The 57,671-nt window shown below is 69.6% G+C and carries 52 protein-coding genes, 4 tRNA genes and 3 pseudogenes (1 of these 59 cut by a window edge); 47 read left to right on the plus strand and 12 right to left on the minus strand.

The window, feature by feature from the left end; all coding sequences use genetic code 11:
- Together AN215_RS21450 and AN215_RS21455 are read right to left on the minus strand one after the other, a co-directional pair.
- Positions 1-1,169: sensor histidine kinase (locus tag AN215_RS21450; RefSeq protein WP_070031273.1), on the minus strand; the 1,169-nt coding region annotated here is incomplete at its 3' end.
- A 262-nt stretch (positions 1,170-1,431) separates the two neighbouring features.
- Positions 1,432-2,271 carry a S1 family peptidase gene (locus AN215_RS21455; RefSeq protein ID WP_070008873.1) on the minus strand — a complete coding sequence of 280 codons (840 nt, stop codon included), beginning with the start codon at positions 2,269-2,271 and terminating at the stop codon, positions 1,432-1,434.
- Between the two features lie 465 nt (positions 2,272-2,736).
- On the opposite strand from AN215_RS21455, the gene AN215_RS21460 reads away from it, so the two are divergent.
- The 14 genes and pseudogenes from AN215_RS21460 to AN215_RS30490 form a co-directional block, all read left to right on the plus strand.
- Positions 2,737-3,108 (plus strand): NADH-quinone oxidoreductase subunit A, encoded by a 372-nt coding sequence (locus AN215_RS21460; protein WP_070008874.1) that lies wholly within the window; start codon positions 2,737-2,739, stop codon positions 3,106-3,108.
- The gene (locus AN215_RS21465; protein ID WP_431306314.1) at positions 3,099-3,914 is read left to right on the plus strand and encodes an NADH-quinone oxidoreductase subunit B; all 816 of its coding nucleotides are present in this window, start codon (positions 3,099-3,101) and stop codon (positions 3,912-3,914) included. The genes AN215_RS21460 and AN215_RS21465 overlap by 10 nt, the downstream gene beginning before the upstream one ends.
- Entirely contained in the window at positions 3,911-5,074 is a 1,164-nt protein-coding gene (locus AN215_RS30900) for an NADH-quinone oxidoreductase subunit C (RefSeq protein WP_431306315.1), read from the plus strand. The genes AN215_RS21465 and AN215_RS30900 overlap by 4 nt, the downstream gene beginning before the upstream one ends.
- The gene (locus tag AN215_RS21475; RefSeq protein WP_070008876.1) at positions 5,071-6,033 is read left to right on the plus strand and encodes a complex I subunit 1/NuoH family protein; all 963 of its coding nucleotides are present in this window, start codon (positions 5,071-5,073) and stop codon (positions 6,031-6,033) included. Before AN215_RS30900 ends, AN215_RS21475 begins: the two co-directional genes overlap by 4 nt.
- Complete coding sequence (locus tag AN215_RS21480; protein ID WP_070008877.1) at positions 6,033-6,764, plus strand: NuoI/complex I 23 kDa subunit family protein; 732 nt, start codon at positions 6,033-6,035, stop codon at positions 6,762-6,764. The genes AN215_RS21475 and AN215_RS21480 overlap by 1 nt, the downstream gene beginning before the upstream one ends.
- Entirely contained in the window at positions 6,761-7,351 is a 591-nt protein-coding gene (locus AN215_RS21485) for an NADH-quinone oxidoreductase subunit J family protein (protein ID WP_070008878.1), read from the plus strand. Before AN215_RS21480 ends, AN215_RS21485 begins: the two co-directional genes overlap by 4 nt.
- A complete protein-coding gene (gene nuoK, locus AN215_RS21490) occupies positions 7,351-7,752 on the plus strand; it encodes an NADH-quinone oxidoreductase subunit NuoK (RefSeq protein ID WP_070008879.1) in 402 nt (133 codons plus the stop codon). The genes AN215_RS21485 and nuoK overlap by 1 nt, the downstream gene beginning before the upstream one ends.
- The gene (locus AN215_RS21495; protein WP_070008880.1) at positions 7,749-9,803 is read left to right on the plus strand and encodes an NADH-quinone oxidoreductase subunit 5 family protein; all 2,055 of its coding nucleotides are present in this window, start codon (positions 7,749-7,751) and stop codon (positions 9,801-9,803) included. Before nuoK ends, AN215_RS21495 begins: the two co-directional genes overlap by 4 nt.
- Before the next feature lie 26 nt (positions 9,804-9,829).
- Positions 9,830-11,575 (plus strand): complex I subunit 4 family protein, encoded by a 1,746-nt coding sequence (locus tag AN215_RS21500; RefSeq protein WP_171904298.1) that lies wholly within the window; start codon positions 9,830-9,832, stop codon positions 11,573-11,575.
- Positions 11,576-11,682: 107 nt separating this feature from the next.
- Positions 11,683-13,272, plus strand: a complete 1,590-nt coding sequence (locus tag AN215_RS21505; protein ID WP_070008977.1) for an NADH-quinone oxidoreductase subunit N — start codon at positions 11,683-11,685, stop codon at positions 13,270-13,272.
- A 167-nt stretch (positions 13,273-13,439) separates the two neighbouring features.
- Complete coding sequence (htpX, locus tag AN215_RS21510; protein ID WP_070008882.1) at positions 13,440-14,300, plus strand: zinc metalloprotease HtpX; 861 nt, start codon at positions 13,440-13,442, stop codon at positions 14,298-14,300.
- A 130-nt stretch (positions 14,301-14,430) separates the two neighbouring features.
- Positions 14,431-15,021, plus strand: a complete 591-nt coding sequence (locus AN215_RS21515) for a TetR/AcrR family transcriptional regulator (RefSeq protein WP_070008883.1) — start codon at positions 14,431-14,433, stop codon at positions 15,019-15,021.
- A gap of 129 nt (positions 15,022-15,150) precedes the next feature.
- A pseudogene (locus AN215_RS21520) lies at positions 15,151-17,436 on the plus strand (MMPL family transporter); the annotation flags it as partial.
- 150 nt (positions 17,437-17,586) lie between these two features.
- Positions 17,587-18,330: pseudogene (locus AN215_RS30490) on the plus strand (MSCRAMM family protein); the annotation flags it as partial.
- A 211-nt stretch (positions 18,331-18,541) separates the two neighbouring features.
- Here the strand turns inward: AN215_RS30490 and AN215_RS21525 are convergent.
- Positions 18,542-19,030, minus strand: a complete 489-nt coding sequence (locus AN215_RS21525) for a YajQ family cyclic di-GMP-binding protein (protein WP_070008884.1) — start codon at positions 19,028-19,030, stop codon at positions 18,542-18,544.
- A 189-nt stretch (positions 19,031-19,219) separates the two neighbouring features.
- On the opposite strand from AN215_RS21525, the gene AN215_RS21530 reads away from it, so the two are divergent.
- Positions 19,220-19,301 (plus strand) — tRNA-Tyr (locus AN215_RS21530).
- A 185-nt stretch (positions 19,302-19,486) separates the two neighbouring features.
- Here AN215_RS21530 and AN215_RS21535 read toward each other — a convergent pair.
- On the minus strand, positions 19,487-19,909 hold the full coding sequence (locus AN215_RS21535; RefSeq protein WP_070008886.1) for a hypothetical protein: 423 nt from the start codon (positions 19,907-19,909) through the stop codon (positions 19,487-19,489).
- A gap of 324 nt (positions 19,910-20,233) precedes the next feature.
- Positions 20,234-20,692, minus strand: a complete 459-nt coding sequence (locus AN215_RS21540) for an SRPBCC family protein (RefSeq protein WP_107374481.1) — start codon at positions 20,690-20,692, stop codon at positions 20,234-20,236.
- Between the two features lie 272 nt (positions 20,693-20,964).
- Between AN215_RS21540 and AN215_RS21545 the strand changes: the two genes are divergently transcribed.
- Together AN215_RS21545 and AN215_RS21550 are read left to right on the plus strand one after the other, a co-directional pair.
- Positions 20,965-21,300, plus strand: a complete 336-nt coding sequence (locus AN215_RS21545) for an ArsR/SmtB family transcription factor (RefSeq protein ID WP_070008888.1) — start codon at positions 20,965-20,967, stop codon at positions 21,298-21,300.
- Between the two features lies 1 nt (position 21,301).
- Positions 21,302-22,009 (plus strand): cation efflux transmembrane domain-containing protein, encoded by a 708-nt coding sequence (locus tag AN215_RS21550; RefSeq protein ID WP_070008889.1) that lies wholly within the window; start codon positions 21,302-21,304, stop codon positions 22,007-22,009.
- A 106-nt stretch (positions 22,010-22,115) separates the two neighbouring features.
- Here the strand turns inward: AN215_RS21550 and AN215_RS21555 are convergent.
- Positions 22,116-22,718: pseudogene (locus AN215_RS21555) on the minus strand (LURP-one-related/scramblase family protein); the annotation flags it as partial.
- Positions 22,719-22,999: 281 nt separating this feature from the next.
- A complete protein-coding gene (locus AN215_RS21560; protein WP_070008891.1) occupies positions 23,000-23,452 on the minus strand; it encodes a DUF7144 family membrane protein in 453 nt (150 codons plus the stop codon).
- A gap of 549 nt (positions 23,453-24,001) precedes the next feature.
- Here AN215_RS21560 and AN215_RS21565 point away from each other — a divergent pair.
- Positions 24,002-24,859, plus strand: coding sequence for a YihY/virulence factor BrkB family protein (locus AN215_RS21565; RefSeq protein WP_070008979.1), 858 nt, complete (start codon positions 24,002-24,004; stop codon positions 24,857-24,859).
- 106 nt (positions 24,860-24,965) lie between these two features.
- On the opposite strand, the gene AN215_RS21570 is transcribed toward AN215_RS21565, so the two are convergent.
- Together AN215_RS21570 and AN215_RS21575 are read right to left on the minus strand one after the other, a co-directional pair.
- On the minus strand, positions 24,966-25,637 hold the full coding sequence (locus AN215_RS21570) for an SDR family oxidoreductase (RefSeq protein ID WP_070008892.1): 672 nt from the start codon (positions 25,635-25,637) through the stop codon (positions 24,966-24,968).
- 46 nt (positions 25,638-25,683) lie between these two features.
- A complete protein-coding gene (locus tag AN215_RS21575; protein WP_245694631.1) occupies positions 25,684-27,294 on the minus strand; it encodes an amidohydrolase family protein in 1,611 nt (536 codons plus the stop codon).
- A gap of 232 nt (positions 27,295-27,526) precedes the next feature.
- On the opposite strand from AN215_RS21575, the gene AN215_RS21580 reads away from it, so the two are divergent.
- The 6 genes from AN215_RS21580 to AN215_RS21605 all read left to right on the plus strand — a co-directional run bounded on the left by AN215_RS21580 (position 27,527) and on the right by AN215_RS21605 (position 30,190).
- Positions 27,527-27,599, plus strand: a tRNA-Thr gene (locus AN215_RS21580).
- A gap of 46 nt (positions 27,600-27,645) precedes the next feature.
- A tRNA-Met gene (locus AN215_RS21585) sits at positions 27,646-27,718 on the plus strand.
- Between the two features lie 89 nt (positions 27,719-27,807).
- A complete protein-coding gene (rpmG, locus tag AN215_RS21590; RefSeq protein ID WP_006347275.1) occupies positions 27,808-27,972 on the plus strand; it encodes a 50S ribosomal protein L33 in 165 nt (54 codons plus the stop codon).
- A 172-nt stretch (positions 27,973-28,144) separates the two neighbouring features.
- Entirely contained in the window at positions 28,145-28,624 is a 480-nt protein-coding gene (locus AN215_RS21595; protein ID WP_070008894.1) for a MaoC family dehydratase N-terminal domain-containing protein, read from the plus strand.
- A complete protein-coding gene (locus AN215_RS21600; RefSeq protein ID WP_070008896.1) occupies positions 28,624-29,058 on the plus strand; it encodes a MaoC family dehydratase in 435 nt (144 codons plus the stop codon). Before AN215_RS21595 ends, AN215_RS21600 begins: the two co-directional genes overlap by 1 nt.
- A gap of 37 nt (positions 29,059-29,095) precedes the next feature.
- On the plus strand, positions 29,096-30,190 hold the full coding sequence (locus tag AN215_RS21605; protein WP_275521478.1) for a UDP-N-acetylmuramate dehydrogenase: 1,095 nt from the start codon (positions 29,096-29,098) through the stop codon (positions 30,188-30,190).
- Positions 30,191-30,373: 183 nt separating this feature from the next.
- Here the strand turns inward: AN215_RS21605 and AN215_RS21610 are convergent, their stop codons facing one another.
- Positions 30,374-31,018, minus strand: coding sequence for an NAD(P)-dependent oxidoreductase (locus AN215_RS21610; protein ID WP_070008898.1), 645 nt, complete (start codon positions 31,016-31,018; stop codon positions 30,374-30,376).
- Between the two features lie 93 nt (positions 31,019-31,111).
- On the opposite strand from AN215_RS21610, the gene AN215_RS21615 reads away from it, so the two are divergent.
- Positions 31,112-31,774, plus strand: a complete 663-nt coding sequence (locus AN215_RS21615; protein ID WP_070008899.1) for a TetR/AcrR family transcriptional regulator — start codon at positions 31,112-31,114, stop codon at positions 31,772-31,774.
- On the opposite strand, the gene AN215_RS21620 is transcribed toward AN215_RS21615, so the two are convergent.
- Together AN215_RS21620 and AN215_RS21625 are read right to left on the minus strand one after the other, a co-directional pair.
- The gene (locus AN215_RS21620) at positions 31,771-32,784 is read right to left on the minus strand and encodes an adenosine deaminase (RefSeq protein ID WP_070008900.1); all 1,014 of its coding nucleotides are present in this window, start codon (positions 32,782-32,784) and stop codon (positions 31,771-31,773) included. The genes AN215_RS21615 and AN215_RS21620 overlap by 4 nt on opposite strands.
- Before the next feature lie 143 nt (positions 32,785-32,927).
- The gene (locus AN215_RS21625; RefSeq protein WP_070008901.1) at positions 32,928-34,166 is read right to left on the minus strand and encodes a pyridoxal phosphate-dependent aminotransferase; all 1,239 of its coding nucleotides are present in this window, start codon (positions 34,164-34,166) and stop codon (positions 32,928-32,930) included.
- A gap of 177 nt (positions 34,167-34,343) precedes the next feature.
- On the opposite strand from AN215_RS21625, the gene AN215_RS21630 reads away from it, so the two are divergent.
- The 22 genes from AN215_RS21630 to rplD form a co-directional block, all read left to right on the plus strand.
- Positions 34,344-34,416 (plus strand) — tRNA-Trp (locus AN215_RS21630).
- 110 nt (positions 34,417-34,526) lie between these two features.
- Positions 34,527-34,808, plus strand: a complete 282-nt coding sequence (secE, locus tag AN215_RS21635; RefSeq protein ID WP_070008902.1) for a preprotein translocase subunit SecE — start codon at positions 34,527-34,529, stop codon at positions 34,806-34,808.
- Positions 34,809-34,879: 71 nt separating this feature from the next.
- Positions 34,880-35,740: a transcription termination/antitermination protein NusG gene (gene nusG / locus AN215_RS21640; protein WP_070008903.1), complete on the plus strand. Its 861-nt coding sequence runs from the start codon at positions 34,880-34,882 to the stop codon at positions 35,738-35,740.
- A gap of 162 nt (positions 35,741-35,902) precedes the next feature.
- The gene (gene rplK / locus AN215_RS21645; RefSeq protein ID WP_055485920.1) at positions 35,903-36,337 is read left to right on the plus strand and encodes a 50S ribosomal protein L11; all 435 of its coding nucleotides are present in this window, start codon (positions 35,903-35,905) and stop codon (positions 36,335-36,337) included.
- 101 nt (positions 36,338-36,438) lie between these two features.
- Entirely contained in the window at positions 36,439-37,161 is a 723-nt protein-coding gene (rplA, locus tag AN215_RS21650) for a 50S ribosomal protein L1 (protein ID WP_070008904.1), read from the plus strand.
- 152 nt (positions 37,162-37,313) lie between these two features.
- The gene (locus AN215_RS21655; RefSeq protein ID WP_070008905.1) at positions 37,314-38,207 is read left to right on the plus strand and encodes an SCO4651 family lipoprotein; all 894 of its coding nucleotides are present in this window, start codon (positions 37,314-37,316) and stop codon (positions 38,205-38,207) included.
- 293 nt (positions 38,208-38,500) lie between these two features.
- Positions 38,501-39,040, plus strand: coding sequence for a 50S ribosomal protein L10 (gene rplJ, locus AN215_RS21660; RefSeq protein ID WP_070008906.1), 540 nt, complete (start codon positions 38,501-38,503; stop codon positions 39,038-39,040).
- 117 nt (positions 39,041-39,157) lie between these two features.
- Positions 39,158-39,547: a 50S ribosomal protein L7/L12 gene (gene rplL, locus AN215_RS21665; protein ID WP_070008907.1), complete on the plus strand. Its 390-nt coding sequence runs from the start codon at positions 39,158-39,160 to the stop codon at positions 39,545-39,547.
- A gap of 518 nt (positions 39,548-40,065) precedes the next feature.
- On the plus strand, positions 40,066-43,551 hold the full coding sequence (rpoB, locus tag AN215_RS21670) for a DNA-directed RNA polymerase subunit beta (protein ID WP_070008908.1): 3,486 nt from the start codon (positions 40,066-40,068) through the stop codon (positions 43,549-43,551).
- Between the two features lie 123 nt (positions 43,552-43,674).
- The gene (locus AN215_RS21675; RefSeq protein ID WP_070008909.1) at positions 43,675-47,574 is read left to right on the plus strand and encodes a DNA-directed RNA polymerase subunit beta'; all 3,900 of its coding nucleotides are present in this window, start codon (positions 43,675-43,677) and stop codon (positions 47,572-47,574) included.
- 88 nt (positions 47,575-47,662) lie between these two features.
- Positions 47,663-48,193, plus strand: a complete 531-nt coding sequence (locus tag AN215_RS21680) for a DUF1707 and DUF4190 domain-containing protein (protein ID WP_070008980.1) — start codon at positions 47,663-47,665, stop codon at positions 48,191-48,193.
- Between the two features lie 349 nt (positions 48,194-48,542).
- Entirely contained in the window at positions 48,543-48,914 is a 372-nt protein-coding gene (gene rpsL / locus AN215_RS21685; protein WP_003948652.1) for a 30S ribosomal protein S12, read from the plus strand.
- A 2-nt stretch (positions 48,915-48,916) separates the two neighbouring features.
- On the plus strand, positions 48,917-49,387 hold the full coding sequence (rpsG, locus tag AN215_RS21690) for a 30S ribosomal protein S7 (RefSeq protein WP_028433241.1): 471 nt from the start codon (positions 48,917-48,919) through the stop codon (positions 49,385-49,387).
- 39 nt (positions 49,388-49,426) lie between these two features.
- Complete coding sequence (gene fusA, locus AN215_RS21695) at positions 49,427-51,550, plus strand: elongation factor G (RefSeq protein ID WP_070008910.1); 2,124 nt, start codon at positions 49,427-49,429, stop codon at positions 51,548-51,550.
- A gap of 221 nt (positions 51,551-51,771) precedes the next feature.
- A complete protein-coding gene (tuf, locus tag AN215_RS21700) occupies positions 51,772-52,965 on the plus strand; it encodes an elongation factor Tu (protein ID WP_070008911.1) in 1,194 nt (397 codons plus the stop codon).
- A 212-nt stretch (positions 52,966-53,177) separates the two neighbouring features.
- The gene (locus AN215_RS21705; protein WP_070008912.1) at positions 53,178-53,735 is read left to right on the plus strand and encodes a YceI family protein; all 558 of its coding nucleotides are present in this window, start codon (positions 53,178-53,180) and stop codon (positions 53,733-53,735) included.
- Between the two features lie 202 nt (positions 53,736-53,937).
- Positions 53,938-54,369: an aspartate 1-decarboxylase gene (gene panD, locus AN215_RS21710; RefSeq protein ID WP_070008913.1), complete on the plus strand. Its 432-nt coding sequence runs from the start codon at positions 53,938-53,940 to the stop codon at positions 54,367-54,369.
- A gap of 87 nt (positions 54,370-54,456) precedes the next feature.
- Positions 54,457-54,975 carry a MarR family winged helix-turn-helix transcriptional regulator gene (locus AN215_RS21715; RefSeq protein ID WP_070008914.1) on the plus strand — a complete coding sequence of 173 codons (519 nt, stop codon included), beginning with the start codon at positions 54,457-54,459 and terminating at the stop codon, positions 54,973-54,975.
- The gene (locus AN215_RS21720; RefSeq protein ID WP_079123312.1) at positions 54,972-56,156 is read left to right on the plus strand and encodes an aminotransferase class V-fold PLP-dependent enzyme; all 1,185 of its coding nucleotides are present in this window, start codon (positions 54,972-54,974) and stop codon (positions 56,154-56,156) included. Before AN215_RS21715 ends, AN215_RS21720 begins: the two co-directional genes overlap by 4 nt.
- Before the next feature lie 415 nt (positions 56,157-56,571).
- Positions 56,572-56,880, plus strand: coding sequence for a 30S ribosomal protein S10 (rpsJ, locus tag AN215_RS21725; protein ID WP_016909683.1), 309 nt, complete (start codon positions 56,572-56,574; stop codon positions 56,878-56,880).
- A gap of 16 nt (positions 56,881-56,896) precedes the next feature.
- Positions 56,897-57,541, plus strand: a complete 645-nt coding sequence (gene rplC / locus AN215_RS21730) for a 50S ribosomal protein L3 (RefSeq protein ID WP_070008915.1) — start codon at positions 56,897-56,899, stop codon at positions 57,539-57,541.
- A 9-nt stretch (positions 57,542-57,550) separates the two neighbouring features.
- A protein-coding gene (gene rplD / locus AN215_RS21735) for a 50S ribosomal protein L4 (RefSeq protein WP_070008916.1) crosses the window boundary here: on the plus strand, positions 57,551-57,671 show its 5' end (the start). The gene runs 539 nt beyond the window's last position; the window shows 121 of its 660 coding nt (coding positions 1-121); the start codon lies at positions 57,551-57,553; the stop codon falls past the right edge of the window.

Below are 57,671 nucleotides of genomic sequence, written 5' to 3' on the forward strand. Positions count from 1 at the left end.
CGCCAGGGGAGTTCGGCGGTGATGGTGGTGGGGCCGCCGGTGGGGGAGTCGAGGATGAGGAGGCCGTCGACGGCGGTGAGGCGGTCGGCGAGTCCGGCGAGTCCGGTGCCGGTTCCGGTGGTGGTGGCGCCGCCTTTGCCGTCGTCGGTGGTCTGGAGGAGGAGGCGGTCGTGGGTTTTCCAGATGTCGATGCGGGCGGTGCGTGCTTGGGCGTGTTTGGTGATGTTCTGGAGGAGTTCGGAGACGGTGAAGTAGGTGATGCCTTCGATGGCTTGGGCGGGGCGGTCGGGGAGGTCGACGGTGACGGTGACGTCGGCGGTGCAGCGTGCGGCGAGTGCGGAGAGGGCGGGGCCGAGGCCGCGGTCGGTGAGGATGGCGGGGTGGATGCCGCGGGCGAGGTCGCGGAGTTCTTGGAGGGCGAGTTTCACTTCGCCGTGTGCTTCGTCGACCATGTCGGCGGCGGCTTGGGGGTCTTGGAGGAGTTTTTCCTTGGCGAGGCCGAGGTCCATGGCGAGGGTGACCAGGCGTGCTTGTGCGCCGTCGTGGAGGTCGCGTTCGATGCGGCGCAGGTCGGCTGCGGCGGTGTCGGCCACCGAACCACGATCCGACTCCAGCTCGGCGATGCGCCGCTCCAGCTCGTCCGAGGGCGAGAGCAGGGCACGTACGAGCGCACGGTCGACGTTGGTCAGGCCCCGGGCCAGCCACGGCAGCACGGGCCAGCCGACGAACAGCGCGGGAAACGTCACGCCGAAGCTCAGCCAGCCCCAGGGCAGCCGGATGAAGAAGTAGAGCACGTGCCGCCAGGCGACCGAGTCCTTCAGCTGTGCCCACAGCCAGGACAGGAAGCCCTCCTCGCGCGCACGCAGCGCGCTCGGCTCCTCGATCCGTACGCGCAGCAGCACCCGCGCCCGGGCCCGCTCGAAGCGCCCCAACTGGCGGACGCCGAGCAGCGTGACCGCGAGCAGCGGAAGCCCGACCAGCGTGAAGGAGAGCATCGCGCTGGCGTATATGCACACGGCGATGTAGAGGAACCCGGCCACGCCGACCGGCATGTTGCTCAGGAGATGAGCGATCTCCCGCCACGTCTGTGCGCCGAGCACCGGCGCCGGCGGCGGAAGGCGCTCGTCCTGGGGTTCCCCGTAGCCGGAGGGGTGTGCGCTCGCGGTCATGGGCCAAGACTGCCCGGTGGACGGGGGTGGCGCCATGGGGTTCAACGGGGTGAGGACGTGGGGATAACCCCACCCCTCACGGCCGGCTCCTCCGGGCACCCGCTCCGTCCCGCCCCGCTCCGTCCCGCCCCGCTCCGTCCACGCGCGCACGCGACGTCGTCGGCGCACAAGACGACGCCCGCGCACAAGACGACGCCCGTGCCTGCGTCGGATACGCGGGCACGGGCGTCGCCGTCACTTCAGCGGGCCGGACGGCCGGGCGTCAGCCCAGGTCCGCGGCGGCCTTCTTGATGTCCGCGGCGAAGGTGCTCACCTCGGTGTAGACACCGGGCTTGCCCGGACGGGCACAGCCCTCGCCCCAGCTCACGATGCCGACCTGGATGAACTCTCCACCCTCGGTCTTACGGAACATGGGGCCGCCGGAGTCGCCCTGGCAGCTGTCGATCTCGCCCTTGTCCATGAAGCCGGCGCACAGCTCTTCCTTCTCCACCAGCTCGGAGTAGGCGCCCTTGCAGGTCGCGTCGTCGACGAACGGCACCTCGGCCTTGAGCATCTTCTGCTGCTGCTCGCCGCCTTCCTTGTCGGCACCCCAGCCGGCGATGGTGAAGTCGCCCTTGTTGTTGGAGTCGTCCTCGGCGATCGGCAGCGTCTCCTGGTCGATCGGTTCGGCGAGCTTGATCAGCGCCCAGTCCTTGCCCTTGCCGTCGTAGCCAGGGGCCTGGAGGACCTCCGTGGACTTCACCTCGACCTTGTCGCTGTCCTCAAGGTCGACGACGCCGCCGGTGGCGGTGATGCTGTCGTTCGGGCCGCTGCCGTCCACACAGTGGGCGGCGGTCAGGACGACGTCCTTCTCGAACAGCGCACCGCCGCAGCCCATGGACAGGCGGACCATCCACGGGAACTCGCCCTTCTCCGCCTCGGTGCCGCCGACGATCTTGGCGCTGATGTCGTCGGAGTGCTGCTCGACGGCGGCCTGCGAGGGAGCCTTCTTGGCGCCGTCCTCGCCGGCCATTGCGATGCCCATGGGCGCCAGGCTCACCGCGGCGAGCGCCACGGCAGCACCGGCTATGAGTCTTGCGATCTTCTTCCGCTGCTTCTGCACGGGTGTTTCCTCTCGTGGGGGGTTACGCGCGTAGCCCGGCGGAGGCCGCCCAAATCACCGCGAACAACCAGGAATTGAGCTGACCCCGTCAAGCGTTGTGCGATTCTCTTCCGGCTTTGTGCGGCCTGGCAAGAGGCGGTTTCCGGCGACAACGGGCCCATACAGGGGCACATGCGGCATGGAATCGGCTGCCAGGTCCTGCCGGGTCAAAGATTGCGCGTACGCCCTAGACTCCCGTGCGTACAGAGTGCTGGACGCACGTAACGCGGACGGCGTGGTGGAATTCGCGCACCGTGCGGGCCGCGTTGTGGTCCTGTCCGTACGGACCGCTCGGCGACGCCGACGGACACGGACGGCAGGGGCGGCACGGGCGGCAGGGCGGCACGCGGATACGGCGGACACCGCCGCACCGGGCACATCGGCACAGCGGGCGTTGAACGAGCGAGTGAGTGAGGAAGGGCAGACGTGCCGGACTATTTCCACGGCTATTCGGTCGTCGGGCTGGTCGCGGTGGTCGGAGTGCTCTTCGTCGCCGTGGCTTTCGGCGCCGGGCGGCTGCTGCGGCCGGTGGTGCCGACGCGGGAGAAACTCCTGACGTACGAATGCGGCGTCGACCCGGTCGGTGAGGGCTGGGCGCACACGCAGATCCGCTACTACGTCTACGCGTTCCTGTATGTGATCTTCGCAGTCGACTCGGTGTTCCTCTTCCCGTGGGCGACCGTCTTCGCGGCGCCCGGTTTCGGCGGCGTCACCCTGACGGAGATGTTCGTCTTCCTCGGGTTCCTCACCGTCGGTCTGCTCTACGCATGGAAGAAGGGCGTCCTGGAATGGACGTGACGAACACGGAGAGGGACGGCGGCGGCCGGGTGGATCTGCCGGACCCGGCACGGCCCGGCGGCGCGGGCACCGGAGCGGTGGCGGCGAAGTCGATCGGCCCGCTGGCAAGGCTCGCCCCCGAACCGATGAAGGTCATCCTCAACTGGGGCCGCCGCTACAGCCTCTGGGTATTCAACTTCGGACTCGCCTGCTGCGCCATCGAGTTCATCGCCGCGTCGATGGCCCGGCACGACTTCATCCGGCTCGGCGTCATCCCCTTCGCTCCCGGGCCCCGGCAGGCGGACCTGATGGTCGTGTCGGGGACGGTCACGGACAAGATGGCCCCCGCGGTGAAGCGGCTGTACGAGCAGATGCCGGAGCCGAAGTACGTGATCTCCTTCGGCGCGTGCTCCAACTGCGGCGGCCCGTACTGGGATTCGTACTCCGTCACGAAGGGTGTCGACCAGATCATCCCCGTCGACGTGTACGTGCCTGGGTGCCCGCCCAGGCCGGAGGCGCTGCTGCAGGGTGTGCTGAAGCTGCAGGAGAAGATCGCCCGTGAGTCGACGGCACGGCGGTACGGGCCGCCCGGCGCCGCCGGTGAAGCCGGGGGCCGTCCAGCGGTGGCCGCGCTGCGGAGCGGCCTGGTGACGCCGCCTCCGGGGACGGGCCACGCGGACGACGCGGATGGCGGCGACCGCCCGGAGGCCCGGGACGGCCGGAAGCCCCGGGACGGCGGGGAGGCAGCCGACGGCCCTGAGAACCCGAACGGCCCCGGCGCCAGCGGGAGTTCGGGCCCGCGCTCCGACGAGGGCGGCGCCCGGTGACCGAGCACGACGGAGCGAACGGGCCCAGCGGGCAGGACGGGCACGACGGGCAGGACGGCCCGGAGGAGACGAACGAGCCGAGCCGTACGTCCGGCGAGGCGGCGGCGTCCCAGGAGAGCCCCGGCCCCGGGACCGCCACCGCGCTCCCCGAGTCCGCGACGGTGCCCGCCGGCTGGCTGCCGATCGGCGCCGAGGCGCTCTTCGGCGAGGGCGCGCGGGCCGAGGAGGCGTACGGCCTGCTGACAGTCGATGTCCCCCCGGGGCTGTGGATCTCCACCCTGCGGGCCGCGCGCGACGACCTCGGCTGCGGCTTCTTCGACTGGCTGAGCGCCGTGGACGAGCCCGGCACCGGCTTCCTGGTGTGCGCGCACGTGGTCGCGCTGCCCGTCCGGCCCCCGTCGGGGGCAAGGGGCGGCCGTGCCGTGCGCCGGCTGCTGCTGCGTACGACCATTCCGCACGAGGCGCCCGTACTGCCGACCGCTACCGGCGTCTTCGCGGGTGCGGCCTGGCACGAGCGGGAGACCCACGAGATGTTCGGCGTGGCCTTCACGGACCACCCCGGCCTGACGCACCTGCTGCTGCCCGAGTCCTTCGAAGGCCACCCGCTGCGCAAGGACTTCGTCCTCGCCGCGCGCGTGGCCAAGGCGTGGCCGGGCGCGGTCGAACCGGGCGAGTCGGCCCACGGTGCCCCGAAGCGCAGGCAGATGCTGCCGCCCGGCGTGCCCGACCCGAACGAGTGGGGCCCGCTGAAGGGCCAGCTTCCGCCCGTGCCGTCGCGACCCGCGCGCGGACGTGCGGGGCGTGCGGGCGCGGGCGCGGCCGAGCGCCCCGCCCGGCGTGCGAGGTCGGCGAGCGCGGGCTCGGCGAGCCAGCGCGGCGACGCGGAGCCGGATGCCTCTGCGACGGGCGCCCCGGGCTCCGATGCGCCGTGGCACGGCGACGGCACCGGTCGCGGCGAGGGCGGCGGCGCCGGTTCGAGCCCTGGCCCTGATACCGCCTCCGGTCCCGGCACCGCCTCCGGTCCCGATTCCGCCTCCGGTCCCGATTCCGGCGGCGGCCCTGACGAGGACGACGGCCAAGGCCGCGGCGAGCGCTCCGGAGGCGACCGCGACGCCGGGCCCGGCTCCGGTGGAGGACCGACCGAGGGTGGTGGCGCCTGATGGACGTGGTCGATGTCCTGTGGCGGCTGCTCGCCGTGCTGCTCGCCTTCCTCCTGCTGCCGCTGATCGTCGGACAGGCGGAGCACAAGGCGATGGCCCACATGCAGGGCCGCGTCGGCCCGATGTACGCGGGCGGCTTCCACGGCTGGGCCCAACTCGTCGCCGACGGAGTGAAGTTCGCGCAGAAGGAAGACATCGTGCCGGGCGGCGCCGACCGCCGGGTCTTCCAACTGGCACCGGCCATCGCGCTGTTGCCGTACCTCATCGTGCTGATCGCCATCCCGGTGGGGGACGGCGACCAGGTCGGCCAGGTCGTCGACGCGGGCGTGTTCTTCGTGCTCGCCGTGATGGGCGTGGGCGTGCTGGGCTCGCTCATGGGCGGCTGGGCGTCGGCCAACAAGTTCTCGCTGCTCGGCGGACTCCGTACGGCGGCCCAACTGCTGGCGTACGAGCTGCCGATGCTGCTGGCCGCGGCCTCCGTCGCGATGGCCGCGGGCACGCTGTCCCTGCCGGGCATCCTGGACGCCTGGCAGTGGTGGTGGCTGCCGTGGCAGATCATCGGCGGGCTGGTCTTCTTCACCGCCGGACTCGCCGAACTCCAGCGTCCGCCCTTCGACGCCCCGGTCGCCGACTCCGAGATCATCTTCGGCGCGTACACCGAGTACACGGGGCTGCGGTTCGCGCTGTTCCTGCTCGCCGAGTACGCGGGCATCGTCGTGCTCTCCGCGCTGACCGCCGTGCTCTTCCTGGGGGGCTGGCACGGCCCGGCAGCGGGTGAACTCGGCTGGGTGTGGACGTTGTTGAAGACCGCCGCACTCGCCTTCGTCGTCATCTGGCTGCGGGTGAGCTATCCGCGGCTGCGCGAGGACCAGATCCAGCGCGTGGCCTGGACCGTGCTCGTACCGCTCGCCCTTCTGCAGATCGCCCTCACCGGCGTCGTCAAGGTGGTGATCCAGTAATGGCCGGCCCCTCTCCCGACCACCGCCCCTCAAGGAAGCCCTCCGGGCGCCCCTCCTTCCCCGGCTCCGGACTCGCCAAGGGGCTGGCCGTCACACTCCGTACGATGACGCGCCGTTCGGTCACCGCGCACTATCCGGACGTACAGCCCGAACTGCCGCCGCGCAGCCGCGGAGTGATCGGGCTCTTCGAGGAGAACTGCACGGTCTGCATGCTGTGCGCCCGCGAGTGCCCCGACTGGTGCATCTACATCGACTCGCACAAGGAGACGATGCCCGCCGCCACTCCGGGGGGCCGCGAGCGGAGCCGCAACGTCCTCGACCGCTTCGCCATCGACTTCGCGCTGTGCATGTACTGCGGTATCTGCATCGACGTCTGCCCCTTCGACGCGCTGTTCTGGTCACCGGAGTTCGAGTACGCCGAGACCGACATCCGCGACCTCACCCATGAGCGGGACAAGCTCCGGGAGTGGATGTGGACGGTGCCCGAGCCGCCTCCGCTCGACCCGGCGGCCGAGGAGCCCAAGGAGCTCGGCGCCGCCCGCAAGGCCGCGGACAAACTCGCGGCACAGCAGGCGGAGCCGGAGCAGCAGCAGGCAGCAGCCCCGGACGGGCAAGACCGGTCCGGGCCTGAGGGGCGGTCCCAGCCGGAAGGGCCTTCCGGGCCGGGCGGCGCTTCCGGGCAGGACGGTGCTTCCGGGCCGGACAAGCGCGAGCAGGGGGGCGATTCGTGAACCTCGCCGCAGCCGGCGCCCACCCCGGCTTCCTCTCGCCCACCGGGGTCGAGATCGTCTTCGTGCTCGTCGGGCTGGCCACTCTCGGCGCCGCGCTGGTCACCGTCACCACCAAGCAGCTCGTGCACGCGGCCCTGTGGCTGGTGGCGGCCCTCGGCGGTGTCGCGGTCGAATACCTCCTTCTCACCGCCGAGTTCATCGCCTGGGTCCAGGTCCTGATCTACGTGGGCTCCGTCGTCGTGCTCCTGCTCTTCGGACTGATGCTGACCAAGGCGCCCATAGGGCCCTCGCCCGACGCGGACTCCGGCAACCGGTGGATCGCGCTCGGCGTCGCGGTCGTCTCCGCGGCCACGCTCGTCACCCTCGTCGTGGACGCCTTCCGCACCACCTGGATCGATCTGAGCACCTCCCCGAAGGGCTCCACCCGGGTCACGGGTGAGGCACTCTTCCGCGGCTGGGTGCTTCCCTTCGAAGCGCTGTCCGTACTGCTGCTCGCCGCGCTCGTCGGTGCCATAGTCCTCTCCCGACGGGGCGCGCCGGAGACGGACGAGGCGGAGCCGGAGACGAAGCAGGAGGGGCAGCGCTGATGCATCTCGCCTACCCGGCCGTACTCGCAGCCCTCCTCTTCTCCACCGGCCTGTACGGCGTACTCGCCCGCCGCAACGCCATCCTCGTGCTGATGTCGGTCGAGTTGATGCTCAACGCCGTCAACCTCAATCTCGTCGCCTTCGACGTGTGGCTGCGCGAGGAACTCCACACGGGGCAGGCGCTCGCGCTCTTCACCATCGCCATCGCCGCGGCCGAGATCGGGATCGGCCTCGCCATCGTGCTGCTCGTGTACCGCACCCGCGGCACCTCCGACATCGACAGGCTCAGAGACCTGCGTGAAGGCGCCCCCGACGCGGACGGGGACGACGGCCCCGGCAGCCGCCCGGGCGATACGGCAGCGGTCACGTCCACCACCGACAGCGGGAGGCAGACAGCGTGAGCACCACGACACTCGCCGCCCTCGTCCCCCTGCTGCCGTTCCTCGGCGCCGTCGCGGGACTCCTCACCGGCCGCCGGGCGCCCGGCTACGCGCAGCCGCTGGCCGTACTGCCCACCCTCCTTGCGACCGCGTTCGCGATCACCGTGGCCGTGCGCCAGGGCGGCGGCGAGCCGCTCAAGGCCGCGACCGAGCTGACGCCGACCGGCGATGCCGCCCTGACCGTCGAACTCGCCCTGCATCTCGACGGGTTCGCCGTCCTCGTCGCCGTCCTCGTCGGCGTCGTCGCCTCGTGCGTGCAGCTCTACTCGACCGGCTATCTGCGCGACGACCCGCGCTATGCGAGTTACTCCGCCTTCGTCTCCCTCTTCACCGCCGCGATGCTGCTCGTCGTCTACGCGGACGACCTCATCGTGCTGCTCGTCGGCTGGGAGGTCATGGGCATCTGCTCGTACTTCCTCGTGGGCCACTACTGGGAGACGCAGGCCGCGCGGTCCGCCGCCGTCAAGGCCTTCCTCGTCACCAAGCTCGGCGACGTGCCGTTCCTCATCGGTATCTTCGTGCTCGCCACGGAGGCGGGGACCTTCCGCATCAGCGGCATCACGGGCAAACTCACGGCCCAGCTCGCCCAGTTCGAGCTGTCGCATCCCACCGTCATCGCGCTGCTGCTGCTCGCCGGTATCGCGGGCAAGTCCGCGCAGTTCCCGCTGAACACCTGGCTGCCGGACGCGATGGCCGGCCCGACGCCCGTCTCCGCGCTCATCCACGCGGCCACGATGGTCGCCGCGGGCGTGTACGTCGTCGCCCGGCTGCTGCCGGTCTTCGCCGCGTCCACCGCCGCGCTCGTCGTACTGGCACTGATCGCCGCCGTGACCATCGTCGGTTCGGCGCTCTGCGCGCTGGCGCAGGACGACATCAAACGCGTCCTCGCCTATTCGACGATCGGTCAACTCGCCTACATGGCAGGGGCCCTGGCCGTCGCCGACCGCGGTGCCGCCGTCTTCCACCTCCTCACGCACGGCGCGTTCAAGGCGCTGCTCTTCCTCGCGGCGGGCGTTCTCATCCACGCCGCCGGCACCAACTCCCTTGCCGCGATGGCCCGGATGGGAGGCCTCACCAAGACCGCGCCCGACGCGTACTGGACGATGACGATCGGGCTGCTCGCCCTCGCGGCCGTGCCTCCCTTCAGTGGCTTCTTCTCGAAGGAAGCCGTGCTCGGCGCCGCGGAGCACGCCGCCTTCGCCGGCGCGCACGGCGCCGGTGCCGCTGCCGGTGCCGCCCAGGCCACCCCCGCCGTCGGCTGGATCGTGCTGGTGGCAGGCATGCTCGGCGCGCTGCTGACCGCCGCGTACGCCACGCGGCTGTGGCTGCTCGCCTTCCGCGGCGAGGGCCCGCGCGTGTCCGCCGACGAGCACGGGCGCGAACCCGTCGTCATGAACCTCGTGTTGTGGGTACTGGCCGTGCCCTCCCTCGCGCTCGGTCTCGCCTTCGGTGTGCTCCCGGGCTGGTTCGACGGCGAATCCCTCGCCCCCACCCTCGTGACCTCCGTACTCGCCACCGGTGTCGCCCTCGTCGGCGTGCTGGTGACGTACGCCGCGTGGCGGCACACCACCTCCCTCGCCGCCGCCCGCGCGCCGATGGGAGCCGTGGCCGCGCACCCGCAGGGCGATCCGGCCCTGTCCGAGGCCGAAGCCATCGCCACCCACGAACCGGCCTACGGGGACATCGCCTCCGCGCCCGACCCGTCCGACCCCGGGCGGCTGCTGCTCGGCCCCCTCCACGGCACCGCCGCCCACGGCTTCCGGCTGGACGCCGCCTACAGCGCGCTGCTCGTACGCCCGACGCGGGCCGCCGCGCGCCTCGTGCGCTTCCTCGACCGCGAGGTCCTCGACGCATACGTGCGCGGCGCGGGGCACGGACCCCGCCTGCTGGGTGCCCTCGTACGCCGCACGCAGACCGGCAACACGCAGACTTACCTCGGCGCGCTCCTGGTGGGCTCGCTGCTGCTCACCGTGGCCGTCGTCCTCGTCGCCGCCGGAACCGGAGGGGCCTGACCGTGATTCCCGTCAGCGACACCGTCATGCAGGCGCTCCTCATCGCCGTACTCGTGCTCCCCCTGCTCGGCTCCGCCGCCGCGCTGCTCCCGGCGCCGCCCGGGCTCAAGGGCCGCGACCCCGGGCAGGCCGTGCTCCGGCACGGCGTCACCGTCACCGGCGTGGTGCTCGCCGCATCGGTCGTCCTCGCGCTCGGCTTCGACACCGGGCGGCCCGGCACCATACAGGCCGAGTCGGACGCCGAGTGGATCCCGTCCCTCGGCATCCACCTCCATCTCGGCGTCGACGGCGTCTCGTTGCCGCTGCTCGTACTGACCGCTCTGCTCACCTTTCTCTGCGCGCTCTACAGCTACGGCACCGATGCCGGCACCAACTCCGGCGACACGGCCGCACCCGCGAGCTCCGACGACGGCCCCGCGGACCAAGACGCCCCCGCCGCGCGCCGCGCCGGCAGCCCCCAGGCGTTCGTCGCGCTGATCCTCCTGCTCGAGGCCGGAACGCTCGCCACCTTCGCTTCGCTCGACCTGGTGCTCTTCTTCCTCGCCTTCGAGACCGTCCTCATCCCGATGTACTTCCTCATCGCCCGCTGGGGCGGCAAGGACCCCCGCGACCCCCGTGAACCGGCCCGCGCCGCCTGGAAGTTCATCCTCTACACGCTGCTCGGCTCCGTCGTGATGCTGCTCGGCCTGCTCCTCATCGGCTTCAAGGCCGGCACTTTCGACATGGTGGCACTCGCCACTGACAACCACTCGGCGCTGAGCCGCACCACGCAGATCGTCGCCGTGCTCGCCATCGGCGCCGGCCTCGCCGTGAAGACCCCCATGTGGCCGCTGCACAGCTGGCTGCCCGACGCCCACACCGCGGCGCCGACCGTCGGTTCCGTGCTGCTCGCCGGCGTCCTGCTGAAGATGGGCACCTACGGCTTCGTGCGCATCCTGCTGCCCGTCGCACCCGAGGGCATGCAGGTCTTCGCCCCGTACCTGGGCGCCCTGGCCGTGACCGGCATCGTCTACGGATCGCTGGCCTGCCTCGCCCTGGCCCGGCGCGGTGCGAACGGCGACCTCAAGCGGCTCATCGCGTACTCGTCCGTGGGCCACATGGGCTTCGTGCTGCTCGGCATCGCGACGATGACCCCCACGGGCGTCAACGGCGCGCTGTTCGCGAACATCGCGCACGGCCTCATCACCGGTCTGCTCTTCTTCCTCGTCGGCGCCCTGAAGGAGCGTGCGGGCAGCACCGACCTCGACACTCTTTCGGGTGAGACGGGCGGTGCCCTGTACGGCACGGCGCCGCGCTTCGGCGGTCTGCTCGCCTTCGGCGCCGTGGCCTCGCTCGGACTGCCCGGACTCGCGGGCTTCTGGGGGGAGATGCTGGCCCTGCTCGGCGCCTACGACCCCGCGCCCGGCCTCAGCCGTCCCGCCTTCATCACCTTCATGGCGGTCGGCGGGCTCGGCACGCTGCTCACCGCCGCGTACATGCTCGCCGTCGTCCGCCGCGTCTGCATGGGCGACCCGCTGGAGGAACGCGGAGCCTCCGGTCACTTCGAGCGCCGGGAACTGCGGGACCCGGAGCAGGGCACATCAGCGGAGCCGTCAGCTCCGGGTGAGCATCCCGAACCGGCGACCGTACGCCTGCCCGATGTGCGCGGCTACGAGTACGCGGCGTGGACGCCGCTGGTCGTACTCACCGTCGCCGCCGGACTGTGGCCCGCGCTCCTCCTCGGGCTCAGCGACCCGGCCGTGCAGGACCTTCTGCCAGGAGTGACCCGATGACCGTGCTCGCCCAGGGGGCCGCGGAGGCCGTGCGGGCCACGCATGCCGCGGACCCCGCCGGTTCCGTGCAGTCCGCGGAATCCGTCGTGCAGACCGCAGGCCCGGTCATGCAGTCCGCCGACTCCGTCGTGCAGTCCGTCGACTGGCTCGCGATCTCCCCGCCGACGATCGCCGCCGTGGCCGGGCTCGCCGTCCTCGTCGCCGACCTGTTCCTGCCCGAGCGCGGCAAGCGGATGCTCGGCCCGGCCGCCGCCGTGAGTCTGGTGCTCGCGGCGCTGCCGCTGCTCTTCCTCCGTACGAGGGACCTGGAGACCTTCTGCCTGCCCGGCGGCTCCCAGGCGTGCAGCTACTCCGCCGACACCCTCGCGCTCGTACTCCAGTTCCTGGTACTGGGCGCCGCGTTCGTCACCGTGCTGCTGTCGATGCCCGCGGTGCACGGCCGTGGGGGCCCCACCCATGCCGAAGGCCCCGGGGGACTTCCGGCCGGCGAGTACTGGTTCCTGCTGCTGTCCGCCACCGCCGGGGCGGCGCTCATCCCCGCCTCACGGGACCTGGTCACCCTCGTCATCGCGCTGGAGACCGCGTCGCTGCCCGCCTTCGCCCTCGTCGGGCTGCGGCGCGGCAGCCGCGGGTCGGCGGAGGCGGCGCTGAAGTTCTTCCTCTCCTCCGTCACCGCCACCGCCGTGACCCTCCTCGGGGCGAGCTTCCTCTACGCGGTGACCGGCACGCTCTACTTCCAGGGGATCAGCGAGGGCCTCACCCGTGCCGATCCCCAGCTGGAGGCGCTGGGCAGCGCGGGCGTCGCCCTCACCCTCGTCGGTTTCGCCTTCAAGGCGTCCGTCGTCCCCTTCCACTTCTGGGTGCCGGACACCTATGTGGGCGCGCCCGTGCCCGTCGCCGCGTTCCTGTCCGTGGTCGGCAAGACGGCGGGGATCTCCGGCCTGATCCTCCTCGTCGTCCAGGCGTTCTCCTCCCGCGCGGAGCTGTGGGGCCCGGCTCTCGCCGTACTCGCCGCCTTCACCATGACCGCCGGCAACGTCGCCGCGCTGCGCCAGCGCGCGGACCAGGCGCACGGCGCCGTACGCCTGCTCGCCTGGTCCTCCGTCGGACAGGCGGGTTATCTGCTGGTGCCCCTCGCCGCCGCCGCTCCGGACGCGGGCGGCGCGGAGCCGTCCGGCCCGGCGCTCTCGACCGTCGGCGCCACCGTGGCCTACCTGCTGATGTACGCGGCGGTGAACCTCGGCGCCTTCGCCGTCGTCGCCCACATCAGCCGTACGAGCAGCGCGAACCGGCTGCGCGACTACCGCGGCCTGTTCGCGGCCCACCCGCTCGCCGCCCTCGCGCTCGCCTTCTTCCTGCTCTGCCTCGCGGGCCTGCCGCCGGGCGTCGTAGGCCTCTTCGCCAAGGTGGCGGTCTTCTCCACGGCCGTCGGGAACGGCCTGGGCTGGCTCGCCGTGATCATGGCCGTCAACGTCGTGATCGCCCTCTTCTACTACCTGCGCTGGACCGCGCTCGTCTTCCGCGCGGGCGCACCGGCCGCCGCCGGCGCGGAGCCGCAGCCGGGTGGGGGAGGCGCGCGGCGTCCGCGCATGGCCGCGCCGCTGGCGGCGGGGATCGCGCTCACCGCGACCGTCGGCATCGCCCTCTCCCTCTACCCCGACCTGGTGCTGACCTTCACCGCCGGCGGCCTGCGCTAGGGAGTGTCCGGCGCCCGTCAGCGGCGCCGGAGCCGTACGGGGCACGTCGGCCCGGGCAGGGAACTGTTGTCCGGCTCCCCGCGTTGACCAGGGCGGAGAGGTTCCACCGAACCGTGGCACGACCACGCGGCTCAGGGTTCCCCTGCTGCACCACTGGAGGGCGTACTGTGCACCGGCACAACGGGCTGAGGACTGCCCTGCTCCTCGGGGGACTGTCGGCACTCATCATCGTCATCGGCAGCTTCTTCGGCCGTACGGGCCTGCTCATCGCGCTGCTCGTCGCCCTCGGCACCAACGGTTACGCGTACTGGCGCAGCGACAGGATCGCGCTTCGCGCCATGCGCGCACGCCCCGTCAGCGAGTTCGAGGCCCCGGGGCTCTACCGGATGGTGCGCGAGCTTTCCACGGCCGCCCGTCAGCCGATGCCCCGGCTCTACATCTCACCCACCCAGGCGCCGAACGCCTTCGCCACCGGCCGCAACCCCCGCAACGCGGCCGTCTGCTGCACCGACGGAATCCTGCGCCTGCTCGACGAGCGCGAGCTGCGCGGCGTCATCGGCCACGAGCTGAGCCACGTCTACAACCGGGACATCCTCATCTCCTCGGTGGCCGGTGCGCTCGCCTCGGTGGTGATGTTCCTCGTCAACTTCGCCTGGCTGATCCCCTTCGGGCGCGGCGACGACGACGAAGGTCCCGGCCTCTTCGGGATGCTGATGATCATGATCCTGGGTCCGCTGGCTGCCTCCGTCATCCAGCTCGCCGTCTCACGGTCCCGTGAGTACGAGGCAGACGCCTCCGGCGCCCAGCTCACCGGCGACCCCCTCGCACTCGCCTCCGCCCTGCGCAAACTCGAGGCCGGCACGCGGCAGTTGCCGCTCCCGTCGGAGCCGAGGCTGGAGGCGGCCGGCCATCTGATGATCGCCAACCCGTTCCGCCGCGGAGAGGGGATGGCCCGGCTCTTCTCCACGCACCCGCCGATGGCCCAGCGGGTCGCCCGCCTGGAGCGCATGGCGGGCCGCGGACGCTGACGCCCCCGCCTTCCGCGCCGAAGGGGCGGGCGTGACATGGGCCACGTACGAAACTGTTCCGTTTCGATTACGTCCCTGGATATGCTTCCGCTGTACGAAACCGTTTCGTTCGGCACGGAAGTGGACGAGCATGACCGAGGCATCACCGGCACGCCGCAGCCGGATCACGCCCGAGCGTGAGTCCGAGCTGTACGCGGCCGTGCTCGCCCTCCTCCGTGAGGTCGGTTACGACGCCCTCACCATGGACGCCGTGGCCGCCCGTACCCGCTCCAGCAAGGCCACCCTCTACCGCCAGTGGGGCGGCAAGGCCGAGCTCGTCGTCAGGGCGCTGCGGCACCAGAAGCCGCTCCGGTTCGCCGATGTGGACACCGGGTCCCTGCGCGGAGACTTCCACGAACTGGCCGTACGTCAGGACGACCGCCAGATGCGCCAGCACGCCGCGCTCATGCGGGGCATGGCCATGGCGGTGCACGACAACCCCGATCTCCTGCGCGCCTTCCGTGAGTTGCTGATCGAACCGGAACAGGAAGACCTGCGCCTGATGCTGCAGCGCGCTGTCGAAAGAGGCGAAGTCCGCGCGGACAACCCCGCGTTCGACTACCTCATGCACGTGCTGCACGGCGGGATCGGGGCCCGGAGCGTGATCGACGAGCTGCCGCCCACGCAGGACTTCCTTCTCTCCTACATCGATGCCGTGGTTCTCCCCGCCCTCGGCGTCTGACCCATGCCCGTACCCATGTCCGTGTCCGCGCCCATGCGTCCACCCACAGCACCTGACACGACCGCTCACGTCGTCGGGCCGAACCCTCCTGACCTGTAAGACCCCACGACCCGACCGGGAGTACGTCTCGTGGCAACGTTTCTGAGCAAACTCGGCCGATTCGCCTTCCGGCGACGGCACTTCGTCGCCCTGATCTGGGTGGCCCTCCTGACCGTCGCGGGCCTGGGCGCCGCACAGGCGCCCGCAGCCGGCTCCAGCTCCTTCTCGATTCCCGGCACCGAGGCACAGAAGGCCTTCGACCTGCTGGATGACCGTTTCCCCGGCTCCAGCGCCGACGGAGCCACCGCACGGGTCGTCTTCAAGGCGCCCGAGGGGGAGAAGATCACCGCCCCTGACAACAAGGCCACCGTCCAGCAGGCCGTCCAGGAACTCGGCACCGGCTCCGAAGTCGCCTCCGTGGTCGACCCGTTCAAGGCAAAGGCCATCAGCAAGGACGGCTCACTCACGTACGCGCAGGTGTCGTACGAGGTCCCCGGCATGGAGCTGGAGGACTCCTCGCGCGACGCGCTGCAGGACGTCGCCCAGGACGCCCGCGGCGAGGGGCTGACCGTCGAAGTCGGCGGTGACGCGCTCAACACCATTCCCGAGACGGGCTCCACCGAGGTGATCGGCCTCGCCGTCGCCGCGGTCGTACTGGTGATCACGCTCGGTTCGTTGATCGCGGCCGGGCTTCCGCTGCTCACCGCACTCATCGGCGTCGGCATCGGCGTCTCCACGATCACCGCGCTGGCGAACACGCTCGAACTGGACTCCACCACCTCGACGTTGGCGATGATGATCGGCCTGGCCGTCGGCATCGACTACGCCCTCTTCATACTCTCCCGGTACCGAGCGGAACTCGCCGACGGCCGCGAACGGGAGGAGGCGGCCGGCCGCGCCGTCGGCACCGCGGGCTCGGCGGTGGTCTTCGCCGGTCTCACGGTCGTGATCGCGCTCGTCGGCCTGGCGGTGGTCGACATCCCCGTACTGACGAAGATGGGCCTCGCGGCAGCGGGCACCGTCGCCGTCGCCGTCCTCATCGCGCTCACCCTCATCCCGGCCCTGATCGGTTACGCGCGCAAGCGGGTGCGGCCCGCGGGCGCGAAGCGGCGCAAGGCCCCGGAGGGCAGCCACAAGAAGGCCAAGCACGGCGACACGAAGCGGGCCGAGGGCGGACCCTCCGAGGAAGCACGCGCCGACGCCGCCCGTAGCGACGCAGCCCGTACCGAGACCGCCCGTACCGAGGCCAAGCCGAACATGGGCACCCGCTGGGCGCGCTTCGTCGTCCGCCGTCCCGTCACCATCCTGCTGCTCGGCGTCCTGGGCCTCGGCGCGGCCGCGGTCCCGGTCGGCGAGCTCGAACTCGGCCTGCCCGACGACGGTTCCCAGCCGACGGACACCACGCAGCGCAAGGCGTACGACCTGCTCTCCGACGGCTTCGGGCCCGGCTTCAACGGACCCCTCATGGTCGTCGTCGACGCCCGCGCCGGCGACGACCCGAAGGGCGCGGTCAGCGAGGTCACCAAGACGGTCAAGGGCATGGACAACGTGCTCTCCGTGACCCCGCCCAAGTACAACAAGGCCGGCGACACCGCGATGATCAACGTGATCCCGGACTCCGCGCCGTCCGACGCCGCGACCGAGGACCTGGTCCACGACATCCGCGGTGCGGGGGAGGACATCAAGGCCGGTACCGACGCGACGGTCCTGGTCACCGGCACTCCCGCGATGAACATCGACGTCTCGCAGAAGCTCGACGACGCGCTGGCCCCGTATCTGGCACTCGTCGTCGGCCTCGCCTTCCTGCTGCTGATCGTCGTCTTCCGCTCGATCCTCGTGCCGCTCAAGGCCGCGCTCGGCTTCCTGCTGTCCGTACTCGCCGCGCTCGGCGCCGTCGTCGCCGTCTTCCAGTGGGGCTGGCTCGCCGAGGTGATGGCGGTGGAGGAGACCGGCCCGGTGATGTCGATGATGCCGATCTTCATGGTGGGCGTCGTCTTCGGACTGGCCATGGACTACGAGGTCTTCCTCGTCACGCGCATGCGGGAGGCGTACGTGCACGGGGAGCGGCCGCGTGAGGCGGTCGTGACCGGATTCCGGCACGGAGCCCGTGTGGTCACCGCCGCGGCCGTCATCATGATCGCGGTGTTCGCGGGCTTCATAGGGTCGACCGACTCGATGGTCAAGATGATCGGTTTCGGCCTGGCCGTGGCCGTCTTCTTCGACGCGTTCATCGTGCGCATGGCCATCGTCCCGGCGGTCCTCGCGCTGCTGGGCAGGGCCGCCTGGTGGCTGCCCCGCTGGCTCGGCCGTGCGCTGCCGAACGTCGACGTCGAGGGCGAGGGCCTGCGGGACACCCCGGCGGGCGGCCCGAAGGACGGCGGTCCCGGTGCCCCCGTGGCGATCCCGCGCCCCTCGACCGAGCGCGTGCCCGTGACGGCCGGAGCAGCCGCGTCCGCGTCGGCCGCCCGCCCGGCCGCCGCGGCGTCCGAGCAGTACGAACTCGCGGGCTGCGGCGTACACGGCACCGTCCGCAACGCCGACGGGGCGGGCGTGGGGCGCGCGGCGCTGACGCTGATCTCCATGAGCGGGCGCCAGCTGGGCCGTTCCACCGCGCACGAGAACGGCTCGTACGTCCTGGACGCCCCGGAGCCCGGCAGCTACGTGCTGATCGTCGCGGCCGACCGGCACAAGCCGCGGGCCTCCACGGTCGTCGTCGGCGACGAGCCGCTGAGCCACGACATCGTGCTGTCCGGCACCAGCGGCCTGGCGGGCCAGGTGCGCAACGCGGCGGACGGCCGGGCGGTCACCGACGCCATGGTCGTCGTGACCGACGAGCGGGGCGAGGCGCTGGCCACCGGAAAGACGGGCCAGCGCGGCGAGTTCAGCTTCGAGGGCCTGGTCACCGGGACCTTCACGCTCGCGGTGAACGCGCCGGGCTACCGGCCCACCGCCCGGCCGGTCGAAGTGGACGGGAACGGTGTGACCCGCATCCAGATCGAACTGGCGGCGGGCGCACAGGTGCAGGGCACGGTGCGTGCGGGGGCGCGCAACGAGCCGCTGCCGGATGCGCGGGTCACGCTCGTGGACGCGGCGGGCGACGTGGTGGCGACGTCCACCACCGGCGAGGACGGCGCGTACGCCTTCACGGACCTGGACGGCGGCGACTACTCGGTCGTCGCCGGCGGCTACCCGCCGGTCGCGACCACGCTGCACGTGGACGGCCCGGGCGTGGAGGGATTCGACATCGAACTCCGCCACCCGGACGAGTAGTTCGCACCGGCCCCCAGGGTCCCCGGCGGGCCGGTGCGCGGCGCGCGTGACGAGCGAGCGCGCGCCGCCCGGCCCGTTCGGGACGGCCCCGGTCCCGGCGTATGCCCTTCGGCGCGGTCCCGGGAGGGCCCGCACCTGTCGCGCCGGGGCCGGGTCCGGCACCGGCACCGGCACCGGCGGGCGCGTGGGAGTGCGGAGAGCGGCCGGCCGGTCAGCGGTAGTTCACGAACTGCAGCGGGAAGTCGAAGTCCTTTCCCTTCAACAGCGCGATGATCTCCTGCAGATGGTCACGGCTCTTGGACGAGACGCGCAGCTCGTCACCCTGCACCTGCGCCTTGACGCCCTTCGGGCCCTCGTCGCGGATGACCTTCGCGATCTTCTTGGCCTCGTCCTGCGCGATGCCCTCCTTCAGCGACGCGAAGATCTTGTACTCCTTGCCGGACGCCTGCGGTTCACCGGCGTCCAGAGCCTTCAGGGAGATGCCGCGTTTGATCAGCTTGGACTGGAAGATGTCGAGGACCGCCTTCACGCGCTCCTCGGCGTTGGCCCGCATCTCGATCTTCTCGCCCGACCACGCGACCGAGGCGTCCACGCCGCGGAAGTCGTAGCGCTGGGAGATCTCCTTGGACGCCTGGTTGACGGCGTTGTCGACCTCCTGCCGCTCGACCTTCGAGACGATGTCGAAACTGGAGTCGGCCATGGTGAGTTGGCTCCTCTGGATAGATCCGTCACAGAAGCGGCCCGCGACGCGAACCGCGCGGTCAGCCTAGCCACTGAGCAGGCCCCGCACCCCTGATCAACCGGGTGGCGAAGCACCCCCGGGCATCGGGTATGGTTTACAGCGTTGCCACGGAGCACCGCCCATCGGCGGGCCCGGGCAGCAATCCCAGGCGGTGTGCCCGAGCGGCCAAAGGGAGCAGACTGTAAATCTGCCGGCTCAGCCTTCCTAGGTTCGAATCCTAGCGCCGCCACAGGACAGAAAGCCCTCCCGGACCTGCTGTGAAGCAGCTCCGGGAGGGCTTTTTCGTGTCCGACTCCCGAGCAGGTCGCGTGGGCGAGAAGTGCACTTGCCTCACCCTGCCTCGCCCTGATCCCATCCCTGACCAGCGCGTGTTCCCGTCAGTCGTCCCCGGGGAACGGCCGGTCGGCTGAGTGATCAACGGCTCGCGCCGTCGCCGTGATCGATGGGGACGAGGAGACCGGCCGGGACGAGTACCGCCATGGTCAATGCAACAACGTTGAGGGCCACGTCGAGAGTGCCGTACACGTCCAAGTGCCGGAAGTGGAAGATCAGGTGCAGCACGTCGAAGGTCAGCCAGGCCAGTCCTGTGGCCTGGCTGACGAGGTTGTTTCGCACGTGCCCCAGGGCGAAGAGACTGAGTACGAACAGTGCCAGGAACATGGCTCCGGCGTCCGTCGCGAGATGCTCGTTGTACGGGCCGAGTTGGGGCAGCCAACTCAGGCCGAAGCCGGGAAAGTCGCGGTACCACTGGTGTGGGGCGAAGTAGGCCCAGCCACCGGTGTAGGCACCGATGAGGGCGAGGATCGCCAGGAGAACGCGTCGAGAGTGGATGCCCATGTCCTCAATGACGAACGGCAGCGCCGGATTGTGACGGCCTCAGCGCCGAACGGAGGAGTTCACGCAGCGGCGCCGCCGGCCTGGACACACCCCTCAGCGTCGAGATCGCCGAGCCGCCTTTTGGTCGCTGCCTCGCCGAGCCGCCTGTTGGCCGCTGCCGTACGCGCCCACCCTGCACGGGTTTCCCGCCGGTTCCCCGACTCGTCGGACACCCGACGGCCCGAGCCCGGACCGGCCAGGACCCTCCCGCAAGCGCGGGAGTGCTGAGGGGGAGGGCCTCGTCTGACCCTCCGGCAGGGCGTGGCCGTGCGAGGCCCCAGACCCTCAGACGCTTGCGGCGGGCTCACGCCCGTGCTCGCGCACCGCGATCCGGGCCAGCTTGGTGAGCATCATGCCGTTGCGAACCGCGACAAGGTAGTTGACGGGGAGTCCGTGCATCCTCGTACCCGGGCCCCTGAGGGGATGCCAGTCGAGGACGAAGAGAGTGTGCTCGCCCCAGGGGACCAGGTTCATGGCGATGCGGGCGGCACCGAAGGGGTCTGCCTTGGCTTCCAGTTCCAGGCGGCGTCGCGGTTCGCAGACACGGACGACGCAGGTGTCGTCGAGGGTCAGTGCGCCCAAGCCGACGCGGACGCGCAGGCGGGCTCCGACGGCGGGCCAGTGCGGGTCCGCGGCGAGGACCTGCCGGGTTCCCGTCACCCACTCCCCGTAGCGGTAGCCGTCGCACAGCAGGTCCCAGACCTCGGTGGGTGAGCTGAGGATCAGACGGCGGTTACGGGCCACGCCGACCACACTCCTTCCGAGACGGGGACCATGGACGCCCCAAGCCGGTCCTCGGGGACCGGTGCCGACGGCCGCTGCACCGGACTCGGCACAGTCTTCGACACTAGCCACACGTCACGCCCCGGCACCGCAACGACCGGGCCGGCAGATCGACTCGTACTCCACCGTGAGCACCACCGTGTCCTCAGACAGGAGGGGGAGACCGCTCAGCCGCCCGCGCTGTCGGTGAGATCAGCATTTCCTGAATTCAGCATTCCGTGTACTGTCGCAGGATGCTGTCCATCGCTCCCGACATCGAGGTGCTGGTCCGGTTCGGCCGTGCGCTCGCCGATCCGATCCGCTGCCGGCTGCTGCTGGCTCTGCGGGAGGCCCCGGCCCATCCGTCCGATCTGGCGGACGCGCTGGAGATCTCCCGTACCAGGCTGTCCAACCACCTGGCCTGTCTCCGTGACTGCGGGCTGGTCGTCGCCGTTCCTGTGGGCCGCCGGACGCGATACGAACTCGCCGATCCCCGCATCGGGCACGCACTGGACGACCTGCGTACGGCGGTGGTTGCCGTGGATGCGGGCCGCACCTGTGCCGACGCCGATGAGGAGGGCTGCTGCTGAGATGGCCACGATCTCGCTCGGACCGTCTCCGCAGCGCCGCGAGGCGCTGAGCCGCCGCATCCGGATCCTGGTCGCAGCCACCATCAGTTACAACGTCGTCGAAGCCGTGGTGGCCATCACGGCGGGCAGTCTTGCTTCGTCCACAGCCCTGGTCGGCTTCGGCCTGGATTCCGTCATCGAGGTCTCCTCCGCCGCGGCGGTCGCCTGGCAGTTCTCGGCGCGCGAGTACTCCGTACGTGAGGCGAGGGAGAAGCGCACCCTGCGGATCATCGCCTTCTCCTTCTTCGCACTCGCCGCATACGTGACCGTCGACGCCGTCCGCGCACTGCTCGGCTCCGCGGACGCAGACCGGTCGGTCCCCGGCATCGTCCTCGCCGCCCTCTCGCTGGCGGTCATGCCGTTCCTGTCGGCTGCTCAGCGCCGCACCGGACGAGAGCTCGGCTCTGCCTCGGCCGTAGCCGACTCGAAGCAGACCCTGCTGTGCACGTACCTCTCCGGGGTGCTGCTGCTGGGCCTGCTGGCCAACGCCACCGTCGGCTGGTCGTGGGCAGACCCCGTCGCGGCACTGATCATCGCCGCCGTCGCGGTGAAGGAAGGCCGCGACGCATGGCAGGGCAAAGGCTGCTGCGCGGCACCGGCGACGCCAGGGGCACCGGCTCTCGATGCCGGTACGTGCGGCCCCGGCGCGAAATGCGACTGCTGCACCTGAGCGCCGCCACGGAGCTGAGCTCCTCCCCCTGTACGCGTAGGCAGGGGCGTTGCGGCGACGCCGATGTTCCAAGGTCAGGGAAGTCCGGAAGCCGTCGCCGGGCTTCTCAGCCCGCCGCTCCCGCGTCCTGCTTGAGTGCGGTGTCGACGGCGAGCGCCGTCGCCACGACCAGGCTGCGCAGCGGGTCTTCGAGCGGCTGGTGGACCTCCAGGACGTAGTTGTCCGCGGAGGTGAACGCCGCCTTGGCCAGGCCTGCCCACTTCTTGGTGATGCGGGCGATCTCGGTGCCGTTCTTGTCGACGATCGAGAAGTTCCAGGCTCGCCAGTTCTCGGCCTTCAGGGTGCCGATCTGACGGCCGCCCGCCTCCATCGAGAAGTTGATCTTCCCGAAGACGTTCTGCTGCACGATCTCGCCGACCTTCGCTCCGTCGCGTCGTTCGACGATCAGACGGGACTTCACGAACTTCGCCGGCCGGGTGAGGACGAGTTGCACCTTCCCCTCGGCGTCGCGTACCTCAAGGCGGTGTGTGAGGAACTGGTCGACGTCGGTGAGGAAACGCATCACCTTCTTCGCCTTGCTCTGGCCGGTCTGCGTCACAGACCCCAGGGCCTGGCCGTCCCCGTCGAACACCTTGTACTCATTGGTGAGTTCGATCAGTTTGCCCTTCTGGTTCACCACGACGACCGGTGAGTCGAAGAGCGTGCGCCCACTGGGCGTCATGCGTTCTGAGGTCATGACCGGGACCGTACCGCCTCCGTGCGGGGGCTCATTGAGTAGTACCTACTCGTGACAGCCGGCACATCGGGCATACGGACAGGGCACGTACCTCCGGAGCGGATCAGAGCCGGGTCAGGTCGCGGATCCAGGTCGTAACCCCGAACCACTGAACTCCCCGAAGCCCGAACCCCCGAACCCCCGAACCCCCGAAGCCCGGACCGGGGACGGCTCCGGACCGGCATGTCCGGTCCGGAGCCGTCGCCTCGGCTGGGCTAGGTCGACGTCTGCGATCGTGTGCCCATTCCCGCACACAGCGCCCAGATGATGAACACGTCGATCGCCAGCGTGATCACTGCCCAGAGCGGGAAGTAGGGCAGCCACATGAAGCTGGCGATCATGCCCAGGCCGGCGAGCGCTATGCCGATCCATCGGGCCCATGTGGCGCCCGTCATCATCACGGCTATGCCGGCGACGGCGATCGCGGCGCCCAGAAAGAGATGGACCCATCCCCAGCCTGTGAGGCTGTAGTCGAACGCGTAGTTCGCGGTCGACGCGAACACGGCGTCCTCTCGCAGGGCTGCGACACCCGACGAAACGGCGAGCAGTCCGCCGAAGAACATCAGGGCACCGGCCAGCCTCGTCCAGCCGCTGAACATTGTCGTCGGCTTGCCGGTATGACGCACCGCGGTGCCCGCATGCGCTCCACTGGCAGCATGAGATGCCATGTCGAGACCCTCCTCCTGCAAGGTCTGCCTTCACCTGTTCAGGTGCTTATGCCCCAGTTTGGCAGATTATCGGCAGCTGGCTACCGGAGACGTTTCCGCAGCTCAGAGCGGCAACAGGGGCTCAAGCCCGGCCTCCCACGCCCCGCCACCCGCGGTCTCCGCCGCGTCCGGGTCCGCCGTCCCGCCATCACGGGAGGCCACGGGGCCTGACACCCTCGGAGTCGCTCTTGCCAGGGACACCTCGCACCCCCGATGTTTCCGGTGCGGTGAACCCGGCCAGACGCGTAGCAGTCGCAACCGAACGACGCGAGCCCGGGGAGTCGCCCCGGGGCGCGCAGCGCACGCCGGGGGAGTAGGAGCCGAGTGAACACACGTGTGACCGGAGAGGACGCGGGAGCGGACAGCCGCCGGAACGGCACCGCGACGCCTCCCGACGCCCGGAAGGCGCCCTCCGCCACGGCCCCGCCGTCCTCGCCGCCGTCCTCCCCTTCGCTCTCACCCTCGCCCTCGTCCCCGTCGGAGCCTGCGCCCTCGTCCGGACGCCGGTCGGTGCGCGCCTCCCTGCCCGGAGCCGCCGAGTGCCGCACCGCGCTCCGCCGTACGCCGGTCTCCGTCTGGAACGACGACGTCACCGACTGGGCGGCCGCTCTCACCTACTACGCGGTGCTCGCGATCTTCCCCGCGCTGCTCGTCACGGTCTCGGCCGTGGGCCTCGCCGGTACGGACGCGACCAGGGAACTCATCGTCCGCGTGACCACCGTCCTGCCCGCCCAGTCCGGCGAACTCATGGCCGGTGCGCTGAAGGACATGGCCGCGCAGAGCACCGCCGCCTGGCTGCTCGCCGTGTTCGGCACGGCCGGATCGCTCTGGTCCGCTTCCAGCTACCTCAGCGTCTTCCGCCGTGCGCTCCACGCCATGCACGGCGTCGAGGACCACCGTCCGGTATGGCGTACGGTCCCGCGGATCGTGTTCACCGCCCTGGCGCTGCTGGCTCTCCTCGTCTCCAGCGTCTTCGTGCTCGTACTCAGCGGTGAGGTCGCACGTGCGGCCGGCGGCCTGCTCGGCATGGGCGGCTTCGCCGCCGGCGCCTGGAACACGATGAAGTGGCCGCTGCTGCTGGGACTGGTCGCGGTGCTCGTGCTGGTCGTCTTCCGCACCGGACCCGCCGGGACGCGAGGCGTACGGAGAAGGGCGCCGGGCGGTGCGCTCGCCGTGGTGCTCTGGCTCGTGGCGTCGCTGGGCTTCGCCCTCTACACCTCGCACGTCGGCACGTACCACAAGCTGTACGGGTCGCTCGCCGGGATCGTCGTCTTCCTGATCTGGCTGTGGATGTCGAATCTCGCGCTGCTCGTCGGCGCGCAGTTCAACGCCGAACTCGCCAAGTTGCGCCGCGACGGGGACGGTTGAGCCGCCCCTGAGCCCGTGCCCCTGAGCCGTCAGGGCGTCCGTCCGACCGGCCCGTCTCACGCCGAAGGCGAACCGGAGGCACCACCGGAGGCTCCGCCCGCACGGCTCACCTCAGCGCGACCGCCCCCACCGCCTCCTCGACCGGGGTGTCACCGCCGATCAGTTCGAGCGTCAGACCTGCCGTGCCTGGCGCGTGCAGCAGTGCGCCGAGCACCGCCGCGACATCGTCCCGCGTCACCTCGTCGCGCCCCGTCCGCTCCGCGAGCCGGACCTTGCCCGTACCCGGTCCGTCCGTCAGGCGTCCCGGCCGCAGCACCGTCCAGTCGAGGCCGCTCCGTGCCCGTACGGCGTCGTCGGCGGCGCCCTTGGCGCGCTGGTAGGCGGCGAATACCGGGTCGGTACCGGGCGGTGGCTCGGTGAGTCCGGCGTCGGCACCCATCGACGAGACGATGATGTAGCGCCGCACGCCCGCCTGCTCCGCCGCGTCCGCGAAGAGCACCGCGGCGTCGCGGTCCACCGTCTCCTTTCGTGCCGCGCCGCTGCCGGGACCGGCTCCCGCGGCGAAGACGACGGCGTCGGCGCCTTCCAGATGAGCGGCGACCTCCCCGACGGAAGCCGACTCCAGGTCGCAGACGACCGGTTCGGCGCCGGCCGCTCGCAGATCCCCGGCCTGGCCGGCGTTGCGGATGATGCCCGCGGCCTCGTCCCCTCGCGCCGCGAGCAGGCGCTCCAGGCGCAGGGCGATCTGACCGTGTCCACCAGCGATGACTGTGCGCATGCCCCGACCGTACGTCACGTCCGCGGGGCCGCGCGCTGAGACGCCGTCAGCCTTGCGACTGCCGCGGCAGATCGAACTCCGACGTACCCGTGAAGTCGCAGAACTCGCGCACCGCACTGGTGCGCGCGACAACACGCCCCCGGTGCACGACGATCCGGCTGTACGCGAGTGAGAGCGCCCCCGCCAGATCCGTACCGCGAACGGCGAGCAGCTCCGCCGGGAAGCCCGCCTCCACCCGCACCTCCGGGAGGCCCATCGTCGTACGCGCCCGCGCGCAGACCGCGTCGTACGCCGCCTCCGGCCCGGCCTCGCCGTGTGAGGCGAGCAGATAGGCGGCCTCCAGCGGATCGCCCCTGCCGACGGAGTTGGCCGCGTCCCGCAGCGCGCCGCTTCCTGCCGCGACGGTGACCCCGGCCGCCTTGAGCAGCCGTACGGGTGCGACACGCGAAGGCGAGGTCTGCGATGGGCGTTCCAGCACGGCGCAGCCGCCCTGCGGCAGGCACACCACCGTGACTCCGGCGGCGGCGAGGCGCTCGGCCGTACGGACCGCCGGCTTGTAGGACATCCTCGCGAGCCCCGCGCACGGGCCGATGGCGACGCCCGGGCGCAGCCCGCCCGCTGCCGCCGCCAGCCGGGACAGCCGGGCCGGGTCCGCGCCGTCGGTGTGGAGGTCGACGGGGCAGCCGTGCTCAGCCGCCACCTCCAGTACGGCGTCCACGTAGCCCGCCGGATCGGGGTCGAGGTCGGGGCAGCCTCCGATGACGGACGCGCCCATCTTCACCGCGTCGCGCAGCATCGACAGGCCGTCCGCGCCCGCGACTCCGGTGAGCAGCCGCGGCACCGCCACGGTGCTCAGCTCCACGAGGCCGCGCAGTGCCCGGCGCGCCTGCAGCACCGCCTCCAGCGAGCGCAGTCCCGCGACGTCGCCGATGTGTACGTGGGTGCGCGTCGCGGTGGCGCCGAGTCCGAGCTGCAGCAGGGCGGCCTCCGTCGTGCGCCGCTGTACGTCCTCGGGGGCGCTGCGCGGAGGGCCGTCGGAGGTGGGGGAGACGGCTGTCAGCGCGGTGTCGTAGTGGGCGTGCGCCTCGGCCGGAGCCGGAAGCAGCAGATAACCGGCTAGGTCGACCCGCGTGCCTCCGCCCGGCTGCGGGCTCTGGGCGAGGCTCCCGGCCGTACCGACGGCCTCGATTCGGCCGCCTCCCAGCCGTACGTCCACGGTGCGGCCGTCGACGAGCCGTGCGCCGCACAGCATGAGGCTGCGGGGCGAGGTGCTGTCACCGGCGCTGTCGCGGGGAGCGGCCGGCTCGCGGGCGGCGACGCCGGAGGAGGCGCCGGAGGAGGAGTCGCGGTGGGGAGCGGCGTCGTCCGCGGAGGCGGTGTCCGAGGACCTGACCTCCGGGGCGTGGGCATCCGAGGACGTGGCATCCGGGGACGTGGAGCCGGCGCCCGGGTCCGCACCGGTCGCGCCGTCGTTCGGTTCTCCGTTCGCCGGGTCGCTCCCGGAGCCGCTGCCGGAGGTGTTCGCAGGGCTGTTGGCGTCACCTTCCGCCGGGCCGTACGGCGAGCCGTTCGCATCACTGCCCGGGCCGCCCTGCGAGCCGGGTTCGTCGCGGGGGTCGTTGCCGTCTCCCGGCCTCGCTGACTGGCTGTCGGCCATCGCACTCCCCACATCGGCGGATGATCATGATCACGCAGCGTGAGTAGAGAGTAGGGCGCCGGTAGGGCACCGGCGAGGAGGAGGCGAATAGTCGTACTGGCGTGGTGCGAGGGGACGTTGGGGCTTTCCGGGGCCTCGGATGAGACGCTGGAGGCAGGGCCGGGAAGGGTGCCTGACGGGCCCGATACGGATTTCACCTTTGGCTGTCAGGCGTGTAATGTCTTCACCGCTCGCCCCAATAGCTCAGTCGGCAGAGCGTCTCCATGGTAAGGAGAAGGTCAACGGTTCGATTCCGTTTTGGGGCTCTGATGTGTGAGATCTCCCGTCGGGAGATGGGAGTCCGCGCATCGAGGCGGTGTAGCTCAGTCGGTAGAGCAAGCGGCTCATAATCGCTGTGTCACCGGTTCAAGTCCGGTCACCGCTACTTCACCGAATGTAGCCGATTGTGGGTTCGGTCCTTCGATCGGCTACTCTTCCTGCGTTCTAGCCATCCGTCCGTCAAGGAGCACTCACGTGGCTGCCACAGACGTCCGCCCGAAGATCACGCTGGCCTGCGTGGAGTGCAAGGAGCGGAACTACATCACCAAGAAGAACCGGCGCAACAACCCGGATCGTCTGGAGATGAAGAAGCACTGCCCGCGCTGCAAGGCCCACACGGCCCACCGCGAGACACGCTGAACCAGGCCCTTCCACGAGGCCGTCCCCGCACCGGGGGCGGCCTCGTGTCGTTGCCCGCCCGGCTCCGTCCCCGGCCAGGCCCGGCCAGGAGGCAGGCGGGATGCGCCGGCCGGGCCGTTCACGGACCCTCCCCGGCCCGATTCACCGTCACCGACCAGGAGGTGCCGCACTCATGGCGCTCGACCAGTCCTTCGTCGGGCGGAGCTATCCGCCCACGGCCCCGTACGAAGTGGGCCGCGAGAAGATCCGCGAGTTCGCCGAGGCCATCGGCGACACCAACCCGGCGTACACGGACCGCGCGGCCGCCGAAGCCCTCGGGCACCCCGATGTGATCGCCCCGCCGACGTTCGTCTTCGCGATCACCTTCCGCGCGGCCCGGCAGGTCACCGAGGACCCGCAGCTGGGCCTCGACTACAGCCGTGTGGTGCACGGGGACCAGAAGTTCGCCTACACCCGTCCCGTACGGGCGGGGGACCGTCTGACCGTCACATCGACCATCGAGTCGGTCAGGTCCATGGCGGGCAACGACATCCTCGACGTGCGCGGCGAGGTGCACGACGAGTCGGGCGAGCACGTGGTGACCGCCCACACCAAGCTGGTCGCCCGTGGCGCCGAGGAAGAGCAGCCCGCGTCGCAGACAGGGGAAGCGTGATGGCAGCGAAGATCGCGTACGAGGATGTCGAGGCCGGCACCGAACTGCCCGCGTGCACCTTCCCCGTGGACCGGGAGCGGCTCGTGCGCTACGCCGGAGCCTCGGGGGACTTCAACCCCATTCACTGGAACGAGCGTTTCGCCAAGGAGGTCGGCCTGCCCGACGTCATCGCTCACGGCATGTTCACGATGGCCGAGGCGATCCGCGTCGTCACCGACTGGACCGGCGATCCGGGGGCGGTCGTCGAGTACGGGGTGCGCTTCACCAGGCCCGTCGTCGTGCCCGATGACGACAAGGGCGCGTCCGTCGAGGTGAGCGGAAAGGTCGCGGCCAAGCTCGACGGCGAGGCACGCACCGTACGGGTTGATCTGACGGTGATGAGCGCGGGCCAGAAGGTGCTGGGCATGTCCAGGGCCGTGGTGCGGCTCGCCTGACGGGTCCGTACGCCGGGGCGGGGACAGGGGTGCCGCCGTGGCCGCCCGCCCCGCGCGCTCTCGTACGCTGGAGCGCGTGCAGGAACTCCATGACGCCCCCCTCGCCCCGCTGACCACCTTCCGGCTCGGCGGTCCCGCCGCCCGCCTCCGCACGGCCACGACCGACGACGAGGTCGTCGCCGCCGTCCGCGAGGCCGACACCGCCGGCACCCCGCTGCTGATCGTCGGCGGCGGCAGCAACCTCGTCATCGCGGACGAGGGCTTCCCGGGCACCGCCCTGCGCATCGCCACCACCGGCTTCGAACTCTCCGGTACGCGCCTGGAGTTGGCGGCGGGGGAGAACTGGTCGGATGCCGTGGCCCGCACGGTCGAGGCCGGCCTCGCGGGCGTCGAGTGCCTGGCCGGAATCCCCGGCTCCGCCGGTGCGACGCCCATCCAGAACGTGGGTGCGTACGGCCAGGAGGTCTCCGCGACCATCACCGAGGTCGTCGCCTACGACCGGCGTGCGGACGAGACGGTCACGATCCCGGGCTCCGAGTGCGGCTTCTCATACCGCCACAGCCGCTTCAAGGCAGACCCCACCCGCCACGTCGTGCTCCGTGTCCGCTTCGAACTCGAGGACGCCGGCGGCCTGTCGGCGCCCCTGAAGTACGCGGAGACCGCCCGCGTCCTCGGAGTCGAGCCCGGCGACCGCGTGTCCGCGCAGACGGCGCGCGAGACGGTCCTCAAGCTCCGCGCGGGCAAGGGAATGGTGCTCGACCCGGAGGACCACGACACCTGGTCCGCGGGGTCCTTCTTCACCAACCCCGTCCTCGACGAGGAGGAGTTCGCCGCATTCACGGCCCGCGTGGCCGAACGCCTGGGAGGCGATGTCGCGGCGCCCGCCTTTCCCGCCGGGGACGGCGGCACCAAGACCTCGGCCGCCTGGCTCATCGACCGCGCCGGGTTCGCGAAGGGGTACGGGACGGGTCCGGCCCGCATCTCCACCAAGCACACCCTCGCGCTCACGAACCGTGGAGAGGCGTCGACGGCCGACCTCCTCGCGCTGGCCCGTGAGGTACGGGACGGGGTGCGCGAGGCCTTCGGCGTCACGCTGGTCAACGAGCCCGTGACGGTCGGCTGCGCGCTGTAGTACGTCACGGGCTGGTACGTCCCGGGATTCCGGCCGCGAGGTGGCTGCCCGCGCGCCCGGGACACCGCAACCCCTGCTGTGCACCCACGCGCCCCCGTGCGTCGTCCCCCACGGCAGGGCTCCGGGCGCTCCCGGTTCCCGGTTCCCTGCTTCCTGTCCCGCCGACCAGGACGCTCAGGACGCTCAGGAGGCGACCCCTACTCCCTGCCCCACCGTCGCCGGATCCTCCACCATCGCCAGGATGGCGGCAGCAAGATCGGCGCGGGAGACGGAGTGGCTGCGCGGCACATTGCCGCCGATCACCCGCTGGTACGTGCCGCTCGCGGGCTTGTCCGTCAGCTTGGGCGGCCGCACGACCGTCCACTCCAGACCGCTCGCCCGCACCGCGTCCTCCATCACGGCCAGGTCCGCGTACACCTGACGCAGCGCCCGGCGCAGCAGCGGCACCATCACCCTGCGGACCAGCAGACTCTCGCCCTCGTCCCAGGAGACCACCGGAGCCGCGCTCACCCCGATGTAGCGGCGCGCCCCGCCCTCCTCCATGGCACGCAGTATCGCCCGCGTCCCGCGTGAGGCGATGCCCGCGGCCTTGTTGCTGGGCGCACCCAGCGCCGAGAGCACCGCGTCGCGCCCGGCCACCGCGGGCACCAGCGCTTCCGGGTCGGTGACCTCCGCGGTGACGACCTCCAGCCGTACGGGTCCTTCGTTCCGTACGGGCAACCGCGCCGGATCGCGTACGACCGCGGTGACTTCGTGCCCGGCGTCCAGCGCCTGTTGTACGAGCTGCCGGCCTGTGCCGCCGGTCGCCCCGAAGACTGTGAAGCGCATCAGCGTCGCCCTTCCGTGTTCCCGGTGCAGAGTGGTGGGAGTAGGTGAGTGAACACTCACCTACTCCCACCACTCTGCCACTAAGGTGAGCGAATGCCCACTCACCCTTCGGGCGCCGCCCGCGCCACCCGGGAACGCATCCTCGACGCCGCCGAGGAGCGGATGCGCACCATCGGCCTCGCGCGCGCAACAACCAAGGAGATCGCCCGCGCCGCGAGTTGCTCGGAGGCCGCCCTCTACAAGCACTTCAAGAGCAAGGAGGAGATCTTCGTCCACGTCCTGAAGGAGCGGCTGCCTCCGCTCAGCCCGCTGCTCGACGAGCTCACCGCCGGTCCGCCCGCGGCCCACGGGTCCGACGCCCGGAGCGTCGAGCAGAACCTCACCGAGATCGCCCGGCGTGCGGCCCGCTTCTACGAACGCAGCTTCCCCATCTCCGCTTCCCTGTTCGCCGAGCCGAAGCTGCTGCAGCGTCACGACGAGGCGATGCGCAGTCTCGGCACCGGACCGCACAAGCCCGCCGAGTCGCTCGCCGCCTATCTGCACGGCGAGCGCGACGCCGGCCGCATCCGCCCCGACGCCGACCCGGAGGCCGCCGCCGCGCTGCTGATGGGGGCGTGCAGCCAGCGGGCGATTCTGCTGAGCATCGGGGGCGGGGCGGACACGGCGCAGCCGGTCGAGGAATTCGCCGTAGGCATCGTCCGTACGCTGCTCGCCGGAATCGCTCCCTCCGCGAGCCCGGATACGGAGGCTCGCTAAGCGAGCCACTCGTCGATGCCGGTGAGGGTCTTCTCCCGTACGTCCGCCGGCATCGAGGCCGCACGTACCGACTGCCTTGCCAGCTCGGCCAGTTCGTGGTCGGTGAACCCGTGCGCCTCCCTGGCGATGGCGTACTGGGCGGCGAGCCGCGAACCGAACAGCAGCGGGTCGTCGGCGCCGAGAGCCATCGGCACCCCCGCGTTCCAGAGCGTGCGCATCGGCACGTCCTCCGGCTTGTCGTACACACCCAGCGCGACGTTCGAGGCCGGACAGACCTCGCAGGTGACCTTGCGCTCCGCGAGCCGCGCGAGCAGCGCCGGATCGTCGGCAGCGCGCACGCCGTGCCCGACGCGGGCCGCGTGCAGGTCGTCGAGGCAGTCGCGCACGCTGTCCGGGCCGTTGAGCTCCCCGCCGTGCGGCACCGCGAGCAGCCCGCCGTGACGGGCGATCGCGAACGCCCGGTCGAAGTCGCGCGCGAATCCCCGCCGTTCGTCGTTGGACAGCCCGAATCCGACGATGCCGCGGTCCCGGAAACGCACGGCGAGGCGCGCGAGAGTACGGGCGTCCAGCGGGTGCTTCATCCGGTTCGCCGCCACGACGAGCCGCATTCCGAGGCCGGTCTCCCGGGCCGCGCTGTCCACCGCGTCCAGGATGATCTCCAGCGCCGGGATCAGACCCCCCAGCCGCGGGGCGTACGAGGTGGGGTCCACCTGGATCTCCAGCCAGTGCGAACCGTCCCGCACGTCCTCCTCCGCGGCCTCGCGTACCAGCCGCCGGATGTCCTCGGGTTCGCGCAGGCAGGAGCGCGCGATGTCGTAGAGCCGCTGGAAGCGGAACCAGCCCCGCTCGTCCGTCGCCCTCAGCTCGGGAGGCTCGCCGCCGCTCAACGCCGACGGCAGGTGCACGCCGTACTTGTCGGCGAGCTCCAGCAGTGTGGCGGGACGCATCGAACCCGTGAAGTGCAGATGCAGATGGGCCTTGGGCAGGGTGCGCAGATCTCGGACAGCCATCCACAGATCCTGCCGCAAACCGGTCCTCCGCCGGTAGCCGCCCGTCCCTGAACGAGCGCCGCACCGAACAGGAGGACGGCCCGCCGGCATCAGCGCGGCGGACCGTCCTCGACTGCGGACCCAGGGCGTGCGGCCCCCGGGCCTCAGCCGCGGGCCTCGCCCAGCAGCTTCTGCATGCGGGAGACGCCCTCGGCCAGGTCCTCGTCCCCGAGCGCGTACGAGAGCCGCAGGTAACCGGGGGTGCCGAACGCCTCGCCCGGTACGACCGCGACCTCAACCTCCTCCAGGATCAGCTCGGCCAGCTCGACGCTCGAGGCCGGGCGCCTGCCGCGGATCTCCTTGCCCAGCAGTCCCTTCACGGAGGGGTACACGTAGAAGGCGCCCTCGGGCTCGGGGCAGACCACCCCATCGATTTCGTTCAGCATCCGCACGATGGTGCGACGACGGCGGTCGAAGGCCGTACGCATCGCCGCGACCGCCTCCAGGTCGCCCGACACGGCGGCGACCGCGGCGACCTGCGCCACGTTGCTGACGTTCGAAGTGGCGTGCGACTGCAGGTTCGTGGCCGCCTTCACGACGTCCTTAGGACCGATGATCCAGCCGACGCGCCAGCCGGTCATCGCGTACGTCTTGGCCACTCCGTTGACGACGACGCACTTGTCGCGCAGTTCGGGCACGGCGGCCGGCAGCGAGGTGAACACGGCGTCGCCGTACACGAGATGCTCGTAGATCTCGTCCGTCAGCACCCACAGCCCGTGCTCGACGGCCCACTTGCCGACGGCCTCGACCTGAGCCGCCGGGTAGACCGCGCCGGTGGGGTTGGAGGGCGAGACGAAGACGACCATCTTCGTACGGTCCGTGCGCGCCGCCTCCAACTGCTCGACGCTCACGAGATAGTCGGTCGTCTCGTCGGCGGTGACGGGCACGGGCACACCGCCCGCGAGCCTGATCGACTCGGGGTAGGTGGTCCAGTACGGAGCGGGGACGATGACCTCGTCACCCGGGTCGAGGACCGCGGCGAAGGACTCGTAGATCGCCTGCTTGCCGCCGTTGGTGACCAGCACCTGCGCGGGGTCGATCTCGTAACCGGAATCGCGCAGCGTCTTTTCGGCGATCGCGGCCTTCAGCTCCGGGAGGCCGCCGGCCGGTGTGTACCGGTGGTTCCTCGTGTCGCGGCAGGCCTCCGCCGCCGCGTCAACGATGTAGTCGGGCGTCGGGAAGTCCGGTTCGCCCGCGCCGAAGCCGATCACCGGACGCCCGGCGGCCTTGAGGGCCTTCGCCTTGGCGTCGACGGCGAGCGTCGCGGACTCGGAGATCGACCCCACTCGGGCCGAGACACGTCGTTCGGTGGGTGACTGTGCAGGTGGCGTTGCAGCGCTCATGGAGGCATGTTCCCAGACGCCCGTGCGCCGCGGCACCGGGGATTCGGGACCGGGGCCGGGTTACGTGTTCGACGCTCGCGCGCGGACCACGTACACTCACACGTCGTCGGTTCCCGGCCCGTCGTCAGGCACGCACACCGAGCAGTCGTTCCGATGCGGTAAGTTGGGGAATCACAAAGGGTCGTAGCTCAATTGGAAGAGCACTGGTCTCCAAAACCAGCGGTTGGGGGTTCGAGTCCCTCCGGCCCTGCTCCACACACCGTCGATGCGGCGTGTGAGTGCTTGCGTACGTACTGAAATGCACCGCTGTGCGGCCGGGCCGAACGCCGCACGGCAACGACCCGGATCAGGTGAGGACGAGTGACGGAGATCACGGATACCACCCAGGTCCCAGAGCCCGGAGGGTCGTCGGAGGGCGGCAAGTCCCGCCGAGGGGGCAAGCGCGGCAAGAAGGGCCCCTTCGGGCGCCTCGGTCTTTTCTACCGGCAGATCGTCGCCGAGCTGCGCAAGGTCGTCTGGCCCACCAGGCATCAGCTGTCGACGTACACGAGCGTGGTGATCGTCTTCGTAGCCATCATGATCGGTTTCGTCACCGTGATTGACTACGGGTTCACCGAGGTCATCAAGTACGTTTTCGGCTGAGCCCGCGAAGGCACCGCCACGCGGCGCCTTCCGTACGTTCGAACCTATGAAGCCAGGAAGAAGCAGCCACCGTGTCTGATCCGAACCTGAACGATGCCGTCGAGCCCGGTGAGGGCGACGACACCGCACGCGACATCGTCGAGGCGGCGGACGACAGCGTGGAGCAGGAGCAGGTCGACGCAGAAGCGGGCGAGCCGGCCGAGGAGGCCGCCGTCCACGTCGAGTCGGACGAGATCGCGGAGACCGCCGAGGACGCCGCAGCTCAGGGCGGCGGCGAAGCCGGGCTCCTGGAGGAGCCGGAGACCGAGGACCCTGTCGCCGCGCTCCGCGACGAACTGCGCATCCTTCCCGGCGAGTGGTACGTGATCCACACCTACGCGGGCTACGAGAACCGCGTGAAGACGAACCTCGAGCAGCGCGCCGTCTCCCTCAACGTCGAGGACTTCATCTTCCAGGCCGAGGTGCCGCAGGAAGAGGTCGTCCAGATCAAGAACGGCGACCGCCGCACGGTCCGGCAGAACAAGCTCCCGGGTTACGTCCTCGTCCGCATGGATCTCACCAACGAATCCTGGGGCGTCGTCCGCAACACCCCGGGCGTCACGGGCTTCGTCGGCAACGCCTACGACCCGTACCCGCTGACCCTCGACGAGATCGTCAAGATGCTCGCTCCCGAGGCCGAGGAGAAGGCCGCCAAGGCGGCAGCCGCCGAGGAGGAGGGCAAGCCCGCCGGCGGACCCGGGCGAAAGGTCGAGGTCCAGGTGCTGGACTTCGAGGTCGGCGACTCGGTCACGGTCACCGACGGCCCGTTCGCCACGCTGCAGGCGACGATCAACGAGATCAACGCCGATTCCAAGAAGGTCAAGGGCCTTGTCGAGATCTTCGGCCGGGAGACCCCGGTCGAGCTGAGCTTCGACCAGATCCAGAAGAACTGACCGTCCCCACCCGGCTTTCGGCGGCTCGGCACACCCCTGCGAGGGGTGCCTGAGCTGCCGGTTTCAGCGCGCGCCACGGTACCGGCTATCGTGGTGCGGTATGCCTTCATCCGCTCGAAGGGTGGAGGCCGAATCACCTCTCACTAAGGACCCGGAGAGAGCATGCCTCCCAAGAAGAAGAAGGTCGCGGGGCTGATCAAGCTCCAGATCCAGGCCGGCGCGGCCAACCCGGCACCGCCGGTCGGCCCGGCGCTGGGTCAGCACGGCGTCAACATCATGGAGTTCTGCAAGGCCTACAACGCGGCGACCGAGTCGCAGCGCGGCTGGGTCATCCCCGTGGAGATCACGGTCTACGAGGACCGCTCCTTCACGTTCATCACCAAGACGCCGCCGGCGTCGAAGATGATCCTGAAGGCCGCGGGTGTGGAGAAGGGCTCCGGCACCCCGCACACGACGAAGGTCGCGAAGATCACGCGTGACCAGGTGCGGGAGATCGCCACGACGAAGATGCCCGACCTGAACGCCAACGACCTGGACCAGGCCGAGAAGATCATCGCCGGCACCGCCCGTTCGATGGGCGTGACCGTCGAGAGCTGACCGGCCGGTCAGCCCCCGTGGCAGGGCCTGCGCAGGCCCGTACCACGACTCCGTAACCGCCGTGCGGCCACAGCCGTACGACGACACTGTCAGGAGCAGAAGTGAAGCGCAGCAAGGCATTCCGCAGCGCGGACGCCAAGATCGACCGGGAGCGTCTCTACGCCCCGCTCGAGGCCATCCGCCTCGCCAGGGAGACCTCCACCAAGAAGTTCGACGCGACCGTCGAGGTCGCCCTGCGTCTGGGCGTCGACCCGCGCAAGGCCGACCAGATGGTCCGCGGCACCGTGAACCTGCCGCACGGCACCGGCAAGACCGCCCGGGTCCTGGTCTTCGCGACCGGTGACCGTGCAGCAGCCGCGGAGGCCGCGGGAGCCGACATCGTCGGCGGCGACGAGCTGATCGAGGAGGTCGCCGGCGGCCGTCTGGACTTCGACGCCGTCGTCGCCACTCCGGACCTGATGGGCAAGGTCGGCCGCCTAGGCCGTGTGCTCGGTCCGCGTGGTCTGATGCCGAACCCGAAGACCGGCACCGTCACGCCCGATGTGACCAAGGCCGTCAACGACATCAAGGGCGGCAAGATCGAGTTCCGTGTCGACAAGCACGCCAACCTCCACTTCATCATCGGCAAGGCGTCGTTCGACGACACGCAGCTCGTCGAGAACTACGCCGCGGCGCTCGACGAGGTCCAGCGTCTGAAGCCGTCGGCCGCCAAGGGCCGTTACGTGAAGAAGACGTCCATCGCCACCACGATGGGCCCCGGCATCCCTGTCGACCCCAACCGCACCCGCAACCTCCTGACCGAGGAGGACCCCGCCGCGGTCTGAGCGCCCCGCTCAGGCCCGCGCGGACCGCGACGTGATGCTGGGCCCCGTCCTCCCCGGAGGGCGGGGCCCAGTCGTGCGTTGCACACGGCGGGCATCTCCGGGTTAAGGTCCTCTGCGTACTGCTCAACAAGTGGAAAATCAGGGGGAATCAGATGCGCCAGGCCCGAATCGCCATGATGGCGGCCGGAGTTGTGATGGCGGCAGGCCTCACCGCCTGTGGCGGCTCCGGCGGCAAGGACTCCGCGAGCGGCTCCGAGGAGAAGCAGGGCCTCTCGCCCGCGCAGGTGGCCGTCACCGAGCTGGAGCAGGCGTCGAAGAGCACGGAGGAGAAAAAGTCCGCGAAGGTCGAGGGCGACCAGACGCAGGGCACCCCGCGCGGCGAGATCTCCACGAAGACCGAGGGCACCGTCGACTGGTCGGGCGGCGGCACCACCGCCGACATGACCGTCACCCAGCAGGGCTCCGGCGCGAGCGGCCTGCCGACGAGCGGCAAGCCCATGCCCGCCCGCTACACCGAGGACGCCATGTACGTGAACCTCGGTGACCAGTTCGCGTCCACGGCGGGCAAGGGCAAGCACTGGATGAAGTACGACTACGACAAGCTGGCCGAGCAGTCGGGCCCGTCGGGCGCGCTCGTCAAGGACCAGATGCAGAACAACAACCCGGCCCGCTCGGTGGATCTGCTCCTGGCCAGCGGCAAGGTGAAGAAGGTCGGTTCCGAGACGGTCAAGGGCAAGAAGACCGACCACTACAGCGGCACGATCGAGGTCGCCGAGCTGGCTCGCATGCAGTCCGAGAAGCTCAGCGAGAAGGAACTTGATCAGCTCTCCGACCAGCTCAAGCAGCAGGGCTTCAAGACCGAGAAGGTCGACGTCTGGATCGACGGCGACGATCTGCTGGTGAAGAAGCAGGAGCGGGCCAAGGGCAAGAACGGCGACCTGAACTCGACAGTCTTCTACTCGGACTACGGCACCGAGGTCTCCGTCGAGGCGCCGCCCGCCTCCGACACGCTCTCCTTCGAGGAGGCGCTGCCCGGCCGCAGCTGAGCCGGAGACCGGCAAGAGTGTGCGCCCCCTCCGGCACCGGATTTGGTGCCGGAGGGGGCGTTCGCGTAATCTCGTACGAAGCCAAAGACCGCTGGTCGTCGTCGTGCTCACTCAGAGGGCACGGTGGCCGAAGGATCCGCTAGCTGCGGGCGACCCGCGTAGGTGAATGAGGAAGCTCCCGCGCGACGTGTCCGTCGTCGCGGTCGAGCCACGCCCCATGCGCCTGCGCAGGGGCGTTTCGTCGTTCCAGCCCCTTCCGAGCGGTCTCATCACCCGGAAGGAGGCCGAGGCTCATGGCGAGGGAGCAGGTCGCGCCCGACAAGATCGCCGCCGTTGAGGAGATCACGAACAAGTTCCGTGACTCCAACGCCGCAGTGGTCACCGCGTACACAGGGCTTTCGGTTGCCCAGCTCAGGGAGCTGCGCCGCTCGCTCGGCGGGGACGCCCAGTACCGCGTGGTGAAGAACACTCTGACCAAGATCGCGGCCAAAGAGGCCGGGTTCAACGAGCTCGACGAGTTCTTCACGGGCTCGTCGGCCGTCGCCTTCGTCACCGGTGACCCGGTCACGGCGGCGAAGGGTCTTCGTGACTTCGCCAAGGAAAACCCCGCCCTGGAAATCAAGGGCGGCATCGTCGACGGCGCGCTGTACAGCGCCGCCGACCTGAACAAGCTCGCGGCGCTCGAATCCCGCGAGGTGCTGCTCGCCAAGCTGGCCGGCGGCATGAAGGCGTCCATGGCGAAGGCCGCGGCGACCTTCCAGGCCCCGCTGTCGAAGTTCGCCCGTACCGCGGACGCGCTGCGCAGCAAGGTCGAGCAGGGCGGTGCCGAGTAATTCGGCTCCCGTCGAGGCCGGGCAAGCACACGCACCCGGTCGCAGCGGGCTCGAAGTCTGACGAACCCGTCGATACGTACACACGGCACCAGCCGGACTAGTGGAAGGACCGCCACCATGGCGAAGCTCAGCCAGGACGAGCTGCTCGAGCAGTTCAGTGAGATGACCCTCATCGAGCTCTCCGACTTCGTGAAGAAGTTCGAGGAGAAGTTCGACGTCGAGGCGGCCGCCCCGGCCGCCGTCGCCGTCGCCGCCCCCGGCCAGGGCGGCGGGGCCGCCGAGGAGGCCGAGGAGCAGGACGAGTTCGACGTCGTCCTCACCGGCGCCGGCGACAAGAAGATCCAGGTCATCAAGGTCGTGCGCGAGCTGACCTCGCTGGGTCTGAAGGAGGCCAAGGAGCTCGTGGACAGCACCCCGAAGCCGGTCCTCGAGAAGGTCGCGAAGGACGCCGCGGACAAGGCGAAGGAGTCCCTCGAGGGCGCCGGCGCCTCCGTCGAGGTCAAGTGATCATCGGGGTCGCCAGACCCCTCAGCCAGGGGCGATCACCCAGCCGGGTGATCGCCCTTCGGCGTCTCTGCGGCACTCACAGAACCCCTCGGAACGGGCGGGTATGGTGATCTTCGCTGCCGTGGGGCCCTTGACGAACGGCACTTGGCGCGCAATTCTCTGGACGCGCCGTTCGCATCGATCCGGGTTCCGAGGCATGGATCGAGGACGAAGCGGGAAGTGTTGCGGCAAGCACGTTCCGCCCCGACGTACCGAGGCCGTCGGGACGGGCCGCGGCGAAGAAGAACAACTAGGGGGCCCTCCCGGAGGGAACGAGGGACAGGGTCCTCCCGGAGGAGAGATTGCCACCGGCTGGAGGCGGAGACCGGGACCGAGGCCCGGTCCCGGAAATCTGCTCTGGACATCAGTGGGCCTTGAGGCTACACTGACCCTTTGCGCTGCCTGTTAGCTGCTCCCTGCCCGTCACCAGGGGCACCGGTATGCGCGTAGAGAGTCCGAGCCCTCGGAAGGACCCCCTCTTGGCCGCCTCGCGCACTGCCTCGACCGCCAATTCGAACAACGGCGCCAGCACCGCCCCGCTGCGTATCTCTTTTGCGAAGATCAAGGAACCTCTCGAGGTTCCCAACCTCCTTGCGCTCCAGACCGAGAGTTTTGACTGGCTGCTCGGTAACGAAGCCTGGAAGTCCCGGGTCGAGGCTGCGCTGGAGAGCGGAAACGACGTCCCCACCAAGTCCGGTCTGGAGGAGATCTTCGAGGAGATCTCCCCGATCGAGGACTTCTCGGGATCGATGTCGCTGACTTTCCGCGACCACCGTTTCGAGCCCCCGAAGAATTCGATCGACGAGTGCAAGGAGCGCGACTTCACGTACGCGGCTCCGCTCTTCGTCACCGCCGAGTTCACCAACAACGAGACCGGCGAGATCAAGTCCCAGACCGTCTTCATGGGCGACTTCCCGCTGATGACGGACAAGGGCACCTTCGTGATCAACGGCACCGAGCGTGTCGTCGTCACGCAGCTCGTCCGCTCGCCGGGTGCCTACTTCGACAGCTCCATCGACAAGACGTCCGACAAGGACATCTACTCCGCCAAGATCATCCCGTCCCGGGGTGCCTGGCTGGAGATGGAGGTCGACAAGCGCGACATGGTCGGCGTGCGCATCGACCGCAAGCGCAAGCAGTCCGTGACCGTGCTGCTGAAGGCTCTCGGCTGGACGAACGAGCAGATCCTCGAGGAGTTCGGCCAGTACGAGTCGATGCGCGCCACCCTGGAGAAGGACCACACCCAGGGTCAGGACGACGCGCTGCTCGACATCTACCGCAAGCTGCGCCCGGGCGAGCCCCCGACGCGTGAGGCCGCGCAGACGCTGCTGGAGAACCTCTACTTCAACCCGAAGCGTTACGACCTGGCCAAGGTCGGCAGGCACAAGATCAACAAGAAGCTCGGCGGCGACGAGCCGCTGGACTCCGGCGTGCTCACCACGGCGGACGTCATCGCCACGATCAAGTACCTGGTCAAGCTGCACGCGGGCGAGACGGAGTCGACTTCGGCCGAGGGCGACGAGATCGTCATCGAGACCGACGACATCGACCACTTCGGCAACCGCCGCCTGCGCAACGTCGGCGAGCTCATCCAGAACCAGGTCCGCACCGGCCTCGCCCGTATGGAGCGTGTCGTCCGTGAGCGGATGACCACGCAGGACGTCGAGGCGATCACGCCGCAGACGCTGATCAACATCCGGCCGGTCGTCGCCTCCATCAAGGAGTTCTTCGGCACCAGCCAGCTGTCCCAGTTCATGGACCAGACGAACCCGATCTCCGGGCTCACCCACAAGCGCCGTCTCAACTCGCTCGGCCCGGGTGGTCTCAGCCGTGAGCGGGCGGGCTTCGAGGTCCGTGACGTGCACCCCTCGCACTACGGCCGGATGTGCCCGATCGAGACGCCCGAAGGACCGAACATCGGTCTGATCGGTTCGCTCGCCTCGTACGGACGCCTGAACGCGTTCGGCTTCGTGGAGACGCCGTACCGCAAGGTCGTCGACGGTGTCGTCGGCGACGAGGTGCACTACCTGACGGCCGACGAGGAGGACCGCTTCGTCATCGCGCAGGCGAACGCGCCTCTCACCGACGAGATGCGGTTCGCGGAGGACCGGGTGCTGATCCGCCGGCGAGGCGGCGAGGTCGACCTGATCCCGGGCGACGACGTGGACTACATGGACGTCTCGCCGCGCCAGATGGTGTCGGTCGCGACCGCCATGATCCCCTTCCTGGAGCACGACGACGCCAACCGCGCGCTCATGGGGTCGAACATGATGCGGCAGGCGGTGCCGCTCATCAAGGCCGAGTCGCCGCTGGTCGGCACCGGCATGGAGTACCGCTGCGCGGTCGACGCCGGTGACGTCATCAAGGCCGAGAAGGACGGCGTGGTCCAGGAGGTCTCCGCGGACTACGTCACGGTGGCCAACGACGACGGCACCTACACCACGTACCGCGTCGCCAAGTTCACCCGCTCCAACCAGGGAACCTCCTTCAACCAGAAGGTGCTCGTGGACGAGGGCTCGCGGGTGATCGAGGGCCAGGTCCTGGCCGACGGCCCGTCCACCGACGAGGGTGAGATGGCGCTCGGCAAGAACCTGCTGGTCGCCTTCATGCCCTGGGAGGGCTACAACTACGAGGACGCGATCATCCTCAGCCAGCGTCTGGTGCAGGACGACGTCCTCTCCTCGATCCACATCGAGGAGCACGAGGTCGACGCCCGTGACACCAAGCTCGGCCCCGAGGAGATCACCCGGGACATCCCGAACGTCTCCGAGGAGGTCCTCGCCGACCTCGACGAGCGCGGCATCATCCGCATCGGTGCCGAGGTCGAGGCAGGCGACATCCTCGTCGGCAAGGTCACCCCGAAGGGTGAGACCGAGCTGACTCCGGAGGAGCGGCTGCTGCGTGCGATCTTCGGTGAGAAGGCGCGCGAGGTCCGTGACACCTCGCTGAAGGTGCCGCACGGCGAGACCGGCAAGGTCATCGGCGTCCGCGTCTTCGACCGCGAGGAGGGCGACGAGCTGCCCCCGGGTGTGAATCAGCTGGTGCGCGTGTATGTGGCGCAGAAGCGGAAGATCACCGACGGTGACAAGCTCGCCGGCCGTCACGGCAACAAGGGCGTCATCTCCAAGATCCTCCCGGTCGAGGACATGCCGTTCCTGGAGGACGGCACCCCGGTCGACGTCATCCTCAACCCGCTCGGCGTCCCGTCCCGTATGAACCCGGGACAGGTGCTGGAGATCCACCTGGGCTGGCTCGCCTCCCAGGGCTGGAACGTCGCGGGCATCGACGAGGAGTGGGCGCGGCGCCTGCAGCAGATCGGCGCGGACGAGGTCCAGTCCGGGACCAACGTCGCCACCCCGGTCTTCGACGGCGCGCGTGAGGACGAGATCGCCGGCCTCTTCCAGGCCACCGTGCCGAACAGGGACGGCGACCGGATGGTTCTGCCCTCCGGCAAGGCCCACCTGTTCGACGGGCGTTCCGGAGAGCCGTTCCCGGCACCGATCTCGGTCGGCTACATGTACATCCTCAAGCTGCACCACTTGGTCGACGACAAGCTGCACGCACGCTCGACCGGCCCGTACAGCATGATCACCCAGCAGCCGCTGGGCGGTAAGGCACAGTTCGGTGGCCAGCGCTTCGGTGAGATGGAGGTGTGGGCCCTGGAGGCGTACGGCGCCGCGTACGCGCTGCAGGAGCTCCTCACCATCAAGTCGGACGATGTCACCGGCCGCGTGAAGGTCTACGAAGCCATCGTCAAGGGCGAGAACATCCCCGAGCCGGGCATCCCTGAGTCGTTCAAGGTGCTCATCAAGGAGATGCAGTCGCTCTGCCTCAACGTGGAGGTGCTGTCCTCGGACGGCATGTCCATCGAGATGCGTGACACGGACGAGGACGTCTTCCGCGCGGCGGAGGAGCTCGGTATCGACCTGTCCCGGCGCGAGCCGAGCAGCGTCGAAGAGGTCTGACGGGTCTGGCCGGGACGCGTTCGCCAGGCGTGCCGGCCTCCCCCTCGGCCCTGGGGGCCTGGAGGCCACCCCTCCAAACCCCGCTCAGACCATTCATCACAACCCTGAGAGGGATTGACGAGAGTGCTCGACGTCAACTTCTTCGACGAACTGCGGATCGGCCTGGCCACCGCCGACGACATCCGTCAGTGGTCGCACGGCGAGGTCAAGAAGCCGGAAACCATCAACTACCGAACCCTCAAGCCCGAGAAGGACGGACTCTTCTGCGAGAAGATCTTCGGTCCGACCCGGGACTGGGAGTGCTACTGCGGCAAGTACAAGCGCGTCCGCTTCAAGGGCATCATCTGTGAGCGCTGCGGTGTCGAGGTCACCCGCGCCAAGGTGCGCCGCGAGCGGATGGGCCACATCGAGCTGGCCGCGCCCGTCACCCACATCTGGTACTTCAAGGGCGTTCCGTCCCGCCTGGGGTACCTGCTGGATCTCGCTCCGAAGGACCTGGAGAAGGTCATCTACTTCGCGGCGTACATGATCACGTATGTCGACGAGGAGCGCCGCACGCGCGACCTGCCCTCCCTGGAGGCGCATGTCGGTGTCGAGCGCCAGCAGATCGAGCAGCGCCGCGACGCCGACCTGGAGACCCGCGCCAAGAAGCAGGAGGCCGACCTGGCCGAGCTCGAGGCGGAGGGTGCCAAGGCGGACGTGCGCCGCAAGGTGCGTGAAGGCGCCGAGCGCGAGATGAAGCAGATCCGCGACCGTGCGCAGCGCGAGATCGACCGCCTCGACGAGGTGTGGTCCCGCTTCAAGAACCTCAAGGTCCAGGACCTGGAGGGCGACGAGCTGCTCTACCGCGAGCTGCGCGACCGCTTCGGGACCTACTTCGACGGCTCCATGGGTGCGGCTGCTCTGCAGAAGCGCCTGGAGACCTTCGACCTGGACGAGGAGGCGGAGCGGCTCCGCGAGATCATCCGTACCGGCAAGGGCCAGAAGAAGACCCGTGCGCTCAAGCGCCTCAAGGTCGTCTCCGCCTTCCTGCAGACCAGTAACAGCCCCAAGGGCATGGTGCTGGACTGCGTGCCGGTGATCCCGCCGGACCTGCGTCCGATGGTGCAGCTGGACGGTGGCCGCTTCGCGACCTCCGACCTGAACGACCTCTACCGCCGCGTCATCAACCGCAACAACCGCCTGAAGCGTCTGCTCGACCTCGGCGCGCCCGAGATCATCGTGAACAACGAGAAGCGGATGCTGCAGGAGGCAGTCGACGCGCTCTTCGACAACGGCCGCCGCGGCCGCCCGGTCACGGGTCCCGGCAACCGTCCGCTGAAGTCGCTGTCCGACATGCTCAAGGGCAAGCAGGGCCGCTTCCGGCAGAACCTGCTCGGCAAGCGCGTCGACTACTCGGCGCGTTCCGTGATCGTCGTCGGCCCGCAGCTCAAGCTGCACCAGTGCGGCCTGCCGAAGGCCATGGCGCTGGAGCTCTTCAAGCCGTTCGTGATGAAGCGCCTGGTGGATCTCAACCACGCGCAGAACATCAAGTCGGCGAAGCGCATGGTCGAGCGCGGCCGTACGGTCGTCTACGACGTGCTGGAAGAGGTCATCGCGGAGCACCCGGTGCTGCTCAACCGCGCACCGACCCTGCACCGCCTCGGCATCCAGGCCTTCGAGCCGCAGCTGGTCGAGGGCAAGGCCATTCAGATCCACCCGCTCGTGTGCACCGCGTTCAACGCGGACTTCGACGGTGACCAGATGGCCGTGCACCTGCCGCTGTCCGCGGAGGCGCAGGCCGAGGCCCGCATCCTGATGCTGTCCTCGAACAACATCCTCAAGCCGGCCGATGGCCGGCCGGTGACCATGCCCACGCAGGACATGGTGCTCGGGCTGTTCTTCCTCACGACCACCGAGGAGCAGCGCGAGACCATCGGCGACGGCAGGTCGTTCAACTCCACCGCCGAAGCGATCATGGCCTTCGACGCCGGGGAGCTCTCGCTCCAGGCGGAGATCGACATCCGCTTCCCGATCGGCTCGGTGCCGCCGGCGGAGTGGACGCCTCCGATGCCCGAGCAGGGTGAGCCCGAGTGGCAGCCCGGCGACGGCTTCCGGCTGCGTACGACGCTGGGCCGTGCGCTCTTCAACGAGCTGCTGCCCGAGGAGTACCCGTACGTCGAGTACTCGGTCGGCAAGAAGGAGCTCTCCCAGATCGTCAACGACCTGGCCGAGCGCTACCCGAAGGTCACCGTCGCCGCGGCGCTGGACAACCTGAAGTCGGCCGGTTACTTCTGGGCGACCCGCTCCGGCGTCACCATCGCGATCTCGGACGTCGTCGTCCCCGACGCCAAGCCGGAGATCATCGCCGGTTACGAGGAGCAGGACGAGAAGGTCCAGAAGCAGTACGAGCGCGGCCTGATCACCAAGGACGAGCGCACGCAGGAGCTCATCGCGATCTGGACCAAGGCGACCAACGAGGTCTCCGAGGCGATGAGCGAGAACTTCCCGAAGACGAACCCGATCTTCATGATGGTCGACTCGGGCGCCCGAGGGAACATGATGCAGATGCGTCAGATCGCCGGCATGCGCGGTCTGGTGTCCAACGCGAAGAACGAGACCATCCCGCGGCCGATCAAGGCGTCGTTCCGTGAGGGTCTCTCCGTGCTGGAGTACTTCATCTCCACGCACGGTGCCCGTAAGGGTCTCGCGGACACCGCCCTGCGTACCGCCGACTCCGGTTACCTGACGCGCCGGCTCGTCGACGTCTCCCAGGACGTGATCATCCGCGAGGAGGACTGCGGCACCGACCGCGGTCTGAAGCTGGAGATCGCGGCAAGGGGCGCCGACGACGTGCTGCGCAAGGCCGCGGACGTGGAGACCAGCGTGTACGCGCGCTGCCTCGCCGAGGACATCGTCGTCGACGGCAAGGTGCTGGCCCCGGCCGGCACCGACCTGGGCGACGTGCTCATCGACGAGCTGGTGCGGCACGGCGTGGAGACCGTCAAGACCCGTTCCATCCTCACGTGCGAGTCGACGGTCGGCACCTGCGCCATGTGCTACGGCCGCTCGCTGGCCACCGGCAAGCTGGTCGACATCGGCGAGGCCGTCGGCATCATCGCGGCCCAGTCGATCGGTGAGCCCGGCACCCAGCTCACGATGCGTACCTTCCACACCGGTGGTGTGGCCGGTGACGACATCACGCAGGGTCTGCCGCGTGTGGTCGAGCTGTTCGAGGCCCGTACGCCCAAGGGCGTCGCGCCGATCTCCGAATCGGCCGGCCGTGCCCGTATCGAGGAGACGGAGAAGACCAAGAAGGTCGTCGTCACCCCGGACGACGGCTCGGACGAGACCTCGTACGCCGTCAGCAAGCGCGCCAGGCTGCTGGTGGGCGAGGGCGACCACGTCTCCGTCGGCCAGGCGCTGACGGTGGGTGCCACCAACCCGCACGACGTGCTGCGCATCCTCGGCCAGCGTGCGGTCCAGGTGCACCTGGTCGGCGAGGTCCAGAAGGTCTACAACTCGCAGGGTGTCTCGATCCACGACAAGCACATCGAGATCATCATCCGGCAGATGCTGCGCCGCGTGACGATCATCGAGTCCGGCGACGCGGAGCTGCTGCCGGGCGAGCTCGTGGAGCGTACGAAGTTCGAGGGTGAGAACCGTCGGGTCGTGGCGGAAGGCGGCCACCCGGCCTCCGGCCGTCCGCAGCTGATGGGTATCACCAAGGCTTCGCTGGCGACCGAGTCGTGGCTGTCGGCGGCGTCCTTCCAGGAGACGACCAGGGTCCTCACGGACGCGGCGATCAACGCCAAGTCCGACTCCCTGATCGGCCTCAAGGAGAACGTCATCATCGGTAAGCTCATCCCGGCCGGTACGGGCCTGTCCCGTTACCGCAACATCCGGGTGGAGCCCACCGAGGAGGCCAAGGCCGCGATGTACTCGGCCGTCGGCTACGACGACATCGACTACTCGCCGTTCGGCACCGGCTCCGGTCAGGCCGTCCCGCTCGAGGACTACGACTACGGGCCGTACAACGCCTGACCCGAGGTCATAGCTCTGCTACAGAGGACGGCCGTCCCTACCGGGGCGGCCGTCCTCTGTGCATGATGAGCCGGAGGGGGTGGTGCGGATGCTCGCCGCGAACGCCGACCGGGACCGGGCGGGGGACGTACTCAAGGCCGCATATGCGGAGGGCCGGCTGACGAAGGACGAGTACGACTACCGCGTCGGACGTGCTGTGGCGGCTCGTACGGTCGAGGAGCTCCAGCAGCTCACCAGCGACGTGCCCAATGGGCCCAGCGCCGTGCCGCCGACTTTCCAACGCCCCTTCGGCCAGGGCCAGTTGGTGCCGTTCCAACCACAGCCGATCGCACCGTACGCCGTTCCGCGCCGGCAGAACGGCATCGCGACGGCCGCGCTCGTCTGCGGCATCGCGGCTCCGGTGGTCTCCCTGGTGACCGCGCCGATCGTGTACGGGCTGCACGCGCCGTACCTCTTCTGGCTGGGGGCGGCCCCCGGGGTGATCCTCGGGCACAAGGCGCGCGCCGAGGTCCGCCGTACCCGGGAGCGGGGCGAGGGCGCGGCCACGGCGGGGCTGATGCTGGGATGGGTCTGGCTGGTGCTCAGCGGGATGCTGGTGCTGCTCCTCGGCGCGGGCTGACAGGCGTTCCGCGACGGTTCCGCTGCGGCTGCGGACGGGTTAGCACAGCTGCCCGGAGAGCGCTCCGACCTGGGGCTTCTGAGGCCCGTGGGCAGCGTGGAGACTTGTTTTGACCGGGGACGACGCGATAGGTACGCTCTGACCTTGTGCCTGGGGTGCCCCCTGCGCTCTCGTAAGCGGTCAGACGCTCGAGAAGTGCGGACGGTGGCACCGGATCTGCATGCTTCTCACCTGAGGGGCCCTTCGCCTTCGCGCGGGACTCTGCAGTCTTCGACACACCCGACCTCGTGGGTCGGGAGCGTGGCCCAGGTTAGCTTTACCGAGACGGCACACAGAAACCGGAGAAACGGTGCCTACGATCCAGCAGCTGGTCCGGAAAGGCCGGCAGGACAAGGTCGAGAAGAACAAGACGCCCGCACTGGAGGGTTCCCCTCAGCGTCGCGGCGTCTGCACGCGTGTGTTCACCACCACCCCGAAGAAGCCGAACTCGGCCCTGCGTAAGGTCGCGCGTGTGCGTCTGACCAGCGGGATCGAGGTCACGGCCTATATTCCGGGTGAGGGCCACAACCTGCAGGAGCACTCCATCGTGCTCGTGCGCGGTGGCCGTGTGAAGGACCTGCCGGGTGTTCGCTACAAGATCATCCGCGGCTCCCTCGACACGCAGGGCGTCAAGAACCGCAAGCAGGCTCGCAGCCGCTACGGCGCCAAGAAGGAGAAGTAAGCATGCCTCGTAAGGGCCCCGCCCCGAAGCGCCCGGTCATCATCGACCCGGTCTACGGTTCTCCTCTGGTGACCTCCCTCATCAACAAGGTGCTGCTGAACGGCAAGCGCTCCACTGCGGAGCGCATCGTCTACGGCGCCATGGAGGGGCTGCGGGAGAAGACCGGCAACGACCCGGTCATCACCCTCAAGCGCGCGCTGGAGAACGTCAAGCCGACCCTCGAGGTCCGCTCGCGGCGCGTCGGTGGCGCCACCTATCAGGTTCCGGTCGAGGTACGCCCCGGCCGTTCCTCCACTCTCGCGCTGCGCTGGATCGTGGGTTACTCCCGCGCCCGCCGCGAGAAGACGATGACCGAGCGTCTGCTGAACGAGCTGCTCGATGCCTCCAACGGGCTCGGCGCCGCCGTGAAGAAGCGCGAGGACACCCACAAGATGGCCGAGTCCAACAAGGCCTTCGCGCACTACCGCTGGTAGTCGCAGACCCCATCGAGACCGAGAGAAGACTGAAGCCTTATGGCTACCACTTCACTTGACCTGGCCAAGGTCCGGAACATCGGGATCATGGCCCATATCGACGCGGGCAAGACGACGACCACCGAGCGGATCCTGTTCTACACCGGTCGCAGCTACAAGATCGGTGAGGTCCACGACGGCGCTGCCACGATGGACTGGATGGCCCAGGAGCAGGAGCGCGGCATCACGATCACGTCTGCCGCGACGACCACTCACTGGCCGCTCAACGACGTCGACTACACCATCAACATCATCGACACTCCCGGCCACGTCGACTTCACCGTCGAGGTGGAGCGTGCGCTGCGTGTGCTCGACGGTGCCGTGACGGTGTTCGACGGTGTGGCCGGCGTCGAGCCGCAGTCCGAGACCGTCTGGCGTCAGGCGGACCGGTACGGCGTGCCGCGTATCTGCTTCGTCAACAAGCTGGACCGCACCGGCGCGGAGTTCCACCGCTGCGTCGACATGATCGTGGACCGCCTCGGTGCGGTGCCGCTGGTCATGCAGATCCCGATCGGGACCGAGGCGGACTTCAAGGGCGTCGTCGACCTCGTCAGCATGAAGGCGCTGGTCTGGTCGCCCGAGGCGAAGATGGGCGAGATGTACGACACCGTCGACATCCCGGCCACTCACGCCGAGGCCGCCGACGAGTGGCGCGGCAATCTGCTCGAGGCCGTCGCGGAGAACGACGAGGAGATGATGGAGCTGTACCTCGAGGGCCAGGAGCCCACCGAGGACCAGCTCTACGCGGCGATCCGCCGCATCACCCTCGCCTCGACCGGCGCCGAGGGCACTACCACCGTGACCCCCGTCTTCTGCGGAACGGCGTTCAAGAACAAGGGCGTTCAGCCCCTGCTCGACGCCATCGCCCGCTACCTCCCGTCCCCTCTGGACGTCGAGGCGATCGCGGGTCACTCCGTCAAGGACCCCGAGGAGGTCCTGACGCGGAAGCCGTCCGAGCAGGAGCCCATGTCGGCGCTCGCGTTCAAGATCGCGAGCGACCCGCACCTGGGCAAGCTCACCTTCATCCGGGTCTATTCCGGCAGGCTGGTAACCGGCTCGCAGGTGATGAACTCGGTGAAGGGCAAGAAGGAGCGCATCGGCAAGATCTACCGGATGCACGCGAACAAGCGTGAGGAGATCGAGTCGGTGGGTGCCGGCGACATCGTCGCCGTCATGGGTCTCAAGCAGACCACCACCGGTGAGACCCTCTGCGACGCGAGCAACCCGGTGATCCTCGAGTCGATGGAGTTCCCGGCTCCCGTGATCGAGGTCGCGATCGAGCCCAAGTCCAAGGGCGACCAGGAGAAGTTGGGCGTCGCGATCCAGCGGCTGGCCGAGGAGGACCCGTCCTTCCAGGTCAAGACCGACGAGGAGACCGGCCAGACGATCATTGCGGGCATGGGCGAGCTGCACCTTGATGTGCTGGTCGACCGCATGAAGCGCGAGTTCAAGGTCGAGGCCAACGTCGGTAAGCCGCAGGTGGCGTACCGCGAGTCGCTGCGCAAGGCGGTCGACAAGGTCGACTACACCCACAAGAAGCAGACCGGTGGTTCCGGTCAGTTCGCGAAGGTGCAGATCGCAGTCGAGCCGCTCGAGGGTGACGGCTACGAGTTCGTCAACCAGGTCACCGGTGGCCGCATCCCCAGGGAGTACATCCCGTCCGTGGATGCCGGCTGCCAGGAGGCCATGGAGTTCGGTGTGCTGGCGGGCTATCCGCTGACCGGCGTCCGCGTGACGCTGCTCGACGGTGCCTTCCACGACGTCGACTCCTCGGAGATGGCATTCAAGATCGCCGGTTCCATGGCGTTCAAGGATGCCGCTCGGAAGGCGAGCCCGGCACTGCTGGAGCCGATGATGAAGGTCGAAGTCACCACGCCCGAGGACTACATGGGCGATGTGATCGGCGACATCAACTCCCGTCGTGGCCAGGTTCAGTCCATGGACGACAGGAGTGGCGCCAAGCTCGTCACCGGCCTGGTCCCGCTGTCGGAGATGTTCGGTTACGTCGGGGACTTGCGCAGCAAGACCTCCGGCCGCGCCAACTACTCCATGCAGTTCGACTCCTACGCCGAGGTTCCCAAGAGCGTCGCTGAGGAGATCATCGCGAAGGTCAAGGGCGAGTAACACCGAGTTGCTCAACCCTTAGGCTGTAGCAAAGGCATTCGGGGCACTCCGGTACAGACCGTACGGCTCGTCCGTCGGCTGTGCCGGGTCCCCGGCCGCCAGCCCCCCAAGCGAACTGGTCAAGGGCATCCCCCTCGGGGTCCTGACCGGTTCATATCGACCATCTGAACCCCTCCGCAGAATGTGGAGGGTGTACAGCACCAGTCCACAGGAGGACCCCAGTGGCGAAGGCGAAGTTCGAGCGGACTAAGCCGCACGTCAACATCGGCACCATCGGTCACATCGACCACGGTAAGACGACTCTTACCGCGGCGATCACCAAGGTGCTGCACGACAAGTACCCGGCGCTGAACGAGGCCTCGGCCTTCGACAGCATCGACAAGGCGCCCGAAGAGCGCCAGCGCGGAATCACGATTTCCATCGCGCACGTCGAGTACCAGACGGAGAACCGTCACTACGCGCACGTTGACTGCCCGGGTCACGCGGACTACATCAAGAACATGATCACCGGTGCCGCGCAGATGGACGGCGCCATCCTCGTGGTCGCCGCCACCGACGGCCCGATGCCGCAGACCAAGGAGCACGTCCTCCTGGCCCGCCAGGTCGGCGTTCCGTACATCGTGGTCGCCCTCAACAAGGCGGACATGGTGGACGACGAGGAGATCATGGAGCTCGTCGAGCTCGAGGTCCGTGAGCTGCTCTCGGAGTACGAGTTCCCGGGCGACGACGTGCCGGTCGTCAAGGTGTCCGCGCTCAAGGCCCTTGAGGGCGACGCCGAGTGGGCCGACTCCATCGGCAAGCTCATGGACGCCGTCGACAGCGCGATCCCGCAGCCCGAGCGTGACGTCGAGAAGCCGTTCCTGATGCCGATCGAGGACGTCTTCACGATCACCGGCCGCGGCACGGTCGTCACCGGCCGTATCGAGCGCGGTGTGCTGAAGGTCAACGAGAATGTCGACATCATCGGCATCAAGGAGACCAAGACCTCGACGACCGTCACCGGCATCGAGATGTTCCGCAAGCTCCTCGACGAGGGCCAGGCCGGTGAGAACGTCGGTCTGCTGCTCCGCGGCATCAAGCGCGAGGACGTCGAGCGCGGCCAGGTCATCATCAAGCCGGGCTCGGTCACCCCGCACACGGAGTTCGAGGGTCAGGCGTACATCCTGTCGAAGGACGAAGGCGGTCGGCACACCCCGTTCTTCAACAACTACCGCCCGCAGTTCTACTTCCGTACCACCGACGTGACCGGCGTCGTGACCCTCCCCGAGGGCACCGAGATGGTCATGCCGGGCGACAACACCGAGATGAGCGTCCAGCTCATCCAGCCCGTCGCCATGGAAGAGGGCCTCAAGTTCGCCATCCGTGAGGGTGGCCGGACCGTGGGCGCCGGCCAGGTCACCAAGATCAACAAGTGACCCGCTGCTCCCTTCTCGGAGGGGAGCTGCCGGCTTGAAGCAGGCGAAGGGGTCCGCACGGCACACGTCGTGCGGACCCCTTCGTGCTGTCTGGGCGCAGGCACGCGTCCGGGAGAAGAGCCGCGCGTGGGGCGCGCGGCAAGAGACGGAATAGTTGACGCTTCAACGATGTTGTTCCAGGGGCAAGCACCGCTGACTCTTGGAGGAACGTCATGACCAGTGCCACCGACCACGCAAAGCTCACCGGGGAGTACGCCCTCGACCCGACCCACACCCGCATCGGTTTCGTCGCACGCCACGCGATGGTGACCAAGGTCCGGGGCGCGTTCAACGACTTCACCGGCACCGCGAACATCGACGGCGACAACCCGGAGCGTTCGTCGGTCGAGCTGGTGATCAAGGCCGAGAGCATCGACACCCGCAACCCGGACCGCGACGCGCACCTGCGCAGCAACGACTTCCTGAAGATGGACGAGCACCCGGAGATCACCTTCCGGTCGACGGGAGTCCGGCCGAACGGTGAGAACGAATTCGACGTCACCGGCGACCTGACCATCAAGGGGGTCACTCGTTCGGTGACCGTCCCGTTCACCTTCGAGGGGCAGGCCACCGACCCCTTCGGCAACAGCCGGATCGGTCTCGAGGGTGCGACCACCATCAACCGCCAGGACTTCGGCGTCAGTTGGAACGCCGCGCTGGAGACGGGTGGCTTCCTGGTGAGCGACAAGGTGACGCTCGAGTTCGAGGTCTCGGCCATCAAGCAGGGCTGACCACCAGCGCGAGCACGGCTGCAGGCGCGGCAGGCCATCCCGGTCTGCCGCGCGGGCGGGCCGGTGCGTCCGGATCGCGGTGGCGGGTCGTCCGGGCCGCGGTGGCCGGTCGTACGGGGCCGCTTCGTGCCGTCGCCTACCATGTGCGGGTCGGCGCGCACCTCTTCACGAGGGCGCGACCTTCTCCCTCAGGAGTGATGCCATGCTGCGCACCATGTTCAAGTCCAAGATCCACCGCGCCACCGTGACCGAGGCCGATCTGCACTACGTGGGTTCCGTCACCGTCGATGCCGAACTCATGGACGCCGCCGATCTGTTGCCCGGCGAACTGGTCCACATCGTCGACATCACCAACGGCTCGCGCCTGGAGACGTACGTCATCGAGGGCGAGCGCGGCACAGGGGTGATCGGCATCAACGGTGCCGCGGCACATCTGGTGCACCCCGGTGACCTGGTGATCCTCATCAGCTACGCCCAGGTCGACGACGCGGAGGCGCGGGCGCTGCGGCCCGCAGTCGTACACGTGGACGCCGGCAACCGCGTCGTCGGCACCGGTTCCGATCCGGCCGAGGCGGCGCCGGGCGGAGGCGCGGTCCGCAGTCCGCGTGCGGCCGCCGCCTCCGCAACGGGCTGACCCCGGGACTGAGCCGGACTGACCGGGCGGATCCGGCCTGACGCAGAAACGTATGCGTCAGACATGTGTCTGTGTCATGCTTCGTGGATGACGAAGCCGACCGCGAACTGGCTCGGCGCCCTGGCGGTGGGTGTCACGGACCTGCTGGACCAGGCGCTCAGGGAGGCCTCCGGGCTCGACCCTGCCGCCGTCGCCGCGGTGCTCACCGTGCACGCACGTCCCGGCCAGTCCGTCTCCGACCTGGCCGGGACGCTCGCGGTGACGCACTCCGGCTGCGTACGCGTCGTCGGGCGCCTCGCCGGCTCGGGGCTGCTCGTACGCGGTCCGGGCCCCGACGGGCGCACCCGCGGGCTCCGCCTGACCGACGCCGGTGACGAGGCGGCCCGCCGGATGCTGCGGGCCCGCCGGACCGTGCTGGACGACATCGTCGGGCGGCTCTCGGACGAGGAGGCCGCCGCCCTGGAGCGAGTGCTGGAGGCCGTCCTCCCGCGGTTGCCCGGCGACTCGCCGGCGGCGCGACGGATCTGCCGGCTCTGCGAGCACGACGTGTGCCGCACTCCCGGCTGTGCCGTCTCCGCCGCCGTCGGGAGCGGGGACGCACCGTGACCGGGGAGCCGGTGGCCCACGTCGGGTCCGAAATGGCCCGACGGACGGACTACGCCCGGTACTTCAGTGATCCCGAGGGTCACATCTGGCTGAACACCGCGCATCAGGGGCCCATGCCGGAGGCAGCGGTGCGGGCGGTCGCCGAGGCTGCGCGGGAGAAGGCGACGCCGCACCTCATCCCGGAAGCCGCCTTCAGCGAGCGTCCCGAGCGCCTGCGCACGCTGCTCGCGGAGTTCGTCGGAGGACGTACGGACGAGATCGCGCTCGGCGACAGCACCTCTCACGGCCTGAACCTCATCGCCTACGGCTTCCCCTGGCGGTCAGGGGACGAGGTGCTGTGCGTCGAGGGCGACTATCCGGCCACCGTGCTGCCCTGGCTGGCGCAGCGACGCGACGGGGCGGAGGTGCGGTTCGTACGACGCGGCCCGCGCGGAAGGCTCGACCCCGAGCGGGTGCGTCAGGCCCTCACGGCACGCACCCGCGTGCTGGCGGTCACCTGGGTCGACTCCTTCACCGGCGCGACCGCCGACCTCGGTGCGCTGGGGGAGATCTGCCGCGAGGCCGGCGTCCTGCTCGTGGTGAACGGTTCGCAGGGGGTGGGGGCGCGCCCCGTCGATGTTGCCCGTACGCCCGTGGACGCCCTGGTCTCCTGCGGCTACAAGTGGATGTGCGGTCCGTACGGCACGGGCTTCGCCTGGCTCGATCCCGCCTTGACGGCTCTGCTCGACCCCCGCCGGGTCTACTGGCTGGCCCAGCAGCGCGGGCGTGGCCTCGAGCACATGCGCTCGTACACGATCGAGGACATCGGGGTGCGTGCCCTGGACGTCTTCTGTCCGGCCGACTTCCTCGACACCGCGGCCTGGACGAGCTCCCTGGAACTGCTCGCCGGGCTGGGCATGCAGGGCATCCACGCCCACGGTCAACGGCTCGTGCAGCGACTGCTGGACGGAGTCGACGGCGGCCGCTACGACGTGATCGGCCCGCGGGCACCGGAGGAACGCTCCAGCCTCGTGGTGCTCGGCCCTCGCGGGGCCCCGGCGGACCGTACGGCCGCGGCGCTGTACGCCGAGGGCGTCCACGTCGCGGTCCGCGAAGGCAACATCAGGCTCTCGCCCCACCTCTTCAACACCTTCGAGCACGTCGACCGGGCGCTCGAAGTGCTGAATTCCGCGCAGGGTTGAGGCGGCTCCGCGCCGGGCAGTCTGCACGGCAGGCGAGCGCCGCGGACCGGGCGGCCGCCCCGATTGGCATGAGCCAAATGCCTTGTGGCACACTGTTGAGGTTGCTCGGTTGAGTGCCGATGCTGCACGCCTCCCGCCGGGAGGACCGGAAGCGAGTCCCAGCGTATTCGTCGCCTCTCATCAGAGGCGGAAGTACGGGAATCTTCCGGGAAGTGCGGGAGGGGCTTCCAGCCAGGCACCCGGTGGGTCCGTACCCCCGATTCCTTTCTCTCGAGAGAAACCTCCGCGGTTCGCTGCGGTCTGGGCTCATTGCGGGAAGGGTTACGACACGCCCGACCGCGTGGGTCGGAGAGTGTCAGGAGGACGGCACCCATGGGTTCCAGAGCGTTTCGAGAGACAGGACTACGAAGTAGCCATGGCGGGACAGAAGATCCGCATCCGGCTCAAGGCCTACGACCACGAGGTCATCGACAACTCGGCGAAGAAGATCGTCGAGACGGTGACCCGCACTGGAGCGTCGGTCGCGGGCCCGGTGCCGCTGCCCACTGAGAAGAACGTGTACTGCGTCATCAAGTCGCCGCACAAGTACAAGGACGCGCGCGAGCACTTCGAGATGCGCACCCACAAGCGTCTGATCGACATCCTCGACCCGACGCCCAAGACCGTTGACTCGCTGATGCGCCTGGACCTCCCGGCCGGCGTCGACATCGAGATCAAGCTCTGAGGGGTGCGGGAAGAAGATGGCTAAGCAGATCAAGGGCGTCCTGGGTGAGAAGCTCGGCATGACCCAGGTCTGGGACGACAAGAACCGCGTCGTTCCCGTGACCGTCGTCAAGGCCGGGCCCAATGTCGTGACCCAGGTCCGCACCGCAGACAAGGACGGCTACGAGGCCGTCCAGATCGCCTTCGGCGAGATCGACCCGCGCAAGGTGAACAAGCCCCTCAAGGGCCACTTCGCCAAGGCCGACGTCACTCCCCGCCGTCACCTCGTCGAGCTGCGCACCTCCGACGCCGGTGAGTACAGCCCCGGCCAGGAGATCAACGCCGACACCTTCGAGGCCGGCGGCAAGGTCGACGTGACGGGCAAGTCCAAGGGCAAGGGCTTCGCCGGCGGCATGAAGCGCCACGGCTTCCGTGGCGGCAAGGCCTCCCACGGTGCACACCGCATCCACCGCAAGCCCGGTGCCATCGGCGGCTGCGCCACGCCCGGCCGTGTCTTCAAGGGCACGCGGATGCCCGGCCGTATGGGCAACGAGCGGGTCACCACCCAGAACCTGACCGTCCATGCCGTTGACGCGGAGAAGGGCCTGCTGCTCATCAAGGGCGCTGTCCCGGGTCCGAACGGCGGCCTCGTCCTGGTCCGCACCGCGGCCAAGGGGGCCTGAGGTTAAACCATGACTACCGTTGACATCCTTTCGCCTGCCGGCAAGAAGGACGGCACCGTCGAGCTCCCCGGGGAGATCTTCGACGCGCGGGTCAGCGTTCCGCTGATCCACCAGGTCGTCGTCGCACAGC

The organism is Streptomyces abyssalis (assembly GCF_001751365.1).
In the GTDB taxonomy this organism is placed as follows: domain Bacteria; phylum Actinomycetota; class Actinomycetes; order Streptomycetales; family Streptomycetaceae; genus Streptomyces; species Streptomyces abyssalis.

Coding starts and splice junctions, on each gene's coding strand:
- rplK (WP_055485920.1), top strand. CDS start 35,903: ATGCCTCCCAAGAAGAAGAAGGTCGCGGGGCTGATCAAGCTCCAGATC.
- AN215_RS21655 (WP_070008905.1), top strand. CDS start 37,314: ATGCGCCAGGCCCGAATCGCCATGATGGCGGCCGGAGTTGTGATGGCG.
- AN215_RS21505 (WP_070008977.1), top strand. CDS start 11,683: ATGCAGTCCGCCGACTCCGTCGTGCAGTCCGTCGACTGGCTCGCGATC.
- AN215_RS21535 (WP_070008886.1), bottom strand. CDS start 19,909: ATGGGCATCCACTCTCGACGCGTTCTCCTGGCGATCCTCGCCCTCATC.
- AN215_RS21615 (WP_070008899.1), top strand. CDS start 31,112: ATGCCCACTCACCCTTCGGGCGCCGCCCGCGCCACCCGGGAACGCATC.
- AN215_RS21705 (WP_070008912.1), top strand. CDS start 53,178: ATGACCAGTGCCACCGACCACGCAAAGCTCACCGGGGAGTACGCCCTC.
- AN215_RS21525 (WP_070008884.1), bottom strand. CDS start 19,030: ATGGCCGACTCCAGTTTCGACATCGTCTCGAAGGTCGAGCGGCAGGAG.
- AN215_RS21515 (WP_070008883.1), top strand. CDS start 14,431: ATGACCGAGGCATCACCGGCACGCCGCAGCCGGATCACGCCCGAGCGT.
- AN215_RS21680 (WP_070008980.1), top strand. CDS start 47,663: ATGCTCGCCGCGAACGCCGACCGGGACCGGGCGGGGGACGTACTCAAG.
- rpsJ (WP_016909683.1), top strand. CDS start 56,572: ATGGCGGGACAGAAGATCCGCATCCGGCTCAAGGCCTACGACCACGAG.
- AN215_RS21480 (WP_070008877.1), top strand. CDS start 6,033: ATGGCCGGCCCCTCTCCCGACCACCGCCCCTCAAGGAAGCCCTCCGGG.
- rplL (WP_070008907.1), top strand. CDS start 39,158: ATGGCGAAGCTCAGCCAGGACGAGCTGCTCGAGCAGTTCAGTGAGATG.
- AN215_RS21715 (WP_070008914.1), top strand. CDS start 54,457: ATGACGAAGCCGACCGCGAACTGGCTCGGCGCCCTGGCGGTGGGTGTC.
- AN215_RS21560 (WP_070008891.1), bottom strand. CDS start 23,452: ATGGCATCTCATGCTGCCAGTGGAGCGCATGCGGGCACCGCGGTGCGT.
- AN215_RS21575 (WP_245694631.1), bottom strand. CDS start 27,294: ATGGCCGACAGCCAGTCAGCGAGGCCGGGAGACGGCAACGACCCCCGC.
- AN215_RS21625 (WP_070008901.1), bottom strand. CDS start 34,166: ATGAGCGCTGCAACGCCACCTGCACAGTCACCCACCGAACGACGTGTC.
- fusA (WP_070008910.1), top strand. CDS start 49,427: ATGGCTACCACTTCACTTGACCTGGCCAAGGTCCGGAACATCGGGATC.
- nuoK (WP_070008879.1), top strand. CDS start 7,351: ATGCATCTCGCCTACCCGGCCGTACTCGCAGCCCTCCTCTTCTCCACC.
- AN215_RS21550 (WP_070008889.1), top strand. CDS start 21,302: ATGGCCACGATCTCGCTCGGACCGTCTCCGCAGCGCCGCGAGGCGCTG.
- rplJ (WP_070008906.1), top strand. CDS start 38,501: ATGGCGAGGGAGCAGGTCGCGCCCGACAAGATCGCCGCCGTTGAGGAG.
- AN215_RS21610 (WP_070008898.1), bottom strand. CDS start 31,018: ATGCGCTTCACAGTCTTCGGGGCGACCGGCGGCACAGGCCGGCAGCTC.
- AN215_RS21465 (WP_431306314.1), top strand. CDS start 3,099: ATGGACGTGACGAACACGGAGAGGGACGGCGGCGGCCGGGTGGATCTG.
- AN215_RS21500 (WP_171904298.1), top strand. CDS start 9,830: ATGCAGGCGCTCCTCATCGCCGTACTCGTGCTCCCCCTGCTCGGCTCC.
- AN215_RS21620 (WP_070008900.1), bottom strand. CDS start 32,784: ATGGCTGTCCGAGATCTGCGCACCCTGCCCAAGGCCCATCTGCATCTG.
- AN215_RS21570 (WP_070008892.1), bottom strand. CDS start 25,637: ATGCGCACAGTCATCGCTGGTGGACACGGTCAGATCGCCCTGCGCCTG.
- AN215_RS21545 (WP_070008888.1), top strand. CDS start 20,965: ATGCTGTCCATCGCTCCCGACATCGAGGTGCTGGTCCGGTTCGGCCGT.
- panD (WP_070008913.1), top strand. CDS start 53,938: ATGCTGCGCACCATGTTCAAGTCCAAGATCCACCGCGCCACCGTGACC.
- rplC (WP_070008915.1), top strand. CDS start 56,897: ATGGCTAAGCAGATCAAGGGCGTCCTGGGTGAGAAGCTCGGCATGACC.
- AN215_RS21600 (WP_070008896.1), top strand. CDS start 28,624: ATGGCAGCGAAGATCGCGTACGAGGATGTCGAGGCCGGCACCGAACTG.
- rpsG (WP_028433241.1), top strand. CDS start 48,917: ATGCCTCGTAAGGGCCCCGCCCCGAAGCGCCCGGTCATCATCGACCCG.
- AN215_RS21595 (WP_070008894.1), top strand. CDS start 28,145: ATGGCGCTCGACCAGTCCTTCGTCGGGCGGAGCTATCCGCCCACGGCC.